Annotated in this window: 60 protein-coding genes; 36 read left to right on the top strand and 24 right to left on the bottom strand. The window is 65.1% G+C overall.

From position 1 onward, the window contains the following. The first annotated feature begins 58 nt into the window (after positions 1-58). Genes WFP39_RS11535 through xth form a run of 3 tightly spaced genes read left to right on the top strand, consistent with a single transcriptional unit; the run spans position 59 to position 1,669 of the window. On the top strand, positions 59-487 hold the full coding sequence (locus tag WFP39_RS11535; RefSeq protein WP_336919779.1) for a CBS domain-containing protein: 429 nt from the start codon (positions 59-61) through the stop codon (positions 485-487). A 46-nt stretch (positions 488-533) separates the two neighbouring features. Further along, positions 534-863, top strand: a complete 330-nt coding sequence (gene erpA, locus WFP39_RS11530; protein ID WP_336919777.1) for an iron-sulfur cluster insertion protein ErpA — start codon at positions 534-536, stop codon at positions 861-863. Between the two features lie 17 nt (positions 864-880). Then, positions 881-1,669, top strand: a complete 789-nt coding sequence (gene xth, locus WFP39_RS11525; RefSeq protein WP_336919775.1) for an exodeoxyribonuclease III — start codon at positions 881-883, stop codon at positions 1,667-1,669. A gap of 4 nt (positions 1,670-1,673) precedes the next feature. Here xth and WFP39_RS11520 read toward each other — a convergent pair whose 3' ends face one another. The 9 genes from WFP39_RS11520 to WFP39_RS11480 all read right to left on the bottom strand — a co-directional run bounded on the left by WFP39_RS11520 (position 1,674) and on the right by WFP39_RS11480 (position 7,750). Then, positions 1,674-2,336 (bottom strand): cell wall hydrolase, encoded by a 663-nt coding sequence (locus tag WFP39_RS11520; protein ID WP_336919774.1) that lies wholly within the window; start codon positions 2,334-2,336, stop codon positions 1,674-1,676. Positions 2,337-2,544: 208 nt separating this feature from the next. Then, entirely contained in the window at positions 2,545-2,889 is a 345-nt protein-coding gene (locus WFP39_RS11515) for a DUF1491 family protein (RefSeq protein WP_336919772.1), read from the bottom strand. 32 nt (positions 2,890-2,921) lie between these two features. Then, the gene (locus tag WFP39_RS11510) at positions 2,922-3,383 is read right to left on the bottom strand and encodes a PTS sugar transporter subunit IIA (protein ID WP_336919770.1); all 462 of its coding nucleotides are present in this window, start codon (positions 3,381-3,383) and stop codon (positions 2,922-2,924) included. Positions 3,384-3,523: 140 nt separating this feature from the next. Continuing rightward, positions 3,524-4,099 (bottom strand): ribosome hibernation-promoting factor, HPF/YfiA family, encoded by a 576-nt coding sequence (hpf, locus tag WFP39_RS11505; RefSeq protein ID WP_336919769.1) that lies wholly within the window; start codon positions 4,097-4,099, stop codon positions 3,524-3,526. 67 nt (positions 4,100-4,166) lie between these two features. Then, positions 4,167-4,850 (bottom strand): DNA polymerase III subunit epsilon, encoded by a 684-nt coding sequence (dnaQ, locus tag WFP39_RS11500; RefSeq protein ID WP_336919768.1) that lies wholly within the window; start codon positions 4,848-4,850, stop codon positions 4,167-4,169. Between the two features lie 8 nt (positions 4,851-4,858). After that, the gene (coaE, locus tag WFP39_RS11495) at positions 4,859-5,479 is read right to left on the bottom strand and encodes a dephospho-CoA kinase (RefSeq protein WP_336919767.1); all 621 of its coding nucleotides are present in this window, start codon (positions 5,477-5,479) and stop codon (positions 4,859-4,861) included. Beyond that, on the bottom strand, positions 5,476-6,336 hold the full coding sequence (locus WFP39_RS11490) for a shikimate dehydrogenase family protein (protein ID WP_336919766.1): 861 nt from the start codon (positions 6,334-6,336) through the stop codon (positions 5,476-5,478). The genes coaE and WFP39_RS11490 overlap by 4 nt, the downstream gene beginning before the upstream one ends. Further along, a complete protein-coding gene (locus tag WFP39_RS11485) occupies positions 6,333-6,911 on the bottom strand; it encodes a Maf family protein (RefSeq protein WP_336919765.1) in 579 nt (192 codons plus the stop codon). Before WFP39_RS11485 ends, WFP39_RS11490 begins: the two co-directional genes overlap by 4 nt. Further along, entirely contained in the window at positions 6,908-7,750 is an 843-nt protein-coding gene (locus WFP39_RS11480; protein WP_336919763.1) for a pyruvate, water dikinase regulatory protein, read from the bottom strand. Before WFP39_RS11480 ends, WFP39_RS11485 begins: the two co-directional genes overlap by 4 nt. A 300-nt stretch (positions 7,751-8,050) precedes the next feature. Between WFP39_RS11480 and hemE the strand changes: the two genes are divergently transcribed. The 10 genes from hemE to WFP39_RS11430 all read left to right on the top strand — a co-directional run bounded on the left by hemE (position 8,051) and on the right by WFP39_RS11430 (position 17,413). Beyond that, positions 8,051-9,073 (top strand): uroporphyrinogen decarboxylase, encoded by a 1,023-nt coding sequence (gene hemE, locus WFP39_RS11475; protein WP_336919761.1) that lies wholly within the window; start codon positions 8,051-8,053, stop codon positions 9,071-9,073. 27 nt (positions 9,074-9,100) lie between these two features. After that, entirely contained in the window at positions 9,101-9,526 is a 426-nt protein-coding gene (locus WFP39_RS11470) for a CopD family protein (protein ID WP_336919760.1), read from the top strand. 158 nt (positions 9,527-9,684) lie between these two features. Next, positions 9,685-10,941, top strand: a complete 1,257-nt coding sequence (rho, locus tag WFP39_RS11465; RefSeq protein WP_336919759.1) for a transcription termination factor Rho — start codon at positions 9,685-9,687, stop codon at positions 10,939-10,941. A gap of 48 nt (positions 10,942-10,989) precedes the next feature. Next, positions 10,990-11,406 carry a BLUF domain-containing protein gene (locus WFP39_RS11460; protein WP_336919757.1) on the top strand — a complete coding sequence of 139 codons (417 nt, stop codon included), beginning with the start codon at positions 10,990-10,992 and terminating at the stop codon, positions 11,404-11,406. 84 nt (positions 11,407-11,490) lie between these two features. Beyond that, positions 11,491-11,766: a DUF6489 family protein gene (locus WFP39_RS11455; protein WP_336919756.1), complete on the top strand. Its 276-nt coding sequence runs from the start codon at positions 11,491-11,493 to the stop codon at positions 11,764-11,766. Between the two features lie 12 nt (positions 11,767-11,778). Next, on the top strand, positions 11,779-13,056 hold the full coding sequence (gene mnmE, locus WFP39_RS11450) for a tRNA uridine-5-carboxymethylaminomethyl(34) synthesis GTPase MnmE (RefSeq protein ID WP_336919755.1): 1,278 nt from the start codon (positions 11,779-11,781) through the stop codon (positions 13,054-13,056). A gap of 82 nt (positions 13,057-13,138) precedes the next feature. Beyond that, a complete protein-coding gene (gene mnmG, locus WFP39_RS11445) occupies positions 13,139-15,010 on the top strand; it encodes a tRNA uridine-5-carboxymethylaminomethyl(34) synthesis enzyme MnmG (protein WP_336919754.1) in 1,872 nt (623 codons plus the stop codon). A 56-nt stretch (positions 15,011-15,066) separates the two neighbouring features. Next, positions 15,067-15,645 (top strand): 16S rRNA (guanine(527)-N(7))-methyltransferase RsmG, encoded by a 579-nt coding sequence (gene rsmG, locus WFP39_RS11440; RefSeq protein WP_336919753.1) that lies wholly within the window; start codon positions 15,067-15,069, stop codon positions 15,643-15,645. Continuing rightward, entirely contained in the window at positions 15,642-16,442 is an 801-nt protein-coding gene (locus WFP39_RS11435; RefSeq protein ID WP_336919752.1) for a ParA family protein, read from the top strand. The genes rsmG and WFP39_RS11435 overlap by 4 nt, the downstream gene beginning before the upstream one ends. Then, positions 16,439-17,413: a ParB/RepB/Spo0J family partition protein gene (locus tag WFP39_RS11430; protein WP_336919751.1), complete on the top strand. Its 975-nt coding sequence runs from the start codon at positions 16,439-16,441 to the stop codon at positions 17,411-17,413. The genes WFP39_RS11435 and WFP39_RS11430 overlap by 4 nt, the downstream gene beginning before the upstream one ends. Here WFP39_RS11430 and WFP39_RS11425 read toward each other — a convergent pair. Together WFP39_RS11425 and WFP39_RS11420 are read right to left on the bottom strand one after the other, a co-directional pair. Next, positions 17,353-18,405 carry a glycine zipper 2TM domain-containing protein gene (locus WFP39_RS11425; protein WP_336919750.1) on the bottom strand — a complete coding sequence of 351 codons (1,053 nt, stop codon included), beginning with the start codon at positions 18,403-18,405 and terminating at the stop codon, positions 17,353-17,355. The two genes, WFP39_RS11430 and WFP39_RS11425, sit on opposite strands and share 61 nt — an antisense overlap. Positions 18,406-18,556: 151 nt before the next feature. Next, on the bottom strand, positions 18,557-19,051 hold the full coding sequence (locus tag WFP39_RS11420; protein WP_336919749.1) for a GAF domain-containing protein: 495 nt from the start codon (positions 19,049-19,051) through the stop codon (positions 18,557-18,559). A gap of 77 nt (positions 19,052-19,128) precedes the next feature. Here WFP39_RS11420 and WFP39_RS11415 point away from each other — a divergent pair, with 77 nt between their 5' ends. Then, positions 19,129-20,592 (top strand): PQQ-dependent sugar dehydrogenase, encoded by a 1,464-nt coding sequence (locus WFP39_RS11415; RefSeq protein ID WP_336919748.1) that lies wholly within the window; start codon positions 19,129-19,131, stop codon positions 20,590-20,592. A gap of 2 nt (positions 20,593-20,594) precedes the next feature. Here WFP39_RS11415 and WFP39_RS11410 read toward each other — a convergent pair whose 3' ends face one another. Further along, the gene (locus tag WFP39_RS11410; protein ID WP_336919747.1) at positions 20,595-21,416 is read right to left on the bottom strand and encodes an ATP-binding protein; all 822 of its coding nucleotides are present in this window, start codon (positions 21,414-21,416) and stop codon (positions 20,595-20,597) included. Between the two features lie 97 nt (positions 21,417-21,513). On the opposite strand from WFP39_RS11410, the gene WFP39_RS11405 reads away from it, so the two are divergent. Continuing rightward, positions 21,514-22,455, top strand: a complete 942-nt coding sequence (locus tag WFP39_RS11405) for an L-threonylcarbamoyladenylate synthase (RefSeq protein WP_336919746.1) — start codon at positions 21,514-21,516, stop codon at positions 22,453-22,455. Here the strand turns inward: WFP39_RS11405 and WFP39_RS11400 are convergent. The 5 genes from WFP39_RS11400 to WFP39_RS11380 all read right to left on the bottom strand — a co-directional run bounded on the left by WFP39_RS11400 (position 22,452) and on the right by WFP39_RS11380 (position 27,095). Then, entirely contained in the window at positions 22,452-22,787 is a 336-nt protein-coding gene (locus WFP39_RS11400) for a hypothetical protein (RefSeq protein WP_336919745.1), read from the bottom strand. The genes WFP39_RS11405 and WFP39_RS11400 overlap by 4 nt on opposite strands. A 126-nt stretch (positions 22,788-22,913) precedes the next feature. Beyond that, positions 22,914-23,450 (bottom strand): CarD family transcriptional regulator, encoded by a 537-nt coding sequence (locus tag WFP39_RS11395; protein WP_336919744.1) that lies wholly within the window; start codon positions 23,448-23,450, stop codon positions 22,914-22,916. Positions 23,451-23,727: 277 nt separating this feature from the next. Further along, positions 23,728-24,066 carry a ferredoxin FdxA gene (gene fdxA / locus WFP39_RS11390; RefSeq protein ID WP_336919742.1) on the bottom strand — a complete coding sequence of 113 codons (339 nt, stop codon included), beginning with the start codon at positions 24,064-24,066 and terminating at the stop codon, positions 23,728-23,730. Beyond that, positions 24,063-24,398, bottom strand: a complete 336-nt coding sequence (locus WFP39_RS11385; protein WP_336919741.1) for a S4 domain-containing protein — start codon at positions 24,396-24,398, stop codon at positions 24,063-24,065. The genes fdxA and WFP39_RS11385 overlap by 4 nt, the downstream gene beginning before the upstream one ends. 24 nt (positions 24,399-24,422) lie before the next feature. After that, positions 24,423-27,095 (bottom strand): helicase-related protein, encoded by a 2,673-nt coding sequence (locus tag WFP39_RS11380; protein WP_377923267.1) that lies wholly within the window; start codon positions 27,093-27,095, stop codon positions 24,423-24,425. Positions 27,096-27,303: 208 nt separating this feature from the next. Here WFP39_RS11380 and WFP39_RS11375 point away from each other — a divergent pair, with 208 nt between their 5' ends. From WFP39_RS11375 to WFP39_RS11355, 5 genes are read left to right on the top strand one after another with little or no spacing between them, the layout of a single operon-like run. Further along, positions 27,304-28,941, top strand: coding sequence for a M23 family metallopeptidase (locus WFP39_RS11375; protein WP_336919739.1), 1,638 nt, complete (start codon positions 27,304-27,306; stop codon positions 28,939-28,941). A gap of 49 nt (positions 28,942-28,990) precedes the next feature. Then, on the top strand, positions 28,991-29,986 hold the full coding sequence (hemB, locus tag WFP39_RS11370; protein ID WP_336919737.1) for a porphobilinogen synthase: 996 nt from the start codon (positions 28,991-28,993) through the stop codon (positions 29,984-29,986). After that, a complete protein-coding gene (locus tag WFP39_RS11365; RefSeq protein ID WP_336919735.1) occupies positions 29,979-30,563 on the top strand; it encodes a GNAT family N-acetyltransferase in 585 nt (194 codons plus the stop codon). Before hemB ends, WFP39_RS11365 begins: the two co-directional genes overlap by 8 nt. Continuing rightward, entirely contained in the window at positions 30,560-31,144 is a 585-nt protein-coding gene (locus tag WFP39_RS11360) for a gamma carbonic anhydrase family protein (protein ID WP_336919734.1), read from the top strand. Before WFP39_RS11365 ends, WFP39_RS11360 begins: the two co-directional genes overlap by 4 nt. Beyond that, complete coding sequence (locus WFP39_RS11355; RefSeq protein WP_336919733.1) at positions 31,125-31,403, top strand: DUF167 domain-containing protein; 279 nt, start codon at positions 31,125-31,127, stop codon at positions 31,401-31,403. The genes WFP39_RS11360 and WFP39_RS11355 overlap by 20 nt, the downstream gene beginning before the upstream one ends. On the opposite strand, the gene WFP39_RS11350 is transcribed toward WFP39_RS11355, so the two are convergent. From WFP39_RS11350 to WFP39_RS11330, 5 genes are all read right to left on the bottom strand, one after another. Next, positions 31,400-32,044, bottom strand: a complete 645-nt coding sequence (locus WFP39_RS11350; RefSeq protein WP_336919732.1) for a YoaK family protein — start codon at positions 32,042-32,044, stop codon at positions 31,400-31,402. The genes WFP39_RS11355 and WFP39_RS11350 overlap by 4 nt on opposite strands. A gap of 32 nt (positions 32,045-32,076) precedes the next feature. Next, complete coding sequence (locus WFP39_RS11345; protein ID WP_336919730.1) at positions 32,077-33,684, bottom strand: cisplatin damage response ATP-dependent DNA ligase; 1,608 nt, start codon at positions 33,682-33,684, stop codon at positions 32,077-32,079. 3 nt (positions 33,685-33,687) lie between these two features. Beyond that, entirely contained in the window at positions 33,688-34,695 is a 1,008-nt protein-coding gene (locus WFP39_RS11340; RefSeq protein WP_336919728.1) for a ligase-associated DNA damage response exonuclease, read from the bottom strand. 96 nt (positions 34,696-34,791) lie between these two features. Continuing rightward, complete coding sequence (clpA, locus tag WFP39_RS11335; RefSeq protein ID WP_336919727.1) at positions 34,792-37,152, bottom strand: ATP-dependent Clp protease ATP-binding subunit ClpA; 2,361 nt, start codon at positions 37,150-37,152, stop codon at positions 34,792-34,794. A gap of 152 nt (positions 37,153-37,304) precedes the next feature. Further along, positions 37,305-37,514 carry a DUF1192 domain-containing protein gene (locus WFP39_RS11330; RefSeq protein ID WP_336919725.1) on the bottom strand — a complete coding sequence of 70 codons (210 nt, stop codon included), beginning with the start codon at positions 37,512-37,514 and terminating at the stop codon, positions 37,305-37,307. A gap of 126 nt (positions 37,515-37,640) precedes the next feature. Between WFP39_RS11330 and WFP39_RS11325 the strand changes: the two genes are divergently transcribed. The 5 genes from WFP39_RS11325 to WFP39_RS11305 all read left to right on the top strand — a co-directional run bounded on the left by WFP39_RS11325 (position 37,641) and on the right by WFP39_RS11305 (position 42,676). Beyond that, positions 37,641-38,627: an NAD(P)H-quinone oxidoreductase gene (locus WFP39_RS11325; RefSeq protein ID WP_336919872.1), complete on the top strand. Its 987-nt coding sequence runs from the start codon at positions 37,641-37,643 to the stop codon at positions 38,625-38,627. 2 nt (positions 38,628-38,629) lie between these two features. Continuing rightward, a complete protein-coding gene (locus WFP39_RS11320; RefSeq protein WP_336919724.1) occupies positions 38,630-39,544 on the top strand; it encodes a DUF8021 domain-containing protein in 915 nt (304 codons plus the stop codon). 342 nt (positions 39,545-39,886) lie between these two features. Further along, positions 39,887-40,798: a UDP-2,3-diacylglucosamine diphosphatase gene (locus tag WFP39_RS11315; RefSeq protein ID WP_336919722.1), complete on the top strand. Its 912-nt coding sequence runs from the start codon at positions 39,887-39,889 to the stop codon at positions 40,796-40,798. Next, entirely contained in the window at positions 40,798-41,841 is a 1,044-nt protein-coding gene (locus WFP39_RS11310; RefSeq protein ID WP_336919720.1) for a glycosyltransferase family 4 protein, read from the top strand. The genes WFP39_RS11315 and WFP39_RS11310 overlap by 1 nt, the downstream gene beginning before the upstream one ends. Before the next feature lie 112 nt (positions 41,842-41,953). Continuing rightward, entirely contained in the window at positions 41,954-42,676 is a 723-nt protein-coding gene (locus WFP39_RS11305) for a DUF1013 domain-containing protein (protein ID WP_336919718.1), read from the top strand. An 86-nt stretch (positions 42,677-42,762) separates the two neighbouring features. Here WFP39_RS11305 and WFP39_RS11300 read toward each other — a convergent pair whose 3' ends face one another. Both WFP39_RS11300 and WFP39_RS11295 read right to left on the bottom strand, forming a co-directional pair. Next, positions 42,763-43,140 (bottom strand): bactofilin family protein, encoded by a 378-nt coding sequence (locus tag WFP39_RS11300; RefSeq protein WP_336919717.1) that lies wholly within the window; start codon positions 43,138-43,140, stop codon positions 42,763-42,765. After that, positions 43,130-44,305, bottom strand: a complete 1,176-nt coding sequence (locus WFP39_RS11295) for a peptidoglycan DD-metalloendopeptidase family protein (RefSeq protein ID WP_336919715.1) — start codon at positions 44,303-44,305, stop codon at positions 43,130-43,132. Before WFP39_RS11295 ends, WFP39_RS11300 begins: the two co-directional genes overlap by 11 nt. Before the next feature lie 264 nt (positions 44,306-44,569). Here WFP39_RS11295 and WFP39_RS11290 point away from each other — a divergent pair, with 264 nt between their 5' ends. From WFP39_RS11290 to wecB, 11 genes are all read left to right on the top strand, one after another. Continuing rightward, on the top strand, positions 44,570-45,874 hold the full coding sequence (locus tag WFP39_RS11290) for a glutamate-5-semialdehyde dehydrogenase (RefSeq protein ID WP_336919713.1): 1,305 nt from the start codon (positions 44,570-44,572) through the stop codon (positions 45,872-45,874). A gap of 24 nt (positions 45,875-45,898) precedes the next feature. Next, complete coding sequence (locus WFP39_RS11285; RefSeq protein WP_336919712.1) at positions 45,899-46,951, top strand: aldo/keto reductase; 1,053 nt, start codon at positions 45,899-45,901, stop codon at positions 46,949-46,951. After that, complete coding sequence (locus tag WFP39_RS11280; protein ID WP_336919711.1) at positions 46,948-47,604, top strand: nicotinate-nucleotide adenylyltransferase; 657 nt, start codon at positions 46,948-46,950, stop codon at positions 47,602-47,604. The genes WFP39_RS11285 and WFP39_RS11280 overlap by 4 nt, the downstream gene beginning before the upstream one ends. Before the next feature lie 151 nt (positions 47,605-47,755). Then, the gene (gene rsfS, locus WFP39_RS11275; RefSeq protein ID WP_336919871.1) at positions 47,756-48,124 is read left to right on the top strand and encodes a ribosome silencing factor; all 369 of its coding nucleotides are present in this window, start codon (positions 47,756-47,758) and stop codon (positions 48,122-48,124) included. A 41-nt stretch (positions 48,125-48,165) separates the two neighbouring features. Further along, the gene (locus WFP39_RS11270; protein ID WP_336919870.1) at positions 48,166-48,588 is read left to right on the top strand and encodes a 23S rRNA (pseudouridine(1915)-N(3))-methyltransferase RlmH; all 423 of its coding nucleotides are present in this window, start codon (positions 48,166-48,168) and stop codon (positions 48,586-48,588) included. Positions 48,589-48,593: 5 nt separating this feature from the next. After that, entirely contained in the window at positions 48,594-49,826 is a 1,233-nt protein-coding gene (locus tag WFP39_RS11265; RefSeq protein WP_336919710.1) for a murein hydrolase activator EnvC family protein, read from the top strand. Positions 49,827-49,904: 78 nt separating this feature from the next. Then, positions 49,905-51,260 (top strand): S41 family peptidase, encoded by a 1,356-nt coding sequence (locus WFP39_RS11260; RefSeq protein ID WP_336919709.1) that lies wholly within the window; start codon positions 49,905-49,907, stop codon positions 51,258-51,260. A gap of 7 nt (positions 51,261-51,267) precedes the next feature. Further along, positions 51,268-51,744, top strand: coding sequence for a disulfide bond formation protein B (locus tag WFP39_RS11255; RefSeq protein WP_336919708.1), 477 nt, complete (start codon positions 51,268-51,270; stop codon positions 51,742-51,744). A gap of 2 nt (positions 51,745-51,746) precedes the next feature. After that, a complete protein-coding gene (locus tag WFP39_RS11250) occupies positions 51,747-52,271 on the top strand; it encodes a demethoxyubiquinone hydroxylase family protein (protein ID WP_336919707.1) in 525 nt (174 codons plus the stop codon). Between the two features lie 84 nt (positions 52,272-52,355). Then, complete coding sequence (locus tag WFP39_RS11245; RefSeq protein ID WP_336919706.1) at positions 52,356-52,955, top strand: hypothetical protein; 600 nt, start codon at positions 52,356-52,358, stop codon at positions 52,953-52,955. A gap of 51 nt (positions 52,956-53,006) precedes the next feature. Continuing rightward, positions 53,007-54,128, top strand: coding sequence for a non-hydrolyzing UDP-N-acetylglucosamine 2-epimerase (wecB, locus tag WFP39_RS11240; protein WP_336919704.1), 1,122 nt, complete (start codon positions 53,007-53,009; stop codon positions 54,126-54,128). The last annotated feature ends 348 nt before the right edge of the window (positions 54,129-54,476 follow it).

The raw sequence follows: 54,476 nt of genomic DNA, 5'->3' as shown, positions 1-54,476 counted from the left end.
TTTGGTCAGACTCGGCAAACCGTGGCATGATGCGCGCGGGAAATGAGGAGGAAGGCCAATGTCTATCGGACGAATCATCGCAGGCCGCGAACAGGAAATCGTCAGCTGCACCGCCAAAGACAGCGTGCGCAAGGCGGCTGAATTGCTGGCGGAAAAACGCATTGGCGCCATGCCGGTAATGGATGGCAGCCAGGTTGCGGGAATCTTTTCCGAACGCGACCTGCTCCATTGCGTGGCAAAGCACGGCGGCGCGGCGCTCGATCTGGCAGTGGGCGAAGTGATGACCGCGCCTGCCATTACCATCGGCCGGAATGAGGATGCGCTATCGGCCATGGCGCTGATGACGCGGCGGCGCATTCGCCATCTGCCCGTGGTCGAAGGCGGGCGGCTTGTGGCCTTCGTGTCGATCGGTGATCTGGTGAAACACCGCATCGAACAAATCGAAGCCGAAGCCGAAGCGATGCGCGAATATATCACCACCGCTTGAGCAGGGGCGCTTGAGCCGGGGCGCGTCACGCCTTACATCCCCTGTCATGGCACAGGATCTGACCTTGACCAAGAATGCCGCCGCGCGCGTGGCCGTAATCGCCGCGCGGCAGGGCAAGCCTGCGATTCTCCGCCTGGCGGTGGAAGGCGGCGGCTGTTCGGGTTTTCAATACAAGTTCGAACTGGATGATGGCCCCGCGCCCGACGATCTGGTGAGCGAAACCGACGGAGTGAAGCTGGTGGTTGATCCGGTCAGCCTTGATCTGGTGGCCGGCGCCAGCGTGGATTACGTCGAATCGCTGGGCGGCGCGGCTTTCCGCGTGGAAAATCCGCAGGCGGCATCAGGTTGCGGCTGCGGCTCCAGCTTCGGCATCTGATTGCTGGCCAGACCGGGGTGAAGATCGCCAGCTTCAATATCAACGGCATCAAGGCGCGCTTGCCGCGCCTGCTCGAATGGCTGGATGAAACGCAGCCTGATGTCGCCTGCCTGCAGGAAATCAAGACGCAGGACGACGGCTTTCCTGCCGCCGATTTCGAGGCGATTGGGTATCACGCCATCTGGCACGGGCAGAAGAGCTTCAACGGCGTCGCCATTCTGGCGCGCGGGCAGGCTCCGGTGGAGATGCAGCGCGGCCTGCCCGAAATGAAGTGGCCGGGCGATGCTGCGGACGAACAGGCCCGCTATCTGGAGGCCGAAGTGCAGGGCATCCGCATCTGCAACCTCTATCTGCCCAACGGCAATCCACAGCCCGGCCCCAAATTCGATTACAAGCTGGCGTGGATGCAGCGGCTGCGCGAACGCTGTGCCGCGCATCTGGCGGCGGAGATTCCGGCTGTAGTGCTGGGCGATTTCAACGTCATCCCGACCGATCAGGATGTCTGGTCAGCCAAGGCGATGGCGGACGACGCGCTGATGCAGCCGCAATCGCGCGATGGCTATGCCCGCCTGCTCAACGACGGGTGGACCGATGCCATCGCCACGCTCAACCCGCGCGGCGGGGTGTGGACCTATTGGGATTACCAGGCGGGCGCCTGGCAGAGGGATCACGGCTTTCGCATCGACCACCTGCTGCTGTCCCCGGCCTGCGCCGACCGGCTTGTGGCGGCAGGCGTCGACAAGGCGCATCGCGGCCGGGAAAAGGCCAGCGATCACGCGCCTGTCTGGGTCAAACTGCGCGGGTAAGCGCTTACTTGTAGAAGATATGCCGGCTGATCCGCGCCACGCTGGCCCGCCGGCCTGCCCATGACGGGCGCACATGGCTGGCATGGAAGAACAGCGATTCGCCCACCTGGCTGTCCCACAAATCCTGATGCGCGATGCGGGCAATCGCCTTGGCGCGCGACCAGGCGAGCGTGGATACGTTGGGCGCGGGAATGGCCCCGCCGCGCACGAAAGAGAACTGCCCCGGCTGCTTGACCACGGCGCAGTAATCGTCCGGAAAGCGGGGCGAGGCGGCGCGGTTGATCACCACGCGGGCCACGGCAAGCTGGCCGTGCAGCGGTTCGCCGCGCGCTTCGAAATAGACGGCCTGTGCAAGGCAGGTCATTTCAGCGGAAAGCGATTGGTCGGCAGGCATTGCGGCAACCAGGGCATCGAGCGACGACGCATCGGGGCGCGCAACCGGCAGGGCCTCTGGCGAGGCTGCGGGCAGATCCTGCACCACGGCTTCGGATACGAAGCGGATATCGGCGGCGGAACCATACGGTTCCGGCAGAACGGTGGCACTTGGGGTGGGAAGTGAGGTAAGGCGGTCCTGGGCAAAAGCACCTGAAAGGCCGGTGCCCGAACCAAGAGCAATCAGAAAAGCAGCCGCAGCAAAGGCCCCGGCGCGGGGGGTAAAGCGAGCCATCCATGAATATGCTCAGGGCGGTGGGAAACCTGACACAGGCCGGACGGGCGCGCTGATGTCAGCACAACCCGAAGCGCGTGAACCCTGTAGAAGGGAACCTGCCGGTTTGCCCCCCGTCTACGTGCCATCGCAAAGAGCGGTATTGCTCCGTGCCGCGATGGCCTACGCTTGGGAAGTCGGCGGCCACATAACCGCCACAATTGGCAAGTCAACCCTTGGTTTCATTCGCAAGGATGAAACGTTCTGCATTCGCGATATCCAGCTCAATCACCCACAGATCCGGATCCTGTGCGCGGCGCCGCTCGCAATAGGCAGTAAATTCGTTCGGATTCTCAGGGTCTTGAACCTTCACGCGAGTCCATCTGCGGGTGCCGTCGGCCTGCGGCATCCGCTCGAACGCAGCAGCGTTTGTGCCCTTCTCGCAACAGATGACGAGCAATGTGCCCGCGTCCCGCTCTCCTTTGGCGATGACCGTGCCAAATCCGCCGGCGGCATCCACCGCCCGGATAAGGCCGGAAACTTCCAGATGAGCGGGGAGTCGCGCCTCGTCCATGCCCACGCCGTGGCGATTATGAATCGAACCGGTCAGGCCACATCGCGGTCGGACACATTGGTGAGCAGGCCGTAAATGGCCTCCTCATCGGGTGCATCGGCCAGCGCGTCGCGCATATCCTCGTCGCGCATCAAGCGCGAAATCGCCGCCAGCGCGTGCAAATGGCCCGCCCCGCTGTTCTCCGGCGACAGCAGGCCGACCACGAGATCGACAGGCAAGCCATCCGCGGCGTTGAAATCGGCCGGATGGCGCAGCCGCATAAGGGCCACAACGGGGCGCGATATGCCCGAAATCCGCGCATGGGGAATGGCCACGCCACGGCCAAAGCCTGTGCTGCCCAGCTTTTCCCGCTCCTCCAGCAGTTCGAGCACCTGGACGGCATCGAGGCCCCAGGCAGCCGCGAAAAGCTGGCTCAGCTTGTCGAGGATCGCCTGCTTGGAATCGGCGCTGATGATCGCCACCGATTCGGGCTTGATCGCGAAGAGTGCATCCATGTCATATTCTCTTGAGGGGGCAGGGGGGAAATAGGCCCGGATCAGCAGCATTCATCCGCTGAAGACCTTGATATATGGCAAAAACGCCGCACGCATCTTGCGCAGCCTGCCGATACCGGGCCTGTCGCAGTCCCGCACGGTCAGGACGGTTCGACCCAGCCGATCGAGCCATCGTGGCGGCGGTAGACCATATTATGTCGCCCCGTGCCAGCATTTTTGAAAAACAGCGCGTTGGTGTGCCGCAGGTCGAGCATCATGACGGCATCCGAAACAGTGACTTCGGGAATGTCGACACTCGTTTCGGCGATAACCGGCGGTGCATCAACCAGCACCTCGTCCTCCGCCTCGACTTCCGGCTCCTCATAAGCGAAGATGGTATAGGCCGCTTCTTCCTGCGCCTGGGCATAGGCGGCCTGTTCGTGGCGGTCCTTGAGGCGGCGCTTATAGCGGCGCAGCTGCTTTTCGATCTTGTCCGCCGCCTGTTCCAGCGCCTGGTGCGCATCGTGCGCGCTGCCATGGCTTTTCAGGATCAGGCCGTGGTTCACATGCAGCACAATGTCGCAGTCAAAGGCGTTGCTGGGCGCCTTGCCAAAGGTGACCGTTGCAGAAAGCGCCCGGCTGAAATACTTCTCGATGATACTGCCCAACCGTTCCGCCGCATGATCCTGTAAGGCTGCGCCAGTGTCCATCTGATGGCCCGAAACGCGGATTTCCATCGATATCTTCTCCTTCTTGGTGCGGGCCCGTTGGCCCGTCTCTCCCCATATAGGACCCGATTGGGACCTAATTAAGCCATAACGGCGCCTTGAGCGATTCAACAAAAGCGCGGTGCCGTTCCAGTTCCTCCGCCGAGGCAGAATGCGGGCGCGCGGGACGAAAGGCGCCGGTGCGGGGGGCAAAGGCGCGCATCTCGCTCACTTCCTCCGCTCGCTCCTCGACCAGTTCCAGCCCGATCTGCCTCCCGCCCAGCAATTCGACATAGACCTGCGCCAGCAATTCGGCGTCGAGCAAAGCCCCGTGTTTCACGCGGTGGCTGCGATCGACGCCATACCGGGCGCAGAGGGCATCGAGCGAATGTTTCGCGCCGGGATGCCGGCGGCGGGCAATCGCCAGCGTATCGACCATCCGCTCCATCGCGATTGCCTCAAGGCCGCAGGCGGACAGTTCGGCATTGAGGAAGCCGAAATCGAACTGCGCATTGTGCGCCACCAGCGGGCTGTCGCCCAGAAAATCGAGCAGCTCGTCCGCCAGGTCGGCAAAAAGCGGCTTGTCCGAAAGGAAGGCGGCAGACAGGCCATGCACCCGCTCGGCCTCCAGCGGCATGTCGCGCTGCGGATTGAAATAGGCGTGAAAGGTGCGGCCCGTGGCCACGCGGTTGACCAATTCGACACAGCCGATTTCCACCAGCCGGTCTCCGCTCAAGGGATCAAGCCCGGTGGTTTCGGTGTCGAAGATAATCTCTCTCATGACCCCGCCTATTCCGTTTCCGGTCGCCCGGTGGCAATGGCTGCGCCCAGCTTCTCCACCAGCCGGGCTACCTGTCGGCGAGTTTCGTCTGGCGAGGTGCCAGTGGCAATCACGAAATGTGCCCTTGCGCGCTTTTCGCTATCGGGCAGCTGCCGGGCAAGGATTGCGGCCAGTTTTTCCTCCGTCATGCCAGGCCGGGCCAGCACACGCGCCGCCTGCACATCGGCAGGGGCAGAGACCACGGCCACCCTGTCCACTTCGTGCAGCAGGTTCTTCTCGAACAACAGGGGGATGTCGAAGACAACCAGCGGCGCATCGGCATGAGCGGCAAGGAAATCGGCGCGAGCCGCCTGCACCGCCGGGTGGACAATGGCTTCCAGCCGGGCGAGTGCCGCCGGATCACCGAATACACGCGCACCCAATTCGGCCCGCTTCACACCATCCGGCCCGGTCGAACCGGGGAAAGCCGCTTCTATCGCCGGGATCAGCGCACCGCCCGGCCCCTGCAGGCGGTGCACCTCGGCATCGGCATCGAAAACCGGCACGCCCGCCTCGGCAAACATCGCGGCGACCGTGCTCTTGCCCATGCCGATCGATCCGGTGAGGCCCAGAATGAGCGGGCGCTTCATGGTGCGAGCAAGGCCCGCAATTCGGCATCGCCATCGCCGCGCGGAGGCGGCTGGCCGAAGAACCGTTCAAACGCGATCGCTGCCTGCCCGATCAGCATGGAAAGCCCATCCACCGTGCGGAAACCGCGCGCGCGCGCCTCGATCAAGAACGGCGTGTCGAGCGGGGCTGTCACGATGTCATAGATCACCGCGCCGGGCGGGGTATGGCTGAAATCATAGGCGAGCGGCGGCTGGCCCACCATGCCCAGCGGGCTGGCATTCACCACCAGATCAAAATACCCCTCGCGGTCGTCAAAGGCAAAGTCGGTGGGATCGGCAAAATGCGCCAGATCCACCGCATGATGCTCGCCATTGGGGTCGATCTCGTCGAGCAGAGCGCGTGCCTTTGCCGGATCGCGGCCCGCCAGGACAATGGTCACCCCGTGTTCGGCAAGGCCCGCAATGATCGCCCGCGCCGCGCCGCCTGTGCCCAGCACGCGCGCCATGCGGAAATAATGCGGAGTTTCCAACATGGGGAGCAGCGGCTCCAGAAACCCCGCGACATCGGTGTTGGTCCCTGCCAGAAGCCGGTCAAAAGCCGGATAGATCGTGTTGACCGCACCAATTGCCGCCGCCTGCGGTTCAACACTGTCGAGGTAGGGGATCACCGCCTGTTTGTGCGGCATGGTAACATTGCAGCCGCGCCAGTTCGGGTCGTCGCGCCGCGCGGCGAGGTAATCAGCCAATCCTTCAGCCGTCACATGGCAGGCGCGATATTCGGCATCCATGCCCAGCTTGCGCAGCCAATAGCCGTGGATCGCCGGACTTTTTGATTGTGCGATGGGATCTCCAATGACTTCAGCATAGGGCCTTGTCACGCGGGCAACTCCCCCAGATCGCGCAGCGCGCCGAGAACAGGCAGCAGCGGCATCCCCAGCACGGTGAACTGGTCGCCCTCTACCCATTCAAACAATTGCACCCCCGGCCCCTCGATGCGGAACACGCCCACGCAATAGCTGACCGCGGGCCATTCGGCATCGAGATAGGCGGCGATGAAATTCTCTGACAGCTTGCGCACCTGCAAGCGGGCAAGCGCGGCATGACGCCACACCACCGTGCCATCGCGCACCAGTGCCGCCGCCGAATGCAGCTCCATCACCTTGCCCGAAAAGAAGCGCAGATGGTTTGCGGCATCCTCGCGGCTGGCGGGCTTGTCGAAGCGGCGGCCATCGACCACCACCAGCGAATCGCTGCCCAGCACGAGGCGGCTGGGCGCAGAAACCGCCAGCGCCTTGGCCTGCGCCAGCGCCAGCGCAATCTGCGGCGCGGGCGCATTTCCCAGCGCCGCCTCCACCGCGCGCTCGTCCACGGCCGCGGGCACGGCTTCGAACGACACGCCTGCTGCCTGCAGCATGGCCTGACGCGATGCACTCTTGGAGGCGAGAACGATCATATCGGCTTGATGCCTGCCTGATCGCCGCCCCGCAGAGTGCGTTCCTGATAGAGCTTGATCACGGCGGCAGCGGTTTCCTCGATCGAGCGGCGGGTCACATCGATCACCGGCCAGCCATTATCGGCAAACATGCGCCGGGCAAAGGCGACTTCCTTTTCCACCCTTTCGCTATCAACATAGGCGGTCTCGGTCCGCTCGTTGAGCGACAGCAGGCGGTTGCGGCGGATTTCGATCAGGCGGCGCGGCGCCGTGGTCAGCCCCACCACCATCGGCTTTTGCAAGGAAAACAGCAGAGGTGGCGGCGGGCTTTCCACCACCAGCGGGATATTGGCGACCTTGAACCCGCGATTGGCAAGGTAGATGCTCGTGGGCGTCTTGGATGTGCGCGACACGCCTGCCAGCACGATATCGGCGGCTTCCCAGTTTTCCCAGCCGATCCCGTCATCATGCGCAATGGTGAACTGGATCGCGTCCACCCGGTCGAAATAGGCTTGGTCCATCACGTGGCGCGCGCCGGGCCGCGCGTGCGCTTCCTGCCCCAGCCGATCCTGCAAGGCGTGCGTCACCGCATCAAGCGCAGCGATATGCGGCAGGCCCAGCAGGCGGCATTGTTCCTCCAGCCGCGCGCGGGTTTCGGGATTGGCGAGGGTGAACAGCACCAGGCCGGGATTGGCCTTGAACTCCTCTATCACCCGGTCAAGATGCTGGCGCGAACGCACCATGGGCCAGAAATGCCGCGTGACATCCGGATCATCGAACTGCGCGAGCGCCGCCTTGGCGATCATCTCAAGCGTTTCGCCGGTGGAATCCGACAGGAGGTGAAGGTTAAGCCGGGCCATGTGGACAAGTGCCAGCATAAACCACGGGACGGGGCCGTGGACAAGCCGGGTATGGCTTTTCACCCCCGCTGACAGGCGATTCCTGCGCGCAGTTCTGGACAGAGGCTTATGGTTATCGACAGGCTGTGGATTGCGGGCAGAGATTCCGTTTGACCACGCAAGGCTGCAGAGTCGCATGGCCCTTTGCCCCCTGTTCACCGGGGGAGAAATCGGGCAGAGGGCCGCTGTCCCCGCTATCCACAGGGCCAACAGATAACTGAACCCTTCTTAAAGACTCTTTTTTATTGTTTGGACCTCGCGATGCCCGGCCTTCTTCTCGACAATCTGCGTGGTGAGCGCACCGAAAAGCGGCCCGTGTGGCTGATGCGGCAGGCGGGGCGTTACCTGCCCGAATACCGTGAATTACGAGCGCAGAAGGGCGGTTTCTTGCCGCTGGTCTATGACAGTGCAGCTGCGGCCGAGATTACCTTGCAACCCATCCGCCGTTTCGGTTTTGACGGGGCGATCCTGTTTTCCGACATTCTGATCGTTCCGCACGCGCTGGGGCAGGATCTGCAGTTCCTGGCGGGCGAAGGGCCGCATCTCTCGCCGCGGCTGGTCGATGCCGCCTTGAGCAGTCTGGCCCCGCAACCGCAGCATTTTGCCCCCGTGTGGGAAACCGTGCGGCTGACGCGCGCGGCGCTACCCGATAATGTCACCATGCTGGGCTTCATCGGCAGTCCGTGGACCGTGGCGACCTACATGGTGGCAGGCGAGGGGTCGAAGGATCACCATCTGGCGCGCGCCATGGCCTACCGCGACCCTGCCGCCTTCGCCGAGATTATCGCGGCGATCAGCGCGGCATCCATCACCTATCTTTTGGGCCAGATCGATGCAGGCGCCGAAGCCGTGCAACTGTTCGACAGCTGGGCGGGAAGCCTTTCGCCGCGCCAGTTCGAAGAATGGGTGATTGCCCCTACAGCGAAGATTGTGGCGGAAATCCGCCGCCGCCATCCGGGCGTGCCGATCATCGGCTTTCCCAAGGGTGCGGGCGCAAAACTTCCCGCCTATGCCCGCGAAACGGGTGTCGATGCGTTGGGCGTGGACGAGACGCAGGATGCGCGCTGGGTCAACCGCGAATTGCCCGCTGGCCTGCCGGTGCAGGGCAATCTCGATCCGCTGCTGCTGATTGCGGGCGGGGCGCCGCTGGAGGATGCCGCGCGCGAGGTGCTCGCCGCCTTTGCCGACCGGCCGCATGTCTTCAATCTGGGCCACGGCATCGACAAGTCCACGCCGATCGCGCATGTTGAAAGGCTGCTGGAAATCGTCCGCTCACCGGCCTAATTGGGCCATATGCAAGGGTTCCTCTGGATGATCTATCTCTGGCTGAAGGCCGGCCACATCATCTTCGTGATCTTCTGGATGGCGGGGCTGTTCATGCTGCCACGCTATTTCGTCTATCATCAGGAAGCCGCGCCGGGTTCGGATGAGGAAGCGATCTGGCTCGATCGCGAACGCAAGCTGCTGAAAATCATCCTCAATCCGTCGGTCGCGGTGGTGTGGATTTTGGGCATGGGCCTTGCCTATGCCGGCAATGCGATGAGCATGGGGTGGTTTCATCTGAAGCTCGCCATCGTGCTCGCGCTGACCGGCTATCACCTCTACCTTTCGGCCTATCACCGCAAATTGCAGCGTGGCGAGCGGGCGCTGACGGGTAAGCAATTGCGCCTGTTCAACGAAGTGCCGGGCATTGCGGCTGCCTTTATCGTTGTGCTGGCGGTTATCAAACCGTTCTGAACACGGGCGCGTAAGGGCGCAAAGCGAATTGACCTGACGCGGCGAAAAGCATATCGCCGCCTTGTATCCGGCTGATGTCGCGTTGTGGCGACCGGGTCTGCTTTCTCCAAGCCCATCGGCCCGCCGGCTTCCCCTGAATCGAATACGGATTTACGACAATGCACCTGAAAGAACTCAAGCAGCGGACGCCGGCAGAACTCGTCGCCATGGCCGAGGAATACGAGGTCGAAGGCGCCAGCACGATGCGCCGTCAGGATCTGATGTTTGCGATCCTGAAAGAGGTTGCCGAGGATGGCGAGGAAATCATCGGTGAAGGCACGATCGAAGTGCTTTCCGATGGGTTCGGCTTCCTGCGCAGCCCGGAGGCGAATTATCTGGCCGGGCCTGACGATATCTATGTCTCCCCCAACCAGGTTCGCAAATGGGGCCTGCGCACCGGTGACACGGTCGAAGGCGAAATCCGCGCGCCCAAGGATGGCGAACGTTACTTCGCGATCACCAAGCTGCTGAAGGTCAATTTCGACGATCCCGACGCGGTGCGCCACCGCACCAATTTCGACAATCTCACCCCGCTTTATCCGGATGAGCGGCTGATCCTCGACACGGTCGATCCCACGGTGAAGGACAAGTCCGCCCGCGTGATCGATCTCATCAGCCCGCAGGGCAAGGGCCAGCGCGCGCTGATCGTGGCACCGCCGCGCACCGGCAAGACCGTGCTGCTGCAGAACATTGCCAAGGCGATCACCGACAACCACCCCGAAGTCTTCCTGATCGTGCTGCTGGTCGACGAACGGCCCGAAGAAGTCACCGACATGCAGCGCAGCGTGAAGGGCGAGGTGATCTCCTCCACCTTTGACGAACCCGCATCACGCCACGTGCAAGTAGCTGAAATGGTTATCGAAAAGGCCAAACGACTGGTCGAGCACAAGAAGGACGTGGTGATCCTGCTCGATTCAATCACCCGCCTTGGCCGTGCCTACAACACGGTCGTCCCGTCCAGCGGCAAGGTGCTGACGGGCGGTGTCGATGCCAATGCGCTGCAACGGCCCAAGCGCTTCTTCGGCGCGGCGCGCAATATCGAGGAAGGCGGCAGCCTCTCCATCATCGCCACCGCGCTGATCGATACCGGGAGCCGCATGGACGAAGTGATCTTTGAAGAGTTCAAGGGCACAGGCAACAGCGAAATCGTGCTCGACCGCAAGGTTGCGGACAAGCGCATCTTCCCCGCGCTCGACGTGGGCAAGAGCGGCACCCGCAAGGAAGAGCTGCTGGTTCCCAAGGAACAGCTGTCCAAGATGTGGGTGCTGCGCCGCATCCTGATGCAGATGGGCACGGTGGATTCGATGGAATTCCTGCTCGACAAGATGAAGGATTCCAAGACGAACGAGGATTTCTTCGCCACGATGAACCAGTAGGCGGCGGGGAACCATCGGGTAACTTCTGGGCGCTATGCTCTCGTCTTCGTGAAAACCGCAGACGAAGGGCTGACGATGCGGCAATATCTGTACATCAGCACCGCGCGCAATCTCAGCCTGCGCGATGTCGAGAAGATTGTCGCGCAATCCGAGCGCAAGAATGCCGAGCGCGGCATTGGCGGATTTCTCGTCTTCAATGGCGCGAACTTTTTGCAGGTTATTGAGGGACAAAGGGACGCGCTTGATCGGTTGATGGCCGATTTGGCGGATGATCCGCGTCATAACGGGATCGTGCGGCTGGCCGATATCGCGCCGCCGCAGGCCGTTTTTACCGGATGGCGGATGCGCAGCTTTGCGGCCGAGGACAGCCCTTCGATTCGCCGCTTTGCGCTTGGCACCGAACTGCCCGCCGCACTCGATCCCGCGCTGCGCGAAATGGTGCTCAATTTCGCCAAACTCAACTAGGGCGGTCACGCCACTGGAAATCCGCCACCGTCTTGCGCATATATAACACCGGGACGCTTCCGGTTGCGTGAAAGGCTTGTGGCCATGAAAGTGAATATCGAAATCGAATGCTCGCCCGAAGAGGCGCGGCGATTCATGGGCCTGCCCGATGTGGACAAGGCCAATGCCGTCTATGTCGATGCCATTGCCAAGGCGATGAAGGGCGCGTCCAATCCCGATCAGTTGCAGGAATTTGCCCAGCAGCTTGCCCCGATGGGGCAGATAGGGCTGAAGATTTTCCAGTCCTTTGTGGAAGGGGCGACGCGCTCTGCCCAATCGGGAGGTTCCTCGCGCCGTACTGATCCGCCCCAGGACGATTGATTTTCCGCGGCCATGGACACAATCTTTGCCCTGTCGAGCGGCGCACCGCCCGCAGGCATTGCCGTTATCCGCATAACCGGGCCTGATGCGGGCGGGGCTGTGCAGGCTCTGGCAGGCAAACTGCCCGCGCCGCGCCGGGCTATGCGCGCCTGGCTGAGGGATTCGAGCGGCGACCTTCTCGATGACGGGCTAGTGCTGTTTTTTCCCGGCCCCGCCTCGGTAACTGGCGAGGATCTGGCCGAACTGCATCTGCATGGCGGGCGCGCCGTGATCGCTGCGGTGGAAGCGGCGCTGTCCGCGATGCCGGGCTTGCGCCGCGCCGAAGCGGGAGAGTTCACCCGCCGTGCCTTTGCCAACGGGCGGATCGACCTCGCCGAAGCCGAAGGGTTGGCCGATCTCCTTTCCGCCGAAACCGAATTGCAGCGCCGCGCGGCGATCGGCAATGCGGCGGGTCTGCTGTCGGCGCGGGTCGAGGGGTGGCGGAGCGAATTGTTGCGCCTTTCCGCGCAGGTGGAGGCGGTGCTCGATTTCGGGGACGAGGATGATGTGGGCGACGGATTTCCGCCTGCCTTCGCGGCGGACCTCCAGGCGTTTCGCGCCGATCTGGAGGCGGTGCTCGCCGCGCCCTCGGCAGAGCCGTTGCGCGAAGGGTTCCGCGTTGCGCTCGCCGGGCCGCCCAATGCCGGCAAGTCGACCTTGTTCAACGCGCTGGTCGAAAGCGAGGCGGCCATTACCGCACCGATTGCTGGCACAACGCGCGATGTGCTGGTGCGTCCGGTCGCGATTGGCGGCGTGCCCTTTTCCTTTGTCGATATGGCGGGCCTGCGCGACGAAGGTAGCGATGCGATCGAGATGATCGGGATCGAACGGGCCCAGGCGGAAATTGCGCGCGCCGATCTGGTGCTGTGGCTTGGCGCAGAAGGTGAGGGGCCGGCGGGCGCATGGGAAATCGACGCGCGTATTGACGAGGCCGGTCATGCGGCCAAGGCAGAGGCGCTGCACCGTGTGTCGGCCGTAACCGGCGACGGGATGGCAGACCTCAAGCGGGCTCTGATCGAACACGCCCGCGCACATATGCCGGGGCCGGGCGATCTGGTGCTTGGCCGCCGCCAGCGCGAACTGGTGGTCCGTGCCGCAGAGGAAGTGTCACTCGCCCAGGGGCAGGGCGATCCGCTGCTTCTCGCCGAACATCTGCGCCGCGCACGCCTTGCCTTCGACGCACTTCTCGGCCGTACCTCTACTGAGGATGTGCTCGATGCGTTGTTTGGCCGGTTCTGTATCGGCAAATAGAGTGTTTCACGTGAAACACTGCGCATGGCTTTGCCATCCATCCCTTTGACCTGAGGCGCGCGGGCCTATATCGGCAAGGCTTATGGATCGCTTCGATGTCATCGTGATTGGCGCCGGCCATGCCGGGTGCGAGGCCGCTGCTGCGGCTGCGCGTATGGGCGTGCGCACGGCGCTGGTTACGTTCTATGTGAGCAAGATAGGCGCGATGAGCTGCAACCCAGCCATTGGCGGGTTGGGCAAGGGCCATCTGGTGCGCGAGGTCGATGCCTTTGATGGGCTGATTGCGCGCGCCGCCGATGCCGCAGCCATCCATTACCGCATGCTCAACCGATCAAAGGGCAGCGCGGTGCAAGGCCCGCGCGTACAGGCCGATCGCCACCTGTTTGCAGCGGCGGTCCAGCGCATGCTTGCGGAGCTGCCGCAGCTCACCGTCGTCGAAGGGGAGGCCGCGCGCCTGTCGTTCGGGCAAGGACGGGTGGATGGACTGGAACTCGCCGATGGGCGCAGACTGGCTGCCTCCGCCGTCATTCTGTGCACCGGCACCTTTTTGGGCGGCACGCTGTTTCGCGGCGAGGAGCGGCTGACGGGTGGACGCATTGGCGAAGCATCCGCGCAGGATCTCGCCCGGCAATTGCGCGAGGCGGAACTGCCGATGGCGCGCCTCAAAACAGGCACGCCACCGCGGCTCGATGGCCGCACGATTGACTGGGCTGCGCTGGAACAGCAGGCAAGCGACCCTGATCCGTGGACGATGTCGCCGCTCACCTCCGCCCGCGCCAATCCGCAGGTCTTCTGTGCGATCACCCGCACGAATCCGCGCACCCATGCGATCATTGCCGATAATCTTCACCGTTCGCCTCTGTTCACGGGGGCAATCGGGGCGGCGGGGCCGCGCTATTGCCCGTCGATCGAGGACAAGATTCACCGCTTTGCCGACCGCGACGGGCATCAGGTGTTCCTGGAACCCGAAGGGCTCGCTACGCATCTCGTCTATCCGAACGGCATTTCCACTTCGCTGCCCACCGATGTGCAGCTGGATTTGCTGCGCAGCATGGCCGGGCTGGAACAGGTGGAGATGGTGGTGCCCGGCTATGCGGTGGAATATGATCATGTTGATCCGCGCGCTCTGGGCCGCGATTTGCAGGTGAAGGCGATGCCGGGCCTGTACTGCGCGGGGCAAATCAACGGTACGACGGGTTACGAGGAAGCGGCGGCGCAGGGGCTTGTGGCGGGCCTTTACGCGGCGAGCTCCGTCCTTGGGCGGGATGGGCCATCGCTGGATCGCGCCAATTCCTACATCGCGGTGATGATTGACGATCTGACGCTGCACGGGGTGAGTGAACCCTATCGCATGCTGACAGCACGCGCCGAGTATCGTTTGCGGCTGCGCGCCAACAACGCTTCCACACGGCTCACGCCGCTGGCGCTGGAACTGGAGTGCGTAGGGGAGGCGCGCGCACAATGGTTCGCCCGACGGGAGGCCGAGCGGGTCAGCTGGACCGCTGTGCTGGACAGTTCCGCAAGTGCGGGGCAGTTGATTGCCCATGGTCTCGATCTGCGGACCGATCTGGGTCGCATGAGCCTGCGCGAATGGCTGCGCTTTCCGGATATCACGCTCGCCGATCTCGCTCCCCTGCTTCCGCCTGAGCTGGATCCGGCAAGCGATCTGGCGGCCGAGCTGGCCGAGGATGCCGCCTATGCGCCCTATTTGGAGCGGCAGGAGGCGGAATTGCGCGATCTGCGCGCCAGCGAAAATGTGCCGCTGGGGGTACACTTTCCCTTTGCCGATGTCCCCGGTCTTTCCAAAGAGATGGTCGAACGCCTGACGCGCGCACAACCGGATACGCTGGCAAGCGCAGCGCGGCTGCCTGGCATCACGCCTGCGGCGTTGGCGGCGCTGCTGGTCTATGCACGCCGCGTGCGGGACACGTGCCACAAAGGGGTGGCAGCGTGATCACGTGCGAAGACGAGGCGCGCACCTTCTGCGCGGCGCTGGTGGATGCGGACGCGATGGACCGTTTGGCGCGCTTCATTGACTTGCTTGCGGAGGAAAATGGACGGCAGAACCTGATTTCCGCTGCCAGCCTGGCGCAGGTGTGGCAGCGCCATATCGCTGACAGCTTGCAACTGCTCCTGCATGTTCCACATGAAACATTGGAACGGCGCGGGGCGTGGATGGATCTGGGCAGCGGTGCGGGTATGCCGGGTTTGGTGCTTGCCATCGCGCGCCCGGATCTTCCCTTTCATCTGGTCGAATCGCGCAAGAAGCGCGTTGCATGGCTTGAAGCGGTGGTGCGGGAATTCGGGCTGGCGCATTGCCGGGTCCATGGTTCCCGTTTGGAGACGGTTCCAACTGCGCCGATGCAGGTGATCTGCGCGCGCGCCTTTGCTCCGCTTGACAAGCTCCTTGGCTTATCCGCCCGCTTTTCCACACCGGACACCGTCTGGCTGTTGCCCAAGGGGCGCTCTGCGGGCGAAGAATTGGCAATGCAGCCCGAATCGATCCGCGCCATGTTTCACGTGGAACACTCGCGTACCGATCCGCAGGCTGGTATCGTGACCGGAACAGGGAGGCCACCAGTCCGATGATCACTATCGCCATTGCGAATCAAAAGGGCGGCGTGGGCAAGACCACCACCGCCATCAACATTGCGACGGCGATGGCGGCAACCGGCTGGAAGACGCTGCTGATCGACCTGGACCCGCAAGGCAATGCCTCGACCGGTATCGGTCTGGCGGCGGCGCAGCGCGAATTGTCGAGCTATGATGTGCTGGTTGACCAGATGCCGGTGGATGATTGCATCGTCGCCTCGCGCATTCCGGGGCTCGATCTTCTCCCCGCCACGGTCGACCTCAGCGGCGCGGAAGTGGAGCTGGTGGGGGTCGAGGGGCGCACGCATCGGTTGGCGCAGGCGCTCACCGCGCACAAGGCGGCGGCTGAGGGAAGCGGGCGCGGGCATGATATCTGCTTCATTGATTGCCCGCCCTCCCTGGGGCTTCTCACGCTCAACGCGCTGTGTGCGGCAGATACGCTGCTCGTGCCGCTGCAGTGCGAATTCTTCGCCCTCGAAGGCCTCAGCCAGCTGTTGCAGACAGTTGAACAGGTGCAGCAGCGCTTCAATCCCGATCTGGGCATTATCGGCATTGTTCTAACGATGTTCGACCGGCGCAACCGGCTGACCGATCAGGTGTCCGACGATGTGCGCGAGTGCCTCGGCAATCTGGTGTTCGAGTCGGTGATTCCGCGCAATGTCCGCCTGTCCGAAGCGCCCAGCCATGGCCTGCCTGCATTGATTTACGATCATGCATGCTCTGGTAGCCGGGCCTATATGGCACTGGCGCGCGAATTGATCGGGCGGCTGCCCAAGGAAAGGATTGCGGCATGAGTGCACAGGATAACTCGCCCGAAGCCGCAGCCGCGGGCAAGCCCGCTCCCCGCCGCGCATTGGGGCGCGGCCTCGGCGCGCTTCTTGGGGAAACGCGGCGCGAAGAGCCGCTGGTTGCGCCCGCCGCCTCGTCAAATTCGGCTGTTGCCCCCGCTCCGCTGCCCGTGCAGGGGTCGGGACTGGCCAGCCTCCCTGTCGCTGCAATTGAACCGCACCCGGATCAGCCGCGCCGCCATTTTGACGAGGTCGCGCTTGACGAGCTGGCCGCTTCGATTGCCACGCGCGGGGTGATCCAGCCCGTGATCGTGCGGCCGCTGGGCGAGGGGCGGTATCAGCTGGTGGCGGGTGAACGGCGCTGGCGCGCGGCGCAAAAGGCGCAATTGCACGAGATTCCCGCCATCGTCCGCGACCTGGCCGAACGCGAGGTGATGGCGCTGGCGCTGATCGAGAATATCCAGCGCGAGGACCTGAACCCGGTCGAGGAGGCGCGCGCCTATCAGCGGCTGGCGCAGCTGGAGGACATGACGCAGGCGGAAATTGCCCGGCTGGTCGACAAGTCGCGCAGCCATGTCGCCAATCTCCAGCGCCTGCTCAGCCTGCCTGACGATGTGCTTGACCACCTGGAAGCCGGGCGGCTCGACATGGGTCATGCGCGCGCCCTGATCGGGCGCGATAATGCCTCGGAACTGGCGGCGCAGGCGATCCTGCGCAAGCTGTCGGTGCGCGAGGTGGAAAAGCTCGCCCGTATGGCGGATGGTCCGGGACAGCGCCGCCGCACCGCGCGCGAGCCACGTGACCCGGCGCATGATGCCGATATTGCGGCCGTGGAAAGCCACCTTGAGGAGTTTCTCGGCCTGCCCGTAAAGATCGCCGCCGATGCCGATCCGCGTTCGGGCGCGGTAACGATCCGTTACCGCACGCTTGACCAGCTCGACCTGATTTGCGGCCGCCTGACGGGAAGCGGCATCTGAGGTCGCGCCCGTAATCCTGTTAAATCAACATGTTTGTTTGCGCGGATCAGCTTGCCCGGCTCCCGCGTGGGCGTGGCGCGGCGAATCTGCCGGCGGGGAGCGGGGGCCGGTTCGACCAGCACCTCCTCCTCGATCATGCGGTGGCGCATCATTTGCGGGCGATGCGCTTGCGGCTGGTATTGCGCCACTGGCACCATTGCGACGGGGGCATAGGCCATCTGCACCGGCACGCCGTAACCGCGCTCGTAATTGAGCAGATAGGCCTCGCAGTAGTCGAAAGCCGAGGATTGGCTTGCCGCGGCGGCTTCGGCGGCGCGCCCGTCATCCCGGCGGCGGTCGGCATTGTCGATCACCGATCCGATCACCGCGCCCGCCACGCCGCCCATTCCGGCGCCGATCACCGTGCCGAGCAGGCGGTCGCCGTCGGCCACGCGGTTGCCAACGATCCCGCCGGTCATCGCGCCCAGAATGCCGCCGATCAGTCCGCCATTGCGCCGTTCTTCCTCGACATAATGGGTCGGCCGCACATCTTCAGCGCGCAGCGCACGGCACTGGGCAAGCCATTCGGCACGTTCGGCCGGGCCATAGGCGAGCTGCGGTGTGGTGCTGCGCGCACCGGGATAACCATGCGCTGCACCCTGGTGATGATGCAGCGCATCGCGGCCCGCGCGCGCCGCGCGGTAATCCCCATCACTCATCGCGGTTTCGCGGTAGGTGGGCTGGGCCACTTCGGTGCGTGTCCATTCCACCGCTTCTTCCGGGGCATTGGACGGGGCGGCATAGACCGGAACCTGCGCCGGAACGCTGTCGCGCGCCCAGCTGACCCCGGCATCTGCTTCGCTCTGCACCTCAGCCGCGTCCGCGCTGTCGCGCACCGCCCGGTCCACGACGCGCGTATAGCCATCGCCGTCCCAAACCTGTTGCGCCAATGCCGGCGCGGAAAGGCCCAGCAGGGCGGTGGTGGCGGCATAAACGGCAAGACGCTTCGGCATGGAACGGCCCCTCGACAAATCGCAGATGCAGGGAGGGATGGGCCGGAACGCCAGACCTGCCTCCCGGCATTAACCCCCTGTTTACTACGAAATTGCCTGCGATTCCCAAGCGCCTTTGCGTGCTTGTCCCGAAACGGGTCTGATCGGCGCGTCAGATACGCGGCGCGATCAGCGCGGCCAGCGCCGCGATCCCGGCGGCATCCTGTTCGTCGAACCGAGCACGCGTGGGACTGTCGAGGTCGATCACCGCGATCACCCGGCCATTGCGCAGCACCGGCACGACCAACTCGCTTGCGGACGCCGCGTCGCAGGCGATGTGGCCGGGGAAGGCGTGCACATCCTCCACCACCTGCACCGCGCCGCTGGCCGCCGCCGTGCCGCATACGCCCCGGCCAAAGGGGATGCGGATGCAGGCGGGCCGACCGACAAAGGGGCCGAGGACAAGCTCCTCCACACCGCCCGATACGACCACGCGGTAGAACCCCGCCCAGTTCAGATCGGGCAGCATATCGCCCATCAGCGCGGCGATATTGGCCATATTGGCGACCGAATCGCTTTCGCCCGCAGTCAACGCGTCGGCGGCGGCGCAGAGCTGGCGATAAAGTTCCGGCTTGTCAGTATCGGCGGGGGCGGAGAAATCGAACATCCACGGCGCATTAGCGCGCGCCGCGCCCTTCGCAAAGCAATTGCCGCCACGCGGGCAAAGCCCTATTCACTCACCCCATGTCCACATTCAAGAAGATCGCCATCGCCCTTGCCGTGTTCCTCGTGGTGGCCGGTGCCGCCCTGTGGTGGATCACGCGGCCGGTGCCTGCCTTGCACACGCTGGAGGAAACCAGCGGCACCGATCCGGTACTGGCTGAACCCGCTCCGCAATTCTTCCCCACCGTCGGCATTGCCAAGCCGATCGGCTGGGCGGACGGCGAAGCACCCACGGCGGCGGCGGGGCTGGCGGTCAATCGTTTTGCCGAGGGGCTGGATCACCCGCGCGTGATCTACACCATGCCCAATGGCGATGTGCTCGTCACACTCACCAAGGCACCTCCGGGCGAAGTGGCGGGCGGCTGGCTGACCAATCTGGTCGCGGGCTTCCTGTTCAGCGAAGCAGGCGCGGGCGGTCCCTCGGCGGATCAGATCGTGCTGCTGCGCGATGCCGATGGCGATGGCGTTGCCGAGGAACGGCACATTTTGCGCGAAGGGCTGTCCTCGCCATCAGGCATGGCCTGGCATGACGGCACGCTTTATGTCGCCAATCACGATGCGGTGCTGCGTTTCGCTTACGAAGAAGGCGCCACCGCGCTGACGGGCGAGGGCGAGAAGATTGCCGACCTGCCGCCGGCGGGCAATCACTGGATGCGCAATATCCTGCTCGATCCCGAAGGCACGCGGCTCTATGTCGCGGTCGGCTCGGCCTCGAACATTGGCGAAGGCGGGATGGAGATCGAGGAAGGCCGTGCCGCGATCCACGAAATCAATCTGGAAACCGGCTCTACCCGGATCTTTGCTGCAGGCCTCCGCAATCCTAACGGCCTGGCATGGAATCCGTGGAGCGGCGAGCTGTGGACCACGGTCAACGAACGCGACATGCTGGGCTCGGACCTAGTGCCCGATTACATGACCAATGTGCCGCTGGGGTCGCATTACGGCTGGCCCTGGGTCTATTACGGCGATGTGGTGGACGAACGGGTGAAGATGGCGATGCCGCGCTTCCTCACCAGCTACACCCGCGTGCCTGAATATGCGCTGGGTGCGCATACCGCGCCGCTGGGCATGGTGTTTACCCAGGGCGGCACGCGGATGGGCGATGCCTTTGCGCGCGGCGCCTTCATTGCCCGGCACGGGTCATGGAACCGCTATCCGCCGGGCGGCTATGACGTGGTCTTTGTCGCCTTTGACGAGCGCGGCAACCCGCTGGCCAAACCGGTAACGGTGCTCGAAAGCTTTCTCGCCAACGAGGACGAGACGCGCGGGCGGCCCACCTGGGTTGCGTGGGATGGCACCGGGGCCCTGCTGGTGAGCGACGATACCGCCGGGATCATCTGGCGCGTGGTGAACCCCACGGCTGCTCCCGGGGCCGCGCCGCAGCGCAACCGTGGCGCTCGCCTGCCGCCGCGCCGCAATCTGATCGGCGATCCGGCCCGCGCGTTCGAGGAGCCGCCTGCGGATCTGATGCCCGGTTCGTTCTGATTTCAGAGCGTCTTTCCCGCCCGCCCGGCGAGTTCGGTGACAAAGTGCCAGGCCACCCGGCCTGACCGCGCGCCGCGCCGTTTGGCCCATTCCAGCGCATCGCCTTCGTCAAAGGCAAGGCCATGCGCAGCGGCATAGCCTGCCACGATGGCAAGGTAATCGTCCTGCGAGCAGGCGTGAAAGCCCAGCGACAGGCCAAACCGGTCGGCCAGCGCCAGATTATCATCCACCGCGTCGCGCGGATTGATCGGGTCATCCTGTTCCGCCCCGTGGCGCACCACGATTGCGCGGCGGTTGGAGGTAACGGCGAGGCGCACATTGGCAGGGCGTGCCTCCACCCCGCCATCGAGCCAGCTGCGCAAGCGGCGGGGGCCTTCGGCATCGCCCTCGGCAAAGCCCAGATCGTCGACAAAGACGAGGAAATTGCGGCCCGCACGCGCCAGCTCGGTGAACAAGGCAGGCAGGCTGTCGAGCGCGCCGCTCGCCACCTGCACCAGCGCGATATTGCCGCCCTCGGCCTGCGCCGCCTTTACCGATGCACGCAGCAGCGCGGATTTACCCATGCCGCGCGCACCCCACAGCAGCATGTCATGCGCGGCCTCCCCGCGCGCCAGCCGGTCGACATTGGCGGCCACCCGCTCCTTCGCCTGGTCGATGCCGCGCAGGAGATCGAGCGGCGGCGCATCGATCTGGCCTACTGCGCGCGCCTGTCCGTTCCAGACATAGGCGGGCGAATCGAGCCAGTCGGCGGCGTGCGGCGGGGGCGGGGCGAGCCGGTCGAGCGCATCGGCAATGCGGCGAAGCTGGTGCAGCGTGTCATCCATTGCACCTGACTCGCCCCGGCGGGGGCACGGCGTCAAGCTGTTTGGCGTCGCGTGGGGGCTTGGCGAAGGCGGAAGTCGGGCCTAGCGGGAGTGGAATATGGCCACCAACCCGCCTCTCACCCTGTCGCCCGATGCCGAAGGGCTGGCCCGCGCTGCCGCCCTGCTGCGCGACGGGCACTTGGTCGCCATACCGACCGAGACGGTCTATGGGCTTGCCGCGCGCGCCGATAGCGAAGCGGCGGTTGCCGCCATCTACCGTGCCAAGGGGCGACCCGACTTCAATCCGCTGATCGTCCATGTGGCCGATCTGACCGCAGCGCGGAAGCTGGCCGTGCTGGACGAGAGGGCCGAGGCGCTGGCGGCGCGATTCTGGCCGGGGCCGTTGACGCTGGTGGTGCCGCTTCGGCCCGCAAGCGGGATTGTGCCGGCGGTGACAGCGGGCCTGCCCACCGTGGCGCTGCGTGTGCCCGCCCATCCGCTCACCCGCGCCTTGCTGGCCGAACTGGGCCTGCCGCTGGCCGCCCCATCGGCCAATCGCAGCATGGGGGTAAGCCCGACCACGCCCGCCCATGTCGCGGCTTCGCTGGGTGAAGGCGTGGCGGCAATCTGGGATGGCGGCGCCTGTGCGCAGGGGCTCGAATCCACCATTGTCGCGCTGCGCGAAGGAGGCGGGTGGAGCCTGCTGCGCGAAGGGCCGGTGACGCGCGCGCAGATTTCCGCCGTGCTTGGCAGCGAGCCTGTGGAGATCGCAAAGGGCATCGAAGCGCCCGGACAGATGCTGCGCCATTACTCGCCGGGCAAGCCGGTGCGGCTGAATGCACCCGCGGCGGCGGCAGACGAGTTCCACATCGGTTTCGGGCCGGTGCTGGGCGATTGCTCGCTCTCGCCCGCTGGCGATCTGGCCGCGGCGGCGGCGCGGCTTTACGCCTGCCTGCACCAGGCCGCCGCGGCGCCGCAGCCGCGCATTGCGGTGGCCCCGGTGCCGCAAGAGGGCATCGGCGCGGCGATCAATGATCGGCTGGCAAGGGCCTCGCGCTAATCCCGGCGGCGGTCCGGTTCCGCCGGGATCGTCGGGATCAGCGCGTCGATTTCGCGGCGGATCGCGATAGCCTCGCGGCAGGCCTCGTCATTGCCGCGTTCGCACCGGCGCGCCTCTTCGTCATATTCGCGCTGAAGGCGGCCCAGCAATTCCTCCCGCCGGCGGATTTCGCGGCCGCGGTTCTCGTCCGCTTCGGACTGGCTGGTAGTGGCAAGGTCCACCGCCGCGCCCACCGCGCGCACCGGTGCGGTCACGACATCGGCCACGGTGCGGACACAGGATGGCAAGAGCAGCGCGGCAGGCAGGCAGGCAAGCAGGTGGAAAAGGCGCATCAGCGGCAAACCCCACGGGGAACCTGCACATCATGAACCCGGCGCGTGTTCCGGGCAAGCAAAAGGCCGCCCGGTTCGCACCGGACGGCCTTTTCTCGCCTCAGCTTGCGCTCAGCGCCTTGATTTTCAGGCGTCTTCGGGCGTGCTCTCGTAATATTGCGGGGCATGCTCCTTGAGCACATCCAGAATCTTGCGCAGCGCGGTCGGCTCGTCGGTCTTTTCCATCGCCGCCAGTTCACGGGCGAGGCGGCTGGAGGCCGCTTCGAAGATCTGCCGTTCGGAATAGGACTGTTCCGGCTGGTCTTCGGGGCGGAACAGGTCGCGCGTCACTTCCGCGATCGAAACCAGGTCGCCCGAATTGATCTTGGCTTCGTATTCCTGCGCGCGGCGGCTCCACATGGTGCGCTTGACCTTGGGCTTGCCCTTCAGCGTTTCCATCGCTTCCTTCAGCGTCTTGTCGCTGGAAAGCTTGCGCATCCCGATCGCTTCCACCTTGTTGACAGGAACGCGCAAAGTCATGCGTTCCTTTTCAAAGCGGAGCACATAAAGTTCCAGCTGCATTCCGGCGATTTCCTCGCTCTGCAACTCGATAACGCGTCCGACGCCATGTTTGGGATAAACAACATAATCGCCTACATCGAAGGCGGGGGCACTGGATGCCATGTAGTGTCCTTTCTCTGCCGGCAGGTCCCGTTTCAGCGACAGGGATTTGCAGACCGCACGACCCGCCGGCGGCCTTTATCCCGGTTCTGTCATCGCTGAGTGTGGGGGAAACCTGCCTTCCTGTACGCGCCGATCATCACCTGTTCCGCGCGGCCGCTGGATTATATAACAGATTCGCCACAAAATTGCCATAGGCACGGCAATGAGCCCTGCGAAGCAAGCACAAGGCACTCACCGCGCCAGCGGCTCTGAAAAGTAATCCTTAAATGCCAGTGACTTAGTCACCCTCGCCCGGTTCGGGCGAGAAATACGCTTCGTACTTGCCTTCCACGCCCTTGAAAGCATCCGCATCCGCCGGCGGATCCTTCTTCTGCGTGATATTGGGCCATTCGGCCGAGTACTGGGCGTTCAGTTCCAGCCACTTTTCGGTGCCGCTTTCGGTATCGGGCAGGATCGCCTCGGCCGGGCATTCGGGTTCGCACACGCCGCAATCGATGCATTCGGACGGGTTGATGACGAGCATGTTCTCGCCTTCATAGAAACAGTCCACCGGACACACTTCGACGCAATCGGTATATTTGCACTTGATGCAGGCGTCGGTGACGACGTAGGTCATGTGAGCGATTTCCCTTCGATCCGGTCTGCCGCGCTTTCCTTCATTTGCGGCGTCTGTTTGCCTGCTATGGCGATTGCCGCGCCAGCGTCAAGCACCCGATAGCAGGCTTGCGCTTCGGCAGGCGGGCCGCGCCGGGCAGGCAGGCTGAGGATTTCGATCACCCGCACATGGGTGCGCATGGGCAGGGTGAGCACATCGCCCGGCGCAACCGGCTGGTTGGCCTTGACCACTCTCTGCCCGTTGCGGCGGATATGGCCCGGCATGATCCAGTCCTGCGCCAATTGCCGCGAGCCTGCAAAGCGCAGCCGCACCAGCAGCAGGTCCAGCCTCATGGCGCGGGCCTCATGCGCGGGGCTTCATTTGCGCAGAAGATCCGCAAGACCCGCAAAGGCGCCGCCGCCCGGCGGTGGGCCATCGGGCTTGCGCAGCGGGCTGCGTGCAGCGGGCTTGACTTCCCTTGGCGTGCCCGCAGGGGTGTAGCCGCCGCGTGGGCCGCGCGGATGGCGGGATTTGCGTTCCTCGCCCCTTGCGGGACGGTTGACCGGGTTATCGCGGCGCGGGGGGCGCCATGTCCACAGGCGCGGCGCGGGCGGGCCAAAGGCGCCCTCCGCCAGTGGCTGCGGCTCGGTCGCGCGAAATCCGGCCTCGCGCATCAGCTTCAGGTAGTTTTCGGCCACCAGACCCATGGATGTCGGCAACCCGGCGTCCATCAGGAAGCTGCCGCCGCCCAGTTTCTGGCCGGCCTTCTCGCGTGTTTCATGCGCGCTGCGAAACAGCTTTTCCGCCATGTCGAGGCGCACCGCCTGCGTGCCGGCGCGGCAATAGCCGGCGGGAAGCGGGCCTTCGGGTGTGATGACGGCCTCCATGCGGGGATTGAGCGGACGCGTGTCCAGCCCAAGCTGCGCCAACAGCGCGCGCGCGGCAGGTTTGAGCAAAGCGTGCTGGAACACATCGAGCGTGCCGATGATGATGCCCAGCTGGCGCAGCAGCGGGCGCTTTTCCTTGGGGATGGCGGCGACGCCCGATTCCTCGCGGCGCACCGATCCGTTGCGTTCCACCAGGGCAAGCAGCAAGGCGCGCACCTCGCTGCCCATTTCGGGATCCTTTGCGGCCTCCTCCAGCGCGCGCAAGGGAGCGAGCGGGGCGAGCTTGCCTTCGAGCCACACCTCCAGCGCCTCGGCCAGGCGGGCGCGGTGCACCGGGTCGAGCGGGGCGAGGTCCTTCGCCAGCACAAGGCGCCACCGCGTTGGTTCGCGCGTGCGTTCGAGTTGCGCCACCACCTGCCCCTCGCGCAGGATCGCCGGCGCGCCCGCGGCATCGCGGCCCAGTTCCAGCACGCCCAGCTCGCTCGCGACCAGCGCGGCGGCCTTGGCGGCGAGCAATTGCGGCAGGTGCTTTTCCGCCGCAGCCAGCATCAGCTTGCGGTCCTCGTGGCTGGCATCGGCATCCACCACGAAGCGGAACCCTTCCAGATGGCCGATCACCTGCCCCTCCACCGTGACCTGCCCGTTTTCTTCCAGCACCACTTTCAACAACCCCACATCCTTCCCCATACTCTTCATCAATATAGCTGTCCTGCGGTTGACGAAACGTTCGGTCAACCGCTGGTGCAGCGCATCCGACAGGCGCGCTTCCACCCCGCGCGCCCGTGCGGCCATTTCCTCGCGCGCCAGAACCCAATCTGGCCGCTGGCAGATATAGGCCCAGCTGCGGATCGCGGCGAGCCTTCCCTGCAACGTGTCGATATCGCCGCGCACCTCGCCAAGGTCGGCAATGCGCGCCGCAACGAAATCGGCGCCCAGATGCCCGTCTTTCAAGTCACGCCAAAGACGCGCGACAAAGCGCGCATGCATTTCCGCGCCTTGCTGGCGGAAATCGGGCAATTGGCACACATCCCAAAAGCGGCGAAGCTGCGCACGGCCCCGCACCGCGCCGCCGATATCGGCATCGTCAGACAGCCGCTTGAGCACCGCAAGGTCGATTGCTTCGGGCGCGGGGGCGAGTGCGGGATCATCCGGCCCGCGTTCCAGATCAGCGATCAGATTATCGAGCGTGTCGAGCCGTGGTTCCGCCTCGCGCCAGAACAGGCGCGTCAGCGGGGCAAAGCGATGCTGCTCGATCGCGTAGATTTCTTCTTCGGTAAAGGCACTGTCACGCCCGCCCGCTCCGCTCAGCGTACCGAAACTGCCGTCCTGGTGATGCCGCCCGGCGCGGCCCGCGATCTGCGCCATTTCGGATGGCATCAGCCGCCGGTGGCGCATCCCGTCATATTTCGACAGCGAGGCAAAGGCGACATGCGCGACATCGAGGTTGAGACCCATGCCGATGGCATCGGTGGCGACGATGTAATCGACCTCGCCCGACTGGAACAGCGCGACCTGGCGGTTGCGTGTTTCGGGGCTCAATGCACCCATCACCACCGCCGCCCCGCCGCGAAACCGGCGCAACAATTCGGCCACGCGGTAGACCTCCTCGACCGAAAAGGCGACCACCGCGCTGCGCGGCGGCAGGCGCGACAATTTGACCGGTCCGGCATGGCTGAGCGTGGAAAAGCGCGGCCGCCCTTCCACCGTGACGCCAGGGATGAGCGCCTTCACCAAAGGCTCCACCGTCGCGGACCCCAGCAGCATCGTCTCCTCGCGCCCGCGGGCATGCAGCAGCCGGTCGGTAAAGATGTGCCCGCGTTCGCGGTCGGCGCCCAATTGCACCTCGTCCAGCGCCACAAAGGCGCGTTCGTTCGCGCTGCGCGGCATGGCCTCGGCGGTGCAGAGCAGATAGCGCGCGTGCGGCGGCTCGATCCGCTCCTCGCCCGTAATCAGCGCGACCTGATCCGCGCCTTTCAGCTTGCAGACCTTGTCGTAGACCTCGCGTGCCAGCAGCCGCAGCGGGAAGCCGATGGCTCCGCTGGAATGGCCGCACATCCGCTCGATCGCCAGATGGGTCTTCCCTGTATTGGTCGGGCCCAGGATCGCGCGAATCCGGCTGTCAGAGACACGCGAACTCACAAGAACACCTGCTTGTAAGGCCATGCGCGCCCCGCGCAATCGCGAGCTTTGGGGAGGTAGGGGAAAAACCGCAGTCTGATGGATTCGGTTCGTCGCGCAGGGGACTCGTCTGGTCGACCTTAAGGCGCAATTTACTTTATGCAGGCAAGGGAGAAAGCCACTAATCCAGCCGGACTGGGTTGTCCTGTGCGCGCACCATACGGCATGGCGGCAATCACAAGGGAGGGCGCGTTTGTTCACCGACCGCAAGGAAGATGCGATGGAGGGCGCGGGCGCAGGCAACGCTTCTGCCGCCCAGCTCTCGCTTGCCCATGCGGTAGATCACGGCGGCGCCGCCTCCTCGCACCGCCCTTCTTCGCACAGGCAGGCGCGCATCGCCAACTTTGCCGATCGCTACCACGAATGGCGCGAACACGCCTCGCTCAAGCTGGCGGGCCTCGACCTTGCGCCCGATCTGGCGCGCGATATCGGCTCTCCCCGCTGGTTGCGCGGGGTGGCGACGCTGGTGGGCCTTTCGGCGCTGGCAATCGCGGGCTTCCCCGGCTTTTCCGAGGTGGAGGCCGCGCCCGCCATGCGCATCGATGCCGATGTGCGCGACGAATTCCGCAGCCACATGATCATGCCGCTGGCGCTGGGCGCGGATAGCGGCCGGCGCATGGGCGCAACGCCTGCGGTCATCCCGCTGGCCAGCGCACCCGAACGCCCGCGGCTCGATCTGGTCGCCACGCTGGCGCAGGGCGACAGTTTTGAGCGGATGCTGCGGCGTGCGGGCGTCGACGATGCCGAAGCCGCGCAGATCGTGCGCATGGTGGGCGCGGCCATCCCGCTGACCGAGATTGAAGCGGGCACCAAGGTCGACATTACGCTGGGCCGCCGACCGGCCGCAGGAGCGAGCCGCCCGGTCGATGCATTGTCCTTCCGCGCACGGTTCGATCTGGCGCTGGCGGTGGAGCGCAAGGGCGGGCGTCTTGTCCTCGATCCCCGGCCCATCGCGGTCGATACCACCCCGCTGCGCATCCGCGCGGCCGTGGGCAGCAGCCTCTACCGCTCTGCCCGCGCATCGGGTGCGCCGCCGCGCAGCGTGCAGCAATTCCTGCGCGTCATCGGCACCGAGATGAGCCTTTCGGGCGATATTCGCCCCACGGACGAATTCGACCTGATCGTGGATTACAAGCGCGCCGCCACTGGCGAAGTGGAAGAGGGCGAATTGCTTTATGCCGGGATTGTGCGCAATGGCCGCCCGGTAAAGCAGCTGATGCGCTGGGGCCGTGACGGCAAGTATTACGATACCGCCGGCGTGGGGGAACAGCGCGAAGGCCTGCTTGCCCCTGTGCCCGGCCCGGTCACATCGCGCTATGGCATGCGCCGCCATCCGATCCTGGGATATCGGCGGATGCATGCCGGCCTCGATTTCCGCGCCGCGCACGGCACGCCGATCTATGCCGTGACCGATGGGCGCGTGACCTTTGCCGGGCGCCATGGCGGGCACGGCAATTTCGTGAGGCTGGCGCATAGCGGCGGCCTGGGCACCGGCTATGCGCATATGAGCCGCATCGCGGTGAGCACGGGGCAGCAGGTGCGGCGCGGGCAGGTGATCGGCTATGTCGGCTCCACCGGTCTCTCCACCGGCCCGCATCTGCATTACGAAATGTACCGTAACGGGCAGGCGATTGACCCGGCGACGGTAAAGTTCGTGACGCGTGAACAATTGTCGGGCCGCGAGTTGGCCGATTTCCGTGCCCAGTTGAACCGGCTGCAAGCCGTCGCCCCCGGCGCGGCGCTGGCGCCGCTGGCCGCGCCTGCCGCAGCGAACGAGGAGCCCGCGCGCGAAATCGACCGGCTGGAACGGCGCCAGCAGATCGTCACCTGATATTGGCAAGATTGCCCTGCCCGCGCTTTTGCGGCAGGACTTTGCGCCTATGACTGTCAGCTATCCCGCCACCCGCCTGCGCCGTTCGCGCACCCATGCGTGGAGCCGTGCGCTCACCCGCGAAACCGTGCTGACCCCGGCCGATCTGATCTGGCCGCTGTTCATCACCAGCGGGCGCGGGGTGGAGGAGCCGGTGGCGAGCCTGCCCGGCGTGTCGCGCTGGTCGGTGGATGGTATTGCGGCGCGTACCAAGGAAGCTGTCGCACTGGGCATCCCCTGCGTCGCCCTGTTCCCCAATACGCCGCCGGTCAAGCGCAGCACCGACGGGGCAGAGGCGCTCAACCCCGACAACCTCATGTGCCAGGCGATCCGCGCCATTCGCGATGCCTGCGGCAATGATGTGGGCGTGCTCACCGATGTTGCGCTCGATCCCTATACCTCCCACGGGCAGGACGGGCTGATCGACGATGCGGGCTATGTGCTGAATGACGAGACAGTAGCGGTGCTGGTCGATCAGGCGATGACGCAGGCCGAGGCGGGGGCCGATATCATCGCCCCGTCCGACATGATGGACGGGCGCATCAAGGCGATCCGCATGGCGCTCGAAATGGGCGGGCATACCAATGTGCAGATCATGTCCTATGCCGCCAAATATGCCAGCGCCTTCTACGGCCCCTTCCGCGATGCGGTGGGCAGCGGCGGATTGCTGAAAGGCGACAAGAAAACCTACCAGATGGATCCGGCCAATGCCGAAGAAGCGGTGCGCGAAGTGGCGATGGACATTGCCGAGGGCGCGGACAGCGTGATGGTGAAGCCGGGCCTTGCCTATCTCGACATTGTGACGCGGGTGAAGGCGCGGTTCGACGTGCCCGTCTTCGCCTATCAGGTGAGCGGCGAATACGCGATGATCGAGGCGGCGGTGGCGGCGGGCGCGGGGGACCGCGACGCGCTGGTGCTGGAAACGCTGATGGCGTTCAAGCGCGCGGGCGCATCGGGCGTGCTGACCTATCATGCCCCGCTGGCGGCGCGGTTGCTCAATGGCTGAAGCTGCGCCCGGATTCCGGCTCGAAACGCAGCGCCTTGTGCTGCGCGACTGGCGCGACGAGGACTGGCCCCACTTCTTCCGCCTGACCAATACACCTGAAGTGATGCGCTGGCTGGCGGGCGTGTTCGATACCGATGGCATGGCGGCACAACGCGCCCGCGTCACCTCCTGCGCGGCGCGCAACGGCTTCTGCTTCTGGGTGGTGGAGCGCAAGGACGATGGCGGGCATTTGTCGGGCGCGATGCTGGGCTTTTGCGGGCTGAAACGCGCCGATGCGCCGGGATGCAGCGTGCCCGGCGAATTCGAGATCGGCTGGCGCTTTCGCGAGGACGCATGGGGCAAGGGCTATGCGCGCGAAGCCGCCGAGGCGGCGCTGGCGGCGGGTTTCACCCGCTTCGGGGCAGAGCGGATCGTCGCTTTCACCCTGATCGAGAACACCGCGAGCTGGGGGTTGATGGAGCGGCTGGGCATGGTGCGGCGGCCCGAACTCGATTTTACCGAAGAGCGCTACGAGCCACCCTTCTGCCACGCGATCACCTGGGCGATCACGCGGCCTGAATGGGAGGCGCGCGCATGAACGATCCCCGCTTTCCCGGCGCGACCATCCTGCCCTTTGACGGCAAGCTGCCGCGCATTCACGACAGCGCCTTTGTTGCGCCGGGCGCCTGCATCATCGGCGATGTCACGATCGGCCCTGAGGCGAGCATCTGGTACAAATGCGTGCTGCGCGGCGATATCCACCGGATCGAAGTCGGCGCACGCTCCAATGTGCAGGATGGCACGGTGATCCATGTCGAAGGGCCGCGCCCCGAAGCCGCCGTGCCCACCGACGGCCTGCCCACGATCATTGGCGAGGATTGCGTGATCGGCCATATGGCGATTGTCCACGCCGCGGTCGTGGAAGATGGCAGCTTTGTCGGCATGGGCGCGGTGGCGATGGACGGGGCACGTATTTCCACCGGCGCAATGCTGGGCGCGGGCGCGCTGCTCAGCCCCGGCAAGGTCATCCCGCCGGGCGAAATCTGGGTGGGCCGCCCGGCGCGCCTTTTGCGTGCGCAGGACGACGCGCAGATCGCCAAGATACGGTTCCAGTCCGCGCGCTATGTCGAACTGGCGCGGCGGCACAGGGCGATGCTGGATGGCGAAACCCAAGGCTGACCTTCCCCCGGCCGATGCCATTCGTGCGCTGGCTGATGACGAAGGGCGGCTTGCCTTGCGCGTCACGCCGGGGGCAAGAACCGAAGCCGTCACCATCGAAGACGGGGTGGTTCACGTCAAAGTGCGCGCCAGGCCCGATGGCGGCGCGGCCAATGCGGCGGTGCTGGAACTGCTCGCCCATGCGCTCGGCACCGCGCCCTCGCGCGTCACCTTGTTGCGCGGCGCAACTTCGCGGGCGAAACTGGTGCAACTGGATTAGCGCGCCCGCTCCATGCTCCATGCGCAGGCAACAAGGGTGAAGGCCCAAACGCCCGCCAGCCACGGGGCGAGGGCAGGATAAGCCAGAAACAACAGCGCCCCGCCGCAAGCCCCTGCGGCAAGGCTGCTCCACAGGATCAGGCTCGGCAGCGCGCCGCGCGCGCCATGCCCGCTGCCCGTCAGCCACCCGGCCAGCCCTTCGCCCATGCGCACCAGCGCGCCGGTCATATAGGTCACGCCCAGCGCCACCTGGCCGTCGCGGCGAAAGACATTGTTGATCGCGCCCATTGCAATCACGGCAAAGCCCAGAAACGCTTCGGTGCTGCCCAGCGCTTGCCCTGCTGCCGCCAGCAACAGCAGCGCGCCCGATCCGGTGAGCACGGCGGTCTTGCGCCGTGACGCCACCTTTTCCGCGATCACCGCGCCCAGCGCCACACCGGCCACGAACCCCGCCAGCAGCAGCCCCGCCACCAGCGCGGCACGCCCGCCGCCCGCCAGTTCCACCCCCAGCCGCGTGGTATTGCCCGACATGAAGGAGACGAAAAACCGGTCTGCCGCCAGAAAGCCGGAGGCATCGACAAAGCCCGCCAGCCCGGCAATGGCATAGGCAAGCAGGCGTTCGGCGCGGGCGAATTGCAGCATCGGGCGATCATGCGCCCACCGGCTTCGATGCGTCAATCGCGGATCAGCGCACGCAGCGCCTCGATCCGGTCGGCTTCGTCCGCGGGCTTGTCCCAGCGGATGCGGCGGATGCGCGGGAAACGCATGGCGAGGCCTGATTTGTGCCGCGTGCTGGCGTGCACCGAATCAAAGGCGACTTCGAACACCAGCTGCCGCTCCACTTCGCGCACGGGGCCAAAGCGGTTGACCGTATTCTGCCGCACATGCCGGTCGATCAGCACCAGCTCTTCGTCCGAAAAGCCCGAATAGGCCTTGCCCACGGGCAGCAATTGCCCGCCCGCCGCCGGGTCGCCATCCCAGCAGCCAAAGGTGTAATCGGAATAGAAGCTCGACCGCTTGCCGCTGCCCCGCTGCGCATACATCAGCACGCAATCCACCAGCAGCGGATCGCGCTTCCACTTGAACCACAGCCCTGCACGGCGGCCCGCGACATAGGGCGCATCGCGGCGTTTCAGCATCAGCCCTTCGATCGCAGCATCGCGCGCATTTTCGCGCAAAGCCGCCAGATCGGCAAAATCGCGTGCCTCGACCAGAGCGGAGAGGTCAAAATGGCTGGCAGGCAGGCGCGGCATCAGCGCCTCCAGCGCGGCGCGGCGGGCGTGCCAGGGCAGGGGGCGCAGATCCTCCCCTTCGCGGATCAGCAGGTCATAAACACGCATGAAGACCGGATATTGCGCCAGCATCGCCTTGCTCACGGTCTTGCGGCCCAGCCGCTGTTGCAGCGCGTTGAAACTCGCCGCGCCGCCCTGTTCGCCGCCTTGTTGAGTTCCCCGCACCAGCAATTCGCCGTCGAGCACCACCGGAAAATCCAGCGCCGCGACCATTTCGGGAAAGCTGGCCGAGATATCGTCGCCCGACCGCGAATAGGCGCGCGTTTCACCGCCCACATGCACCAATTGCGCACGAATGCCGTCCCATTTCCATTCCGCGGCGTAATCATCCAGCGATACCTCCTCTTGCTCCAGCGGATGCGCGAGCATGAAGGGGCGGAACAGCGGCAGATCATCGGTGCGTGGCGGCTCTGCGCCTTGCAATGCCCATGCGAAAAGTGCGGCATAGGGCGGCGTCTGGCCGTGCCAGTATTCCTCCACATCCTCCACCGCTACGCCAAAGGCCTGCGCAAAGGCTGTGCGCGCCAGCCGCGCCGAAACGCCAACACGCATCGCGCCGGTGGCAAATTTGATCAGCGTATAGCGGCCAGACGAATCGAGCCGGTCAAGCAGGCGCGCCAGTTCGCCCGGCGCAGTGCTGCGGGTAAGCGTGGAAAGCCGCGCCACCACTTCGCGCAAGCTGATGTCAGCAGGTGATGAGGCCGTGACGTCACATGGCGGATCGGGCCACAAAAGGCTCACCGTTTCCGCCGTGTCGCCCACGAAATCGCGCGACAGCGACCACAGAACCGGATCGACCCGTTCATGCATCAGGCCGCGAAAGGTGGAGGCTTTCACCGCCGGGAAATCGAGCTCCCCCGTCAGCGCGGCGAGAGCCCAGCCCCGGTCGGGATCGGGCGTGGCGCGCAGATAATCGGCCAGCAGCGCCAGCTTGGCGTTGCGGCTGGTGGTGTAGAGGAGCGCATCGAGCAGGGCGGCAAAGGCGCGCATCGCCTAGTCGTCCTCCTCCTCGCGCCCCACCATGGCCAGCGCGCGGGCGCGGCGCTGGGTCAGTTCGTGCCAGCGCAGCAGCGCTTCCTCGCGCCCATGGGTGATCCAGGTTTCGGCCGGGTTCACCTCGGCAATCGTGCGCGTCAGCTCGCCCCAGTCGGCATGGTCGGAAATGACCAGCGGCAATTGGACCCCGCGTTGCCGCGCCCGCTGGCGCACGCGCATCCACCCGCTGGCCATGGCGGTGACCGGATCGGGCAGGCGGCGGCTCCACCGGTCGTTGAGGGCAGATGGCGGCGCGATGACGATGGCACCGCGCAGCGCATCCCTTGATGGCGCATCGCTCACCAGCCTGAGATCGCCCAGCGGCACGCGATGTTCCTCATACAGGCGGCACATCGCCTCCATTGCGCCATGCAGCCAGATCGTGCTGTCATGTCCTGCGCTGCGCAGTTCGGCGATCACCCGCTGCGCCTTGCCCAGCGCATAGGCGCCCACAAGAATGCAGGCATCGGGGTTCTTCTGCCGTGCCGCGAGCAGTTTGCCGATTTCCTGCGCGATCGGCGGATGGGTGAAGACCGGCAGGCCAAAGGTCGCCTCGGTAATGAAAATATCGCAGGGCGTGACCTGAAACGGCGCGCAAGTGGGATCGGCGCGGCGTTTGTAATCGCCGGTAATCACCACGCGCTCGCCTGCGTGTTCCAGCAGGATCTGCGCGCTGCCCAGCACATGGCCTGCGGGCACGAAGGTCGCATTCACCCCGCCGGGCAGTCGCACCGTCTCGCCATAAGCGATCGGCACCGCTCCGTCGCAAGTTGCGTAGCGCAACTTCATGATGGTCAGCGTTTCGGGCGTGGCAAAGGTCTGGCGGTGCCCGCCGCGCGCGTGGTCGGCATGGCCGTGCGTGACCAGCGCGGTGTCGACCGGATGCGCCGGATCGATCCAGCTATTCGCCGGCACCACGAAAATGCCGCGCGGATCGGGCCTGATCCAGGAGAAATTCGCGCTCATGCCGTTATCAATGGCAAGGGCGGCGCCGGAGTTCCAGCACCGCCCCCGTTTCCTTGCATCCGGGTCACCTGCGATTGGCGCGGGAAGGGGGAAGGATTACTGCTCGCCCGCATCCTCCACCGGCGCCTGCGTTGGCTTGGCCGCGCGCTTTTTGGCACCGGGCTTTTTCGGCTTGGCCGGTTTCGGCGCGGTGGGGGTGAGTTCGAAGGAAAGTTTGTCGTCCTTCACGCTCACATGCACTTCGCCGCCATTCGCCAGCTTGCCGAACAGCAACTCTTCCGCCAGCGGTTGCTTCACCTTCTCCTGGATAAGGCGGGCCATTGGCCGTGCGCCATACAGCTTGTCATAGCCGCGTGTGGCCAGCCAGGCGCGGGCATCGCTGTCGAACTGGATATGCACATTCTGGTCGGCCAGTTGCAGTTCGAGCTGGAGGATGAACTTGTCCACCACCCGGCTTACCGTTTCCGGGCCGAGATAGGCAAACGGGACGACAGCATCGAGGCGGTTGCGGAATTCGGGGGTGAACATCTTCTTCACCGCCTCGTCCTGCGCCTCGACCTTGGTGCCCGCGCCAAAGCCGATGCCCTGCTTGGCCATGTCGGCCGCGCCCGCATTGGTCGTCATGATGAGCACGACATTGCGGAAATCCACCGTCTTGCCGTGATGGTCGGTCAGGCGGCCATTATCCATCACCTGCAGCAGGATGTTGAACAAATCGGGATGCGCCTTCTCGATCTCGTCGAGCAGCAGCACGCAATGCGGGTGCTGGTCGATGGCATCGGTAAGCAATCCGCCCTGATCATATCCGACATAGCCCGGAGGCGCGCCGATCAGGCGGCTGACCGAGTGCCGCTCCATATATTCGGACATATCAAAGCGCTTGAGCTCGATCCCCATGATATGGGAAAGCTGGCGCGCGACTTCGGTCTTGCCGACGCCGGTGGGGCCGGAAAACAGAAAGCTGCCAATCGGCTTGTCCGCATCGCGCAGCCCTGCGCGGCTCAGCTTCATCGCGGTGGCGAGGCGTTCGATCGCCTCGTCCTGGCCGAAGACCACGCGCTTGAGATCCTTGTCCAGGCTGGCGAGCGCGGCCTTGTCGTCCTTGCTGACCGATTTGGGCGGGATGCGCGCCATGGTGGCGATCACCTTTTCGATGTCCTTGCCCGTCAGCGTCTTGCGGCGGCGGCTGGGCGGCACGAGCATCTGCATCGCGCCCGCCTCGTCGATCACGTCGATTGCCTTGTCGGGCAGCTTGCGGTCGTTGATGTAGCGGGCCGAAAGCTCGACCGCGGTCTTGATCGCTTCGGGCGTGTATTTGACCTTGTGATGCTCCTCGAACGCGGTGCGCAGTCCCTTGAGGATCTTGATCGTATCCTCCACCGTCGGCTCGTTCACATCGATCTTCTGGAACCGGCGCAGCAAAGCGCGGTCCTTTTCGAAGTGGTTGCGGAACTCCTTGTAGGTGGTCGACCCGATGCAGCGGATCGCGCCCGATGACAGCGCAGGCTTCAAGAGGTTGGACGCATCCATCGCCCCGCCGCTGGTCGCGCCGGCACCGATCACGGTGTGAATTTCGTCAATGAAAAGAACGGCTTCGGGCATTTTTTCGAGTTCAGAGACGACCTGCTTCAGCCGCTCCTCGAAATCGCCGCGGTAGCGTGTGCCTGCCAGAAGCGCGCCCATGTCGAGGCTGTAGATCACCGCGTCCTGCAAGACTTCGGGCACATCGCCTTCGACAATCTTGCGCGCCAGACCTTCGGCAATCGCGGTTTTGCCCACGCCCGGATCGCCCACATAGAGCGGGTTGTTCTTCGACCGGCGGCACAGGATCTGGATCGTGCGGTCGACTTCCGGTCCGCGCCCGATCAGCGGATCGACCTTGCCGTCCAGCGCCTTCTGGTTGAGGTTGACGCAGAACTGGTCGAGCGCAGAATCCTTCTTGTTCTTTTCCGGCTTTTCTTCCGAACGCACTTCGGGTTCCTCCGCGCCCGAAGGCGGGCGGCTTTCGGCCTGGCGGCCGTTCTTGCCGATGCCGTGGCTGATATAGCTGACCGCGTCGAGCCGGCTCATATCCTGCTGCTGGAGGAAATAGACCGCGTAGCTGTCGCGTTCGGAAAACAGCGCCACCAGCACATTCGCGCCGGTCACCGTGTCCTTGCCGCTCGACTGGACATGCAGGATCGCGCGCTGGATCACCCGCTGAAAGCCCGCAGTGGGCTGCGGGTCGGCATTGTCCTCGGTCTTGAGCGACTGGTATTCCTGATCGAGATACTGGCGCACCACATTGCCCAGTTCGCCCAGATCGACACCGCAGGCGGTCATCACTTCGGCGGCATCGTCATCGTCCACCAGCGCCAGCAGCAGATGTTCCAGCGTGGCGTATTCGTGCGACCGCTCGCTGGCATTCTGCAGCGCGGTGTGGAGGGTCTTTTCGAGGTTCTGCGCGAAGCGTGCCATGCGTTCCTATCCAGTGGGCGCGATCATGCACCCGGTTGATTGCGACTGGCTGAATGGAATGTCCGGCCTGCCTTGCAATAATGAAAATATAAGCTGCCGCCGCGCAATTGCGAGAGGGACCAAGGGCCGCGCATCTGCTGCCCGCGCCATCATCAGGCGCCGCCTCCACCTGGCGAGCGGAACAGCGCCTCGGCCAGCTTGCGGTGGTCGGCCGCCTTGGCGTGGTGCGCCTTGACTCGCGCGATTTCGGCCTCAAGCAAGGCGATGCGCGCGACCAGCTCTTCCTGCGAATAGCTGTCGAGCGACTCCTTCGAAAGGAGGCTCGCGGCATCGCCGCGCGGGCGGGGAAGATCGTCTTCCATGACTGGCAGCATTGCCGCCTCGCCGCTTGCTGTCAATGCCCGCGCGCCTTACAGGCGTGGAAGCCGATTGAACTGTGGCGGGAGGGATGCTTGGGGCACGATTTTCCCGATGTGCTACCGGAAATGATGCGGGCGGTTGCCGTCACCGTGCCGGGCGGGCCGGAGGTCTTGCGCCTAGAAGAGCGGCCCGTGCCGCGACCTCAGCCGGGGCAGGTGCTGATCGCGGTCAGCCATGCGGGCGTGAACCGGCCCGATTGCCTGCAACGCGCCGGATTATACCCGCCGCCGCCGGGGGCAAGCGACCTGCCGGGGCTGGAAGTGGCGGGCAGCGTAGTGGCGCTGGGCGAAGGCGTGACGCCAGAACTGCTGGGCCAGCGCGTCTGCGCCTTGGTGAATGGCGGCGGATATGCGCAATATTGCCTCGCCGCCGCCGATGTCTGCCTGCCCGTGCCCGCCGCGCTTTCGCTGGCAGAGGCCGCCGCCATGCCCGAAACCTTGTTCACCGTGTGGCACAATGTCTTTCAGCGCGGGGCTGTGCGCGACGGCGAAGTGCTGCTGGTCCACGGCGGCACCAGCGGTATTGGCAGCATGGCGATCAAGCTGGCGCGGCTCTTTGGCATTACCGTGATCGCCACCTGCGGCAGCGCGGAAAAGTGCACGCAGGCGCGGTCGCTGGGCGTGGATCTGGCGATCAATTACCGCGAGGAGGATTTTGGCGAGGCGGTGCGCGCCTTTACCGATGGGCGCGGCGCGGATGTGATCCTCGATGTGGTGGCGGGCGAATACACGCAGAGGAACCTCGATTGTCTCGCGGTGGAGGGGCGTCTGGTCACCATCGCCACGCTGGGCGGGCCGAAGGCGACCATCCATCTCGGCAAAGTGATGGTGCGCCGCCAGACTCTTACTGGATCGACCTTGCGTGCCCGTTCCGATGGCTTCAAGGCGGCGCTGGCACAGGAAATTGCGCGCGAGGTCTGGCCGCTGGTGGAACAGGGCGATTTGCGGCCGCAAATGGACGAATGCTTTGCCCTGGCCGATGCGGCAGAGGCGCATGCCCGCATGGAAGCGGGCGCGCATTTCGGCAAGATCGTGCTGAAAGTGGGAGAGGAATGAGAATGGCGGTATCATCGCATCCAGGGCAGGGATGGAGCCGCGCCGCGCTGTATGAAGGCGCAGAGGCCTATCTGAATGCGTTGGTGGCAAAAGACCCTTCGCGCCTCGCTTTCACGTCCGATGTGATCTTCACCGAAAACAATGTGCAGCTGATGCTGGGCGACGGGTTGTGGAACACGATCAGTGCGCGGCGGCCCGATTACGATCTGAAATGCGCCGATCTGCAGACCGGGCAGGTGAGCTGGTTCGGCGTGATCGAGGAGCGCGGCCATCCTGCGATCATGGCGCTGCGCCTCGCCTTTCGCGGGGACGCGATTGCCGAGGTCGAGACGATTATCTGCCGCGCGCACGAATTGGGGCCATTCCCCAATATTGCCGGTTATGAAAAGCCGGTGCGCCCGCTGATGCTGGCCGATGTCCCGCCCGATCAGCGCCTGCCGCGCGATCGGCTGATTTCCATTGCGGACGGTTATTTCGACACGATCCAGCTGAACGACGGCACGCTGTTCACGCACTTTACCGAGGATTGCGACCGGATCGAGAACGGGCTGCAGACCACCAATACCGAAATCGAAGGCTATCCGATTGCGCGCATGGGCACGGCCGACCAGTTCCGGCTGGGGCAGTATATCTATGATGATCGCCTGCGCGACCGGCGCTTTCCCCTTGTTGACGAGGAAAAGGGCATCGTGCTGGCCGCCGGGTTTATCGACCATGCGGGCCGCGTGACCGATGTGACCTGGACCGATGGCAGCCGCCATACTTCGATCTTCCATTTCCCGCACAGCTTCGTGCTGCTGGAGATGTTCAAGATCGTGGGCGGCAAAATTGCCGGGGTGGAGGCGGTGTTCATCACCGTGCCTTACAACATGGTTTCGCCCTGGGTGGCGCCGCAGCCTTATGTGATCCGGGGCTGATTGCGACAGGGGTGGCTGGCGCTTTCCTACAGATGCCGCGGGGTGGCAGCGCTCTGCCGGTTCTTTGCACTGTTGATCCGCTGCCCGCCGAAGCAAAACCGTTCCAGCAAAGTGTCAACTTTGGTTTCGGAGCGTATATTGCTGATATTGCGAAATAAATTTTCCATAAGGCCGATCGTGACGATGTCAACTTCGTCACCGTTGTTGCCCCTTTGATCCTGCTGCCGGAGTGCCTTTTCCCGGTCACATTGTCCCTGATCTGTCGCGGAATTGCGGGGCCGCTGTAACAATTGCCCGCTAGTGGCCGCGACATTGCATCACGGCAACAAGGGAACCCGCGCCATGTTCGGGGACTATATCGAAGGCAATTTCGGCAACAGCACTTCCGCCGCCGCACTGGATGATTTTGCGAACGGGCCCGCCGCCATTCCCGAAAAGACACATGGCAAACGGCGCAAGTTCCGCACCGTCTGGATCAGCGATGTGCATCTGGGAACCAAGGGCTGCAACGCCGAATTGCTGATCGATTTCCTCGACCATGTCGATTCCGACACCATGTATCTGGTGGGCGACATTATCGATGGCTGGCGGCTGAAGAAGAAGTTCTACTGGCCCGCCAGCCACAACGACATCGTGCGCCGCATATTGAAACGCGCCAAGCGCGGCACGCGCATCGTCTACATCCCCGGCAACCATGACGAGATGTTCCGCCAGTTTACCGGGCTAAACTTTGGCGGGGTGGAAATCCGCCGCGCCGCCTTTCACGACACCGCCGATGGCCGCCGCCTGATGGTGCTGCATGGCGACGAATTTGACGCGATCATGCTGGCGCACCGCTGGCTCGCCTTTGTGGGCGATGCCGCCTACCACGCGCTGATGGCGGCCAATGTGTGGGTGAACGCGGTGCGGCAAAGGCTGGGCCTGCCCTATTGGTCGCTGTCCAAATTGGCCAAGCACAAGGTCAAGAACGCGGTCGAGTTCATCTCGCATTACGAGGAAATCGTCGCGCGCGCTGCGGGCGAACGCGGGGTCGATGGCGTGGTGTGCGGCCACATTCACACCGCCGAACACCGCCTGTTCAGCCATGACGGCAAGACGGTGGAATACTGGAACGACGGCGATTGGGTGGAAGGCTGCAACGCGCTGGTCGAACATGCGGACGGGCGCATGGAAATCCTCCACTGGCCTGCCGAAATCGCCAGGCGCGAAGCGGCCGAGGCGTCGCGCCCCACACTGGTGCCGCAGGCCGCGTGATGCGCATTGCGCTGGTCACCGATGCGTGGAGCCCGCAGGTCAACGGCGTGGTGCGCACGCTGAAAAGCGTGACGGGCGAACTTTGCGCCATGGGCCACGAGGTGGAAATCATCGCGCCCGACCGCTTCCGCTCGATGCCGTGCCCGACCTACCCTGAAATCCGGCTGGCGTTGGCCGGGCGGCGCGCAGTGGGGCGGTTGCTCGCCGATTTTGCGCCCGATGCGATCCACATCGCCACCGAAGGGCCGCTGGGCTGGGCGGCGCGCGGCTGGTGTCTGGCGCGCGGGCGCAGCTTCACCACCGCCTATCACACGCAATTCCCCGATTACGTGGCGCGGCGTACGGGCCTTCCGGCCAGCCTGATCTGGCCGGTGATCCGCCATTTCCACCGCCCTGCCGCCGCGATCATGGTGGCGACCGAGACGATCCGCGCCCAATTGCGCGGTCAGGGGCTGATGCAGCTCAGGCATTGGAGCCGGGGGGTCGATACGGAAACATTTCACCCGGATTACGCGCCGCCTGACCTGTTCCTGCACTTGCCGCGCCCGATCCAGCTGTATGTCGGTCGCGTGGCGGTGGAAAAGAATATCGAGGCGTTCCTTTCTGCCACCCATCCGGGCAGCAAGGTGGTGGTGGGCGACGGCCCGGCACTGGCATCGCTGCGTGCGCGCTTTCCCGATGTGCATTTTCTGGGCCAGCTAACCGGTGCGCCGCTCGCGGCGGCCTATGCCGGGGCGGATGTGTTCGTCTTTCCTAGCCGCACCGATACATTCGGGCTGGTGATGGTCGAGGCGCTGGCCTGCGGCACGCCGGTAGCGGCCTATCCCGTGCCCGGCCCGCTTGATGTCCTCTCGCCCCAAAGCGGGGTGATGGACGAGGATCTGGATCGCGCCATTGCAGGGGCGCTGACCCTTTCCCGCACGGTATGTCTGACGCATGGCCGATCCTTCGGCTGGCGGGCCAGTGCGCAGCAATTCCTGGCCGCGCTGCATCCGCTGGCGAGCGCGGCGCCGGCGCCGGTGCTGGCCCCGTCGCCCGCGTGATCTGCTTCCCGTTGACTCAAATGCTTGCCGTTTGCGCGCGGAGGGACTAAATCGTCCTCCGTGCAGGCCGTCCCGCGAGGGGCGGCCCTTTTATTTCCGATGGAGATTTCGCGTGGCCCAGCCCACCCCCCTTATGCCGCACGCGACCGCTTCCTGGCTGGTCGACAACACGGCGCTCAGCTTTGAACAGATCGCCGAATTCTGCGGTCTGCACATCCTGGAAGTGCAGGCGATGGCCGATGACCTTGCCAGCTCCAAATATACCGGCCGCGACCCGGTCCATTCGGGCGAGCTGACGCATGAGGAGATCGCGCGGGGGCAGGCCAACCCCGAATACCGCCTCAAGATGCAGAAGGCGCCGGTCGATGTCAGCCGCACCAAGGGCCCGCGCTACACTCCGGTGTCCAAGCGGCAGGACAAGCCCGACGGCATCGCCTGGATCATTCGCAATCATCCGGAAATCTCCGATGCGCAGATCGGCAAGCTGATCGGCACGACGCGCAACACAATCAATGCGATCCGCGAACGCAGCCATTGGAACATCGCCAACATCACGCCCAAGGATCCGGTGACGCTGGGCCTGTGTTCGCAGCGCGAACTCGACGCGGCGGTCGCCCGCGCCGCCAAGAAGGCTGGTGCGCAGCAGGCAGCCGAGCAGGAGGCCGAAGCGGAGGAAACCATGGCGGCCTCACGCCGCGACGACCGGGAAGCGCTGATCGAGGAGCTGAAGGCCGAGCGTGAAGCGGCGGCGCGCCTCGCATCCGAAGCCGCGCAGGAGGCCGAGGCCGAGGCATGGCTCGAAGCCAAACGCGCCGCCGAAGCTGGCGGCGCCTGATCGACTTCCCGCAGCGCAGAGACGCACAAAAAGGGCGGCCGGGCAGAAATACCTAGGCCGCCCTTTTGGCGCGCGGGTGAAGCTGCTCAATTGCCCAGCGGTACAACCTTGTCGCCTGGCACCGCCGCACGGCCCGAACCGGCATCGCGCGGGGCAAAGCGGCCTTCCACGGCGGCACCCTGTTCGATCGTCAGCGTTTCATAGACGACATCGCCTTCGATCCGCGCGGATTTGAGCACAACCAGTTCGCGCGCGGTAATGGTGCCCTTTACATGGCCCGAAAGACGCGCCCGCTCGGCTGTCACTGCGCCTTCGATGCGGCTGGCTTCGCCCTGCACCAGCGCAGCGCAGGCAATATCGCCCACCACAGTGCCATCCACGTGCAGATCGGCCGAGGCCGACACATCGCCGCGAATGGTCACATCCTTGCCGATGACCGAGAAGGTCGCGCGGTCAGTGGCCATGCTTCTCGTCCCCAGTGGCGGCGAACTCCGCGCGGGCTTCTTCGAGAACATTGGATGCCGACTCCAGGAAGGGCCGCGGGTTGACCGGGCGGCCGTTGATATGAACTTCAAAATGCAGGTGCGGCCCGGTGGAACGGCCCGTATTGCCGATGCGCCCGATAACCTCGCCCGCGCTGACCTGTTGCCCGACACGCGCATCCCAGCGCGACATGTGGGCGTAGCGGGTCATCATGCCGTTGCCGTGCGTGATTTCCACCGTGCGGCCATATCCCGCCTTGGTGCCCACAAAGCTGACCCGCCCATCGGCGGCGGCGTGGATCGGCGCGCCGATGGGGCCGCGGAAATCGAGGCCCGCATGCATCGCTGCACGACCGGTAAACGGGTCGCGGCGGTAGCCGAAGCCCGAAGAAATGCTGCGCATGTCCGCCGGCATCACCTGCGGGATTTCGCCAAGCCCGCGTTCCAGCGCGCTCATCCGCGAGAGGCTGAGCGCCAGGCGTTCAAAGCGCGGATCGAGCGAGCCGTTGCTGTCCGACCGCAGCATTTGCAGCGGACCACCCATCGCCGCCTCGTCGCGCACCATCACCGCGCGCGGATCGAGGCCCAGCGAGCGGATGGCCTGTTCGGTACGACTGGCGCGGCGGTCGGCATAGCGGGTGAGGCGTTCGACAAAGGCGAGTTGGCGCGCTTCGATGCGGGCAAGGCCGGCGGCTTCGGGAATTGCGCCCTCGATCAGACCGATCAGTTCCTGCGCTTCCTCGGTCGAATCGGATACTGGCGCCGCCTCCTCGCCATCGGCATTCATGTCGGCGGGGAGCATCTGCAGGATCCCGTCGAGGAAGTCCTGCCGTTGTTCGAGATTGGCGGTGATCTGGTCGAGATCCTGGCGGTAATCTTCCAGCCGGTCTTCCGCCTTTGCAACCTGCGCCGCGCGGGTCAGCAGATCGGCGCGTTCGGCCTGCGCGCGGTACTGGCTGACAGCCAGCGCGCCCATCGACCCGGCCCAACCGAGCAACGCCACCAGCGCCACGCCGGCTACGGTCATCTGCATCCGCGATGTTATCTTGACGAAACGGACATGGCCCTGCGATCGCATGAAGAATTCACGCTCAGGAAACCATGTCCGCAGGCGGTGCATCAGCCCGCCGACGGTATTCTTTTCCAAGACGACCCCTTGCGATTTGCCCCGCCGTATGCCGTGGGGTTAACGGCTGATCCGGGAGAGTCGACTGCTGGGCGTTTACCTTTGGGGCGAAACGAAGGCACCATGCGGTGAGCCGTGGAACGATCCACGGATTCGCAGAAGTGTTTGCGCAATTGCCGTGGCGAATCGGCCACAGGCGCGATTGGGTGAACTGCCGATTCGTTGTCGGTGCTGCGTGCTTTATTACGCCTGACAAGGCACGGCGGCGATGGTATCGGGCCTGCCATGGAACAGACGCACACGCTGGACGGCGCATCGGTAACGGAACAGCAACAGGCAGCAGAGGTGGAGACCCTGGTGCGCGATCTCGCGCGCGCAGCGCGCAGCGCGCAGCGCGTACTGGCGCGGATGCGCACGGGGGAGAAGGCCGCCGCGCTGATGGCTGCTGCCGCCGCGCTTCGCGCCGCTGCGCCGCAGATCCTTGCCGCCAATGCGCAGGATATTGCCGCGGGCGAGGCGCGCGGCCTTTCGGGCGCGATGCTTGACCGGCTGCGGCTGGACGACAAGCGGCTGGAAGGGATTGCCGCCGCGATCGAGAATGTCGCCCGCCTGCCCGATCCCGTGGGGCAGGAGATTGACCGATCCACTGCCCTTGCCGGAATGACGCTGGTGCGCCGCCGGATTCCCATCGGCCTGATCGGCATTATTTACGAAAGCCGCCCCAATGTGACCGCCGATGCCGCCGCGCTGTGCGTGATGAGCGGCAATGCCGCCTTACTGCGCGGGGGGAGCGAGGCGGTGCATTCGAACCGCGCGATTGCCGCCGCCCTGGCGTCAGGCCTCGCCAGCGCAGGCGTGCCGGCTGAGGCGGTGCAGCTTATCCCCACGCAGGATCGCGAGGCGGTGGGCGCCATGCTGCGTGCCGCAGGTCTGGTCGACATGATCGTGCCGCGCGGCGGCAAGAGCCTGGTCGAGCGGGTGCAGAACGATGCCCGCGTGCCTGTGCTCGCGCATCTGGACGGTATCTGCCACACCTACATCCACGCTGCCGCCGATCCGGCGATGGCAAAGGCGCTGGCGCTGAACGCCAAGATGCGCCGCACCGGCATTTGCGGGGCGATGGAAACGCTGCTGCTCGACGCTGCCTTTCCCGCTTCGCAGGATGTGGTCGCCGCGCTGCTCGATGCAGGCTGCGAACTGCGCGGCGATGCACGTGCGCAGGCTCTTGATCCGCGGATCAAACCCGCCACGGCGGAGGATTGGGACACCGAATATCTCGACGCGATCCTCTCGGTCGCGGTGGTGGACGGGGTGGATGCGGCGATGGAGCATATCGCCCGCCATTCGAGCGGCCATACCGAAGCCATCGTGACGCAGGATCAGGCGGTGGCCGACCGTTTCCTGGCCGAAGTCGATTCGGCCATCGTGATGCACAACGCCTCCACCCAGTTTGCCGATGGCGGCGAATTTGGCCTCGGCGCGGAAATCGGCATTGCGACGGGCCGCCTGCATGCGCGCGGGCCGGTGGCGCTCGAAGGGCTGACGACCTACAAGTGGCAGGTGCTGGGCAGCGGCCAGACGCGCGCCTGATCGCGGCCTGTAGGGGGGAGAGCGATGCGGTATAACCGGCTGGGCAATTCGGGTCTGGTTGTGTCTGAACTGTGTTTGGGGGCGATGACCTTCGGCAACGCGCCCAGCGCCTTCTTCCAGCATGATCTCGATCAGGCCGGGTCTACCGCTCTGGTGAAACAGGCGCTCGATGCGGGCGTCAATTTCATCGATACCGCCAATGTCTATTCCGCCGGGCAGAGCGAGGTGTTCACCGGGCAGGCGCTGCGCGATCTGGGCGTGGCGCGGGATCAGGTGGTGATTGCGACCAAAGGCATGGGGCCGATGGGCGAGGGGCCGAATGATGGCGGATATGGCCGCTATCACCTGCTCCACCAGATTGACGCCAGTCTGGCGCGGCTGGGTGTGGACCATGTTGATCTCTACCAGATTCACGGCTGGGATCCCCACGCGCCGATGGAGGAAGGCCTGCGCGCGCTGGAGGATATCGTGCGGTCGGGCCGGGCGCGCTATATCGGCGTGTCGAACTGGGCAGCGTGGCAGATCGCCAAGGCGCTGGGCATTGCCGAGAGGCGCGGGTGGGACAAATTCATCTCCAACCAGGCGTTCTACGCCGTATCGGGGCGCGAGCTGGAGCGCGAGATCGTGCCCATGATGCGCAGCGAAGGGCTGGGCCTGATGGTGTGGAGCCCTTTGGTGGGCGGTCTGCTGTCGGGCAAATACGATTTCGGCCCCGATGGCGCGGTGTCGGGCGAGGGGCGGCGGGCCAAGCTCGATTTTCCCCGCGCGGACAAGGCGATGGCCGCTGCTGCCGTTGCCGCGATGCGCCCGATGGCCGAGGCGCGGGGGGGGTCGGTGGCCGCGATTGCGCTGGCATGGTTGCTGCATCAGCCGGTCGTCTCCAGCGTGATCGTGGGGGCCAAACGGCCCGACCAGCTGGCGCAGAACCTCGCGGCCAGCGATGTCGAACTGACGGCAGAGGAACTCGCCACGCTGGACGAAGTGGGCCGGCTGGAGGACGAATATCCTGCCTGGGCGATCAAGGCGCAGGATCACCGCCACGGTTTTCGCGTGTCACCCCGCCGCGTCCCCAGATGAGCGGGCCGCTCACCGGGATTCTGGGCGGCAGTTTCAACCCCGCGCATGGCGGGCATCGCCGGGTGACGCTGTTCGCCATGGCCGCGCTGGCGCTCGACGAGGCGTGGTGGCTGGTATCGCCTGGCAATCCGTTGAAACCCAAGGCGGGCATGGCTGCGCTTTCCGCCCGCGTGCGTTCCGCGCAGATGCAGGCCCGCCGGGCACCCATCCGCGTCACCGCGATAGAGCGGCAACTCGGCACGCGCTTCACCGTGGACACCCTGCGCGCGCTCAAGCGGCGTTATCCGAAACGGCGTTTCGTCTGGCTGATGGGGGCGGATAATCTGGCGCAATTCCACCGCTGGAAGAACTGGCGCGGGATCGCCCGCGAAATGCCGATTGCGGTGATCGCCCGGCCCGGTTATGATCGAGATGCCTTGGCGAGCCCCGCCATGGCCTGGTTGCGGCGTTACCGGTTGGCCGCAACCCGCTTGTCCAACCGGGGCGAATGGAGCGCACCGGCGCTGATAGAATTGCGTTTCGATCCCGATCCCCGCTCGGCCACCGCGCTGAGAATGGCGGATCCGCACTGGGCCAGCAGGCTCATCGGCGCTGTCCGGGATCAGGTCACGCATTCCCTCATCCACGACAATTCGGGAGGTTCGGCCGCATGAGGCGTGCTGGCCTGCTGCTGTTTTGCCGTGGGCCGGACACCTTCCATCCTTTGCCACAGGAGCAAGAAACGTCGCGATGAGATCTGTCCAGATCGACCGGGCCTCCACCCAGGCCGTTCCGGTCCCCACCGGCACCGCAACCATCATTTCCATGACCAGCAATCCAGACCATACCATTTCCGCCGTACCGGGCTCGCTCCATGCCTTCATCCTCGACCAGCTGGACGAGGATCAGGCGCAGGACCTTGTGTCGATCCCGCTCGCCGGAAAAAGCTCCATCGCCGATCACATGATCATCGCCTCTGGCCGTTCCACCCGCCAGGTCGCCTCGATGGCAACCAAGCTGGGCGAAAGGCTGAAGCAGGAAGGCTACGGCACGCCGCGGATTGAAGGCCTGCCTGCCGCTGACTGGGTGCTGATCGATGCGGGCGATGTGGTCGTGCACCTGTTCCGTCCCGAAGTGCGCAGCTTTTACAATCTCGAACGCATGTGGGGCTTCGGGGAAGAGAAGGCTTCGTAAGAAGCCTCCCCTTCCGCCCGAAAGAGGAAGAGGAGGGGCCAATTCTTTTGCACGTGATCGCCCGTGGCAAGATCGCCCGCACACCCGAAGCCGAGCTCGTCGCGCGTTATGAAAAACGCGTCACATGGCCGCTGAAACTGACCGAACTGCCCGAAACCGGCGGCAGGGTGGCCGATCCGCTCACGCCGTGCCGCACCGTGCTGCTCGATGAAAAGGGGCGCGATCTTTCTTCCGAAGAGCTCGCCGCCACGCTTGAGAAATGGCGCGACGGAGGGGTGCGCGAATGCCGTTTCGTGCTGGGCGCGGCGGATGGCCATTCGCAGGCAGAGCGTGATGCGGCCGATCTGCTGCTTGCCTTTGGCCGGGCCACCTGGCCGCACCTGTTGGCCCGCGCCATGCTGATGGAACAAGTGTTCCGCGCCACATCAATCCTTGCCGGGCACCCTTATCACAGGGCAGGATAGGCGCGATGACGCGCATGGCTCCATTTCTGCTGGCCTTGGGAGTATGTGCTGCCTCGTTGGGCTATTCTGCCACGGCGCAGCGCACACCGGCCTATGAGGATGCGGCCGAGACGCGCGCCGCGCTGCAACAGGCACTGGCCGCGCGGCAGGCCGCGCAGGCGCGCAGCGAGCGGCTCGAAGCCGAAGCCCAACTGACCGAGGACGCCGCCGAACGCACTGCGCGGCAGGCTGCGGCCCTTGCGGCGCGCATCCAGCAGGCGGAGGCCGGCATTGGCGCAGCCGAAGCGCGGCTGGTGCTGATCGGGCGCGAGCAGCAAGAGCTGCGCGGCGCGCTGGGTCGCGAGGAGAAACCGATCGTTTCGCTCACCGCCGCCTTGCAGCAATTTGCGCGGCGGCCGCTGGCGCTTTCGTTGCTGCGGCCAGGCGAGGTGCGCGACCTGGTCTATCTGCGGGCGGTCATGGCAAGCACGCTGCCGCAGGTGGAGCAACGCACCAAGCTGCTGCGCGACCGCCTGACGCGTGCGGCCCGGCTGGAGGAGGAGGCCGAACAGGCCACCCGTGTCCTGCGCGAGGAGCAAGCCGCACTGAGCGAGCGGCGGCGCGAACTCGTCGCGCTGGAGGCACGCCAGCGTCTCGCGGCGCGGCAGGCCGGCTCCATCGCCAGCCGCGAGGCGGAGCGCGCGCTGGCGATGGCCGAACAGGCACGCGATCTGGATGCGCTGGTGGCTGAACTCGACCGCGCAGCCGAACTGCGCAACCGGTTGGCCGCACTGCCCGGCCCGGTGCTGCGGCCTGATCGGCTGGCGGGCGCAAGCAACGCCGCTCCGCCTGACGTTAGCACGGCGACGCCGCCGGCCTCTTCCGTGTCTGTTGGCGCGCCTGTCCCCTATATCCTGCCGGTTACGGGCCGCACGCTGACCGGCTTTGGCGTGCCGGTGGAAGGTGGCTTCAGCCAGGGACTGACGCTGGCGCCGCAGGGCAATGCGCAGGTGGTGGCGCCTGCTGCCGGGCGCGTGGCCTTTGCCGGCCCCTATCGCGGATACGGGCAGATCGTGATCATCGAACATGTCGGGGGCTGGACCAGTCTTGTCACCGGGCTGGCGCGCAGCGATGTGCGCGTGGGCGATGAACTGGTCGGCGGTGCGCCGATCGGTATTGCCGGGCCGGGCCGCCCGTCGATCAGCGTGGAATTGCGCCGCGGCGGCGAGCCAGTGAACCCGCTCGAATATGCCGGGTAGGACGGCCCTTTTCCTCATCTGGCGTTAACGCGGGGGCTGCGATACAACGGGGCGGTAGTCTGACAGGATGTGTCTTTGATGAAGCTTCTTCCCGCCTTCCGCGTTGCAGCGCTGTGCACCGCGATTGCGCTGCTGCCTGCAACCACCGCCGGTTTTGCGCAGGTGGAAGGGCGCGCCTCGCCCGAATTCGCCAAGCTGTTCGCGACCTATCAGCGGATCAAGGCGAGCTATGTCGAGCCGGTGGAGGATGAACGGCTGATCCGCGGTGCGATTGACGGGATGCTCGCTGCGCTCGATCCGCACAGCGCCTATCTTGACGGGTCGTCGCTGCAACGGCTGGAGACGATGATCGACGGGCAATATCAAGGGCTGGGCATCTCGATCCAGATGGAAGACGGCGCGGTAAAGGTCGTCTCGCCTTTCCGTGGCAGTCCGGCGGACAATGCGGGGATCAAGGCGGGCGATTTCATCACGCATATCAATGGCGAGCTGATCTATGGCCTCGACATCAACGAAGCGGTGGCGCGGATGCGCGGCCCCGCGGGCAGCACGATCGATCTGACGCTGTTCCGTCCCGGCCGCGACGACCGGGTTGAAGTGACCGTGACGCGCGGCGTGATCGAGCTGGAACCGGTGACCTTCTCCTTGGAAGAGGGCAATATCGGCCATATCAGCGTCAACGAATTCAGCCGCGATGTGGGCGCCGATGTGCTGGCCGCCATCAACAGCCTGCGAACCGAATCGGGCGGGCGGCTGGCGGGCCTCGTGCTCGATATGCGCCGCAATCCGGGCGGCTCGCTGGATGAAGCGGTGGCGCTGTCCGACCTCTTCCTCGATCGCGGGGCTATCGTCTCGCAGCGCGGGCGCACGCCGCGCGACACGATCTATTACCAGGCCGAATCCGTCTTTCGCGGCGATGTGGCTGCTGGTCTGCCGATCATCGTGCTGATCGACGAGGGCTCGGCCTCGGCCAGCGAGATCGTGGCCGGCGCCTTGCAGGATCACAACCGCGCGCTGGTGATGGGGGAACGCAGTTTCGGCAAGGGCAGCGTGCAGACGCTGCTGCCGCTGACCCGCGATTCGGCGCTGAAGCTGACCACCGCGCTCTATTACACCCCGTCAGGCCGCAGCGTGCAGGAAGGCGGGATCGAGCCTGATATCCGCGTGCCGCAAATTTCCGATCCCGATGCCGAGCGGCGGCAGCGTTATGCCTTGCGCGAAAGCGATCTGCGCGGCCATCTGGTGAACGAACTGGGTCGCGAAAACCGCGATATCGAGCGCGACCGGATTGACGATCCGCGTTTCCAACTCACCGCGGCCCAGTTGGAGGAGCAGGGGATCGAGGATTTCCAGCTGCATTACGCGCTCGAAACGCTCCGCCGCACCACACGCGCCACGGTGGCGCTGCGCGGCCTCTCGACATCACGCAATTGATCGGGCGATGAAGGGGCGTTCTGAAATCGTTGCGCAGCGTCTGGCGCTCGCACTTCCTGCCGCATTGCTGGCGGGGGCCTATGTCTCGCAATACGGCTTTGGCCTGTTCCCGTGCGAGATGTGCTGGTGGCAGCGCTGGCCGCATTTCGCGGCGGTGGCATTGGCGCTTGCCTCCTTCGTGATCGTGCCGCAGCGCCGCGTGTTGGTGGCGCTGGCAGCAGGCGGCATCCTGACATCGGGGCTGATTGGCGCGTTCCATGCCGGGGTCGAATATGGCTGGTGGGAAGGGATCACGGCCTGCGCGGTTACCGGCACGCCCGCAGGCAGCGATCCGCTGGAGGCGATCCTTGCCCAGCCCACCGTCTCATGCAGCCAGGCGCCGTGGACGCTGGCGGGAATCTCGCTGGCAGGGTTCAACGCGCTCTTTTCGATTGGCGGGGCCATCGCCATATTTGCCCTGCTGGCAAAGAAGAACAGGAAGTGAAAATGGCCTCAGCAGCTGATCGTTCGCGCATGATCCGGGTCGATCAGGCCGGCGAATATGGCGCCACCCGCATCTATGCCGGGCAATTGGCGGTAATGGGCGATCGCGGGCCGCATTCGGCGGAAATCCGCGCCATGGCGGATCAGGAGGCCGAGCACCGCGCGCAGTTCGACGCGCTGATGGCGCGGCGCGGGGTGCGTCCCACGGCCCTGCAACCGTTCTGGAACGTGGCGGGTTTTGCGCTGGGCGCAGGCTCTGCGCTGATCGGGCCGGAAGCCGCCATGGCCTGCACCGCCGCGATCGAGGAAGAGATCGACCGGCACTACACCGCGCAGCTCGAAGAACTGGAAGCGGAAGGCGATGATCCGGAACTTGCCGGCCTGATCGCGCGTTTCCGCGATGACGAGCGCGAACACCGCGATGCCGCGCTGGCCGCAGGGGCGGAGAAGGCACCGGCCTATCCGCTGTTTTCCGCCGCAATCCGCCTTGGGTGCCGCGTGGCCATCCGCCTTTCGGAGCGGATTTGACGCGGATCATTGCGTGCGCCCCTGTCTTCACGGCAGGTTAAGCCCGACTTCGCCACTGGCGACAGGACGTAGAAGGAACCGACGATGAAGCGCCTCCTGATTCTGACCACCGCCCTTGGTGCCGCCGGTTTGCTCGCCCAACCCGCTGCCGCGCAGGATACGGGCGGCGAGCGTGTGATGATGGTGCAGCTTCAGGAAGGCGAGGCCTGCCCGCAATCCGAAGATCCGAACACCATCGTGGTGTGCGAACAGATCGAGGATCCCTACCGTATCCCCAGCCGTCTGCGGCAAAGCCCCAGCCCGGAAAACCGCAGCTGGGCGCAGCGCGCGCGAGAGAACGAACGTGTGGGTGCTTTCGGCCCCGGATCGTGCACCAATGTGGGCGGCGGATCGGAAATCGGCTGCTCGATTCAAGAAATCGAACTGGCCCGTGCCGAGCGCGAGAATTCGCCCGAACGCCGCTTCAGCCTGCAGATCGAACAGGCCCGCGCCGAACGTCTGGCCACGATAGACGCCGATGCGCGCATGACGCAGCAGCGCGTGGAAGAACTGGAGCGCGCTTATCTCGAACGGCTGGAAGCCGAACGCGATGCCCCGCTTCCGGGCGAGGAAGAGGCCTTGCCCGAACTGCGCGTTGTCGATCCCGATGCCATCCCGCAGCGGCCGCCCGTGATGCAGCCCTAGGCGTGTGCTTCGCTAGGCCGTTAGTAACGCTTGGGCCAGTATAGGCGGCGCATGACTTCGCCGCTTCGCATCCTCACCGTCTTCGGCACCCGTCCCGAAGCGATCAAGCTGTTCCCCCTCGTCCACGCGCTGGAAGCTGACCCGCGTTTTGATGCCCGCGTCTGCGTGAGCGGACAACATCGCGGCATGCTCGATCAGGTACTGGCAATTTCGGGCATCACCCCGCATCACGATCTGGCGGTGATGCAGCCCGACCAGACGCTCGATGAACTCACCGCACGCCTTGTCACCGGCCTGGGCCGCGTGATGGACGCCGAAAAACCTGATTGGGTGGTGGTGCAGGGCGATACCGCCACCGCCATGGCAGGCGCACTGGCCGCCTATTACCGCAAGATCCGCGTGGCCCATGTCGAGGCGGGGCTGCGCTCGCACAATATCTATCACCCCTGGCCCGAAGAGGTGAACCGCAAGATCATCGGCGCCATCGCCGCGCTGCACTGCGCGCCCACCACGGTCAGCCGCGATGCCCTGCTGGCGGAGAATGTGCCACCCGAAACCGTCCACGTCACCGGCAACACGGTGATCGACGCGCTGCACTGGATCACGGCGAAGATCGCGGCTGATCCCTCGCTGGCGGGCGGGCTGGCGGAGCTGGAGGCGCGCTTTGCCGGTAAACGCATCATCGGCGTGACCACCCACCGGCGCGAGAATTTCGGCGGCGGGATGGAGGCAATTGCCGAGGCGGTGCGGCGGCTGGCCGCGCGCGATGATGTGGCGGTGATCTTCCCCGTCCACCTCAACCCCAATGTCCGCGCCGTGATGGACGGCGCGCTGGGCGGGATAGCCAATGTGGCGATGATCGAACCGCTCGATTACCCGCATTTCGCGCGGCTCCTCAGCCTCGCAGACCTGATGCTGACCGATTCGGGCGGAGTGCAGGAAGAGGCACCTGCGCTGGGCAAGCCGGTGCTGGTGATGCGCGAGACGACCGAGCGGCCCGAAGGCGTCGATGCCGGCACAGCCAAGCTGGTGGGCACCGATGCCGATGTGATCGTGGCCGAGGCGGAGCGGCTGCTGGATGACCGCGCTGCCTATGACGCGATGGCGCGGGCGCACAATCCGTTCGGCGATGGGAAGAGCGCGGGGCGGATTTGCGATCTGCTGGCGGGGTGAGGCTGCCGTTAATCTTCCGGGGCATTATCCTTCTGCATCTGACGATAACCCGTAACTACAAGCGCCGCTATCGGCCCTGATCCAATTATCAGCGCCATAAGAGCAGCGTTCAATCCGAAATGGAAAACAGCAAAGACGAAAATTACACCCAAGCACAATGCAAACCGATGCGGCTTTCGGATCTGACTACCAACATTTATGAGTTTGAACGGAACGCCCGTCGCAGTCCCAATGTTCAGTCCAATTTTATAGGGGAACAGTCCAAAGAAGATTAGGGTCGAGACTCAATCAGAGCCAGAAAGCCACGGCGGCGGCAAGGCATACGGCGGATAGGAAGTTTCTGGCGAG

It is taken from the genome of Alteraurantiacibacter lauratis, assembly GCF_037154155.1.
GTDB classification, from domain to species: domain Bacteria; phylum Pseudomonadota; class Alphaproteobacteria; order Sphingomonadales; family Sphingomonadaceae; genus Alteraurantiacibacter; species Alteraurantiacibacter lauratis.
This window is presented reverse-complemented; position numbering and strand designations above follow the sequence as displayed.

Bases quoted from the DNA above. Each gene is read 5' to 3' on its own strand.
- WFP39_RS11340 (WP_336919728.1), bottom strand. From the start codon at position 34,695: ATGAGCGCGAATTTCTCCTGGATCAGGCCCGATCCGCGCGGCATTTTC.
- WFP39_RS11350 (WP_336919732.1), bottom strand. From the start codon at position 32,044: ATGCTGCAATTCGCCCGCGCCGAACGCCTGCTTGCCTATGCCATTGCC.
- WFP39_RS11365 (WP_336919735.1), top strand. From the start codon at position 29,979: ATGGCTGAAGCTGCGCCCGGATTCCGGCTCGAAACGCAGCGCCTTGTG.
- rsfS (WP_336919871.1), top strand. From the start codon at position 47,756: ATGACCAGCAATCCAGACCATACCATTTCCGCCGTACCGGGCTCGCTC.
- WFP39_RS11430 (WP_336919751.1), top strand. From the start codon at position 16,439: ATGAGTGCACAGGATAACTCGCCCGAAGCCGCAGCCGCGGGCAAGCCC.
- WFP39_RS11325 (WP_336919872.1), top strand. From the start codon at position 37,641: ATGCGGGCGGTTGCCGTCACCGTGCCGGGCGGGCCGGAGGTCTTGCGC.
- WFP39_RS11435 (WP_336919752.1), top strand. From the start codon at position 15,642: ATGATCACTATCGCCATTGCGAATCAAAAGGGCGGCGTGGGCAAGACC.
- WFP39_RS11485 (WP_336919765.1), bottom strand. From the start codon at position 6,911: ATGATCGTTCTCGCCTCCAAGAGTGCATCGCGTCAGGCCATGCTGCAG.
- WFP39_RS11300 (WP_336919717.1), bottom strand. From the start codon at position 43,140: ATGGCCACTGACCGCGCGACCTTCTCGGTCATCGGCAAGGATGTGACC.
- WFP39_RS11455 (WP_336919756.1), top strand. From the start codon at position 11,491: ATGAAAGTGAATATCGAAATCGAATGCTCGCCCGAAGAGGCGCGGCGA.
- WFP39_RS11470 (WP_336919760.1), top strand. From the start codon at position 9,101: ATGATCTATCTCTGGCTGAAGGCCGGCCACATCATCTTCGTGATCTTC.
- erpA (WP_336919777.1), top strand. From the start codon at position 534: ATGGCACAGGATCTGACCTTGACCAAGAATGCCGCCGCGCGCGTGGCC.
- wecB (WP_336919704.1), top strand. From the start codon at position 53,007: ATGACTTCGCCGCTTCGCATCCTCACCGTCTTCGGCACCCGTCCCGAA.
- WFP39_RS11400 (WP_336919745.1), bottom strand. From the start codon at position 22,787: ATGCGCCTTTTCCACCTGCTTGCCTGCCTGCCTGCCGCGCTGCTCTTG.
- WFP39_RS11265 (WP_336919710.1), top strand. From the start codon at position 48,594: ATGACGCGCATGGCTCCATTTCTGCTGGCCTTGGGAGTATGTGCTGCC.
- WFP39_RS11285 (WP_336919712.1), top strand. From the start codon at position 45,899: ATGCGGTATAACCGGCTGGGCAATTCGGGTCTGGTTGTGTCTGAACTG.
- WFP39_RS11405 (WP_336919746.1), top strand. From the start codon at position 21,514: ATGGCCACCAACCCGCCTCTCACCCTGTCGCCCGATGCCGAAGGGCTG.
- WFP39_RS11360 (WP_336919734.1), top strand. From the start codon at position 30,560: ATGAACGATCCCCGCTTTCCCGGCGCGACCATCCTGCCCTTTGACGGC.
- WFP39_RS11290 (WP_336919713.1), top strand. From the start codon at position 44,570: ATGGAACAGACGCACACGCTGGACGGCGCATCGGTAACGGAACAGCAA.
- WFP39_RS11520 (WP_336919774.1), bottom strand. From the start codon at position 2,336: ATGGCTCGCTTTACCCCCCGCGCCGGGGCCTTTGCTGCGGCTGCTTTT.
- hpf (WP_336919769.1), bottom strand. From the start codon at position 4,099: ATGGAAATCCGCGTTTCGGGCCATCAGATGGACACTGGCGCAGCCTTA.
- WFP39_RS11535 (WP_336919779.1), top strand. From the start codon at position 59: ATGTCTATCGGACGAATCATCGCAGGCCGCGAACAGGAAATCGTCAGC.
- coaE (WP_336919767.1), bottom strand. From the start codon at position 5,479: ATGAAGCGCCCGCTCATTCTGGGCCTCACCGGATCGATCGGCATGGGC.
- WFP39_RS11260 (WP_336919709.1), top strand. From the start codon at position 49,905: ATGAAGCTTCTTCCCGCCTTCCGCGTTGCAGCGCTGTGCACCGCGATT.
- WFP39_RS11515 (WP_336919772.1), bottom strand. From the start codon at position 2,889: ATGGACGAGGCGCGACTCCCCGCTCATCTGGAAGTTTCCGGCCTTATC.
- rho (WP_336919759.1), top strand. From the start codon at position 9,685: ATGCACCTGAAAGAACTCAAGCAGCGGACGCCGGCAGAACTCGTCGCC.
- WFP39_RS11315 (WP_336919722.1), top strand. From the start codon at position 39,887: ATGTTCGGGGACTATATCGAAGGCAATTTCGGCAACAGCACTTCCGCC.
- mnmG (WP_336919754.1), top strand. From the start codon at position 13,139: ATGGATCGCTTCGATGTCATCGTGATTGGCGCCGGCCATGCCGGGTGC.
- clpA (WP_336919727.1), bottom strand. From the start codon at position 37,152: ATGGCACGCTTCGCGCAGAACCTCGAAAAGACCCTCCACACCGCGCTG.
- WFP39_RS11280 (WP_336919711.1), top strand. From the start codon at position 46,948: ATGAGCGGGCCGCTCACCGGGATTCTGGGCGGCAGTTTCAACCCCGCG.
- WFP39_RS11355 (WP_336919733.1), top strand. From the start codon at position 31,125: ATGGCGAAACCCAAGGCTGACCTTCCCCCGGCCGATGCCATTCGTGCG.
- WFP39_RS11310 (WP_336919720.1), top strand. From the start codon at position 40,798: ATGCGCATTGCGCTGGTCACCGATGCGTGGAGCCCGCAGGTCAACGGC.
- hemE (WP_336919761.1), top strand. From the start codon at position 8,051: ATGCCCGGCCTTCTTCTCGACAATCTGCGTGGTGAGCGCACCGAAAAG.
- WFP39_RS11330 (WP_336919725.1), bottom strand. From the start codon at position 37,514: ATGGAAGACGATCTTCCCCGCCCGCGCGGCGATGCCGCGAGCCTCCTT.
- WFP39_RS11510 (WP_336919770.1), bottom strand. From the start codon at position 3,383: ATGGATGCACTCTTCGCGATCAAGCCCGAATCGGTGGCGATCATCAGC.
- hemB (WP_336919737.1), top strand. From the start codon at position 28,991: ATGACTGTCAGCTATCCCGCCACCCGCCTGCGCCGTTCGCGCACCCAT.
- WFP39_RS11420 (WP_336919749.1), bottom strand. From the start codon at position 19,051: ATGTTCGATTTCTCCGCCCCCGCCGATACTGACAAGCCGGAACTTTAT.
- fdxA (WP_336919742.1), bottom strand. From the start codon at position 24,066: ATGACCTACGTCGTCACCGACGCCTGCATCAAGTGCAAATATACCGAT.
- WFP39_RS11255 (WP_336919708.1), top strand. From the start codon at position 51,268: ATGAAGGGGCGTTCTGAAATCGTTGCGCAGCGTCTGGCGCTCGCACTT.
- WFP39_RS11245 (WP_336919706.1), top strand. From the start codon at position 52,356: ATGAAGCGCCTCCTGATTCTGACCACCGCCCTTGGTGCCGCCGGTTTG.
- WFP39_RS11425 (WP_336919750.1), bottom strand. From the start codon at position 18,405: ATGCCGAAGCGTCTTGCCGTTTATGCCGCCACCACCGCCCTGCTGGGC.
- WFP39_RS11250 (WP_336919707.1), top strand. From the start codon at position 51,747: ATGGCCTCAGCAGCTGATCGTTCGCGCATGATCCGGGTCGATCAGGCC.
- WFP39_RS11410 (WP_336919747.1), bottom strand. From the start codon at position 21,416: ATGGATGACACGCTGCACCAGCTTCGCCGCATTGCCGATGCGCTCGAC.
- mnmE (WP_336919755.1), top strand. From the start codon at position 11,779: ATGGACACAATCTTTGCCCTGTCGAGCGGCGCACCGCCCGCAGGCATT.
- dnaQ (WP_336919768.1), bottom strand. From the start codon at position 4,850: ATGAGAGAGATTATCTTCGACACCGAAACCACCGGGCTTGATCCCTTG.
- WFP39_RS11415 (WP_336919748.1), top strand. From the start codon at position 19,129: ATGTCCACATTCAAGAAGATCGCCATCGCCCTTGCCGTGTTCCTCGTG.
- WFP39_RS11480 (WP_336919763.1), bottom strand. From the start codon at position 7,750: ATGGCCCGGCTTAACCTTCACCTCCTGTCGGATTCCACCGGCGAAACG.
- WFP39_RS11345 (WP_336919730.1), bottom strand. From the start codon at position 33,684: ATGCGCGCCTTTGCCGCCCTGCTCGATGCGCTCCTCTACACCACCAGC.
- rsmG (WP_336919753.1), top strand. From the start codon at position 15,067: ATGGACCGTTTGGCGCGCTTCATTGACTTGCTTGCGGAGGAAAATGGA.
- WFP39_RS11380 (WP_377923267.1), bottom strand. From the start codon at position 27,095: ATGGCCTTACAAGCAGGTGTTCTTGTGAGTTCGCGTGTCTCTGACAGC.
- WFP39_RS11385 (WP_336919741.1), bottom strand. From the start codon at position 24,398: ATGAGGCTGGACCTGCTGCTGGTGCGGCTGCGCTTTGCAGGCTCGCGG.
- WFP39_RS11320 (WP_336919724.1), top strand. From the start codon at position 38,630: ATGGCGGTATCATCGCATCCAGGGCAGGGATGGAGCCGCGCCGCGCTG.
- WFP39_RS11395 (WP_336919744.1), bottom strand. From the start codon at position 23,450: ATGGCATCCAGTGCCCCCGCCTTCGATGTAGGCGATTATGTTGTTTAT.